The sequence below is a fragment of the Streptomyces beihaiensis genome, assembly GCF_026274175.1.
GTDB classification, from domain to species: Bacteria; Actinomycetota; Actinomycetes; order Streptomycetales; family Streptomycetaceae; genus Streptomyces; species Streptomyces beihaiensis.
Genome location: NZ_JAPHNL010000168.1, coordinates 1 through 54,679 on the forward strand (window position 1 = coordinate 1; position 54,679 = coordinate 54,679).

General features: G+C 72.8%; 52 protein-coding genes and 2 pseudogenes (1 of these 54 cut by a window edge). 31 read left to right on the forward strand and 23 right to left on the reverse strand.

All coding sequences use genetic code 11. The features are described 5' to 3' along the window. Positions 1-261: pseudogene (locus OFY01_RS15705) on the reverse strand (putative protein N(5)-glutamine methyltransferase); the annotation flags it as partial. A gap of 333 nt (positions 262-594) precedes the next feature. Here OFY01_RS15705 and OFY01_RS15710 point away from each other — a divergent pair. Continuing rightward, positions 595-1,560 carry an SPFH domain-containing protein gene (locus OFY01_RS15710; RefSeq protein WP_266600330.1) on the forward strand — a complete coding sequence of 322 codons (966 nt, stop codon included), beginning with the start codon at positions 595-597 and terminating at the stop codon, positions 1,558-1,560. Between the two features lie 153 nt (positions 1,561-1,713). Here the strand turns inward: OFY01_RS15710 and OFY01_RS15715 are convergent, their stop codons facing one another. The 3 genes from OFY01_RS15715 to OFY01_RS15725 all read right to left on the reverse strand — a co-directional run bounded on the left by OFY01_RS15715 (position 1,714) and on the right by OFY01_RS15725 (position 4,139). After that, the gene (locus tag OFY01_RS15715) at positions 1,714-2,730 is read right to left on the reverse strand and encodes an ArsR/SmtB family transcription factor (RefSeq protein WP_266600332.1); all 1,017 of its coding nucleotides are present in this window, start codon (positions 2,728-2,730) and stop codon (positions 1,714-1,716) included. Positions 2,731-2,945: 215 nt separating this feature from the next. Next, a complete protein-coding gene (locus tag OFY01_RS15720) occupies positions 2,946-3,401 on the reverse strand; it encodes a MarR family winged helix-turn-helix transcriptional regulator (protein ID WP_266600334.1) in 456 nt (151 codons plus the stop codon). Between the two features lie 108 nt (positions 3,402-3,509). Further along, the gene (locus tag OFY01_RS15725) at positions 3,510-4,139 is read right to left on the reverse strand and encodes a TetR/AcrR family transcriptional regulator (RefSeq protein WP_266600336.1); all 630 of its coding nucleotides are present in this window, start codon (positions 4,137-4,139) and stop codon (positions 3,510-3,512) included. 131 nt (positions 4,140-4,270) lie between these two features. Between OFY01_RS15725 and OFY01_RS15730 the strand changes: the two genes are divergently transcribed. The 8 genes from OFY01_RS15730 (at position 4,271) to OFY01_RS15765 (ending at position 13,987) form a co-directional block, all read left to right on the forward strand. Beyond that, the gene (locus tag OFY01_RS15730; protein WP_266600338.1) at positions 4,271-5,755 is read left to right on the forward strand and encodes a cytochrome P450; all 1,485 of its coding nucleotides are present in this window, start codon (positions 4,271-4,273) and stop codon (positions 5,753-5,755) included. Positions 5,756-5,828: 73 nt separating this feature from the next. Continuing rightward, positions 5,829-6,083, forward strand: coding sequence for a hypothetical protein (locus OFY01_RS15735; protein ID WP_266600340.1), 255 nt, complete (start codon positions 5,829-5,831; stop codon positions 6,081-6,083). Positions 6,084-6,126: 43 nt separating this feature from the next. After that, positions 6,127-6,936, forward strand: coding sequence for an arylamine N-acetyltransferase family protein (locus OFY01_RS15740; protein WP_266600342.1), 810 nt, complete (start codon positions 6,127-6,129; stop codon positions 6,934-6,936). Positions 6,937-7,612: 676 nt separating this feature from the next. After that, entirely contained in the window at positions 7,613-9,499 is a 1,887-nt protein-coding gene (locus OFY01_RS15745) for a DUF2264 domain-containing protein (protein WP_266600344.1), read from the forward strand. Between the two features lie 648 nt (positions 9,500-10,147). Further along, positions 10,148-10,969, forward strand: coding sequence for an MmyB family transcriptional regulator (locus OFY01_RS15750; RefSeq protein ID WP_266600346.1), 822 nt, complete (start codon positions 10,148-10,150; stop codon positions 10,967-10,969). A gap of 82 nt (positions 10,970-11,051) precedes the next feature. After that, complete coding sequence (locus OFY01_RS15755) at positions 11,052-12,092, forward strand: beta-ketoacyl-[acyl-carrier-protein] synthase family protein (protein ID WP_266600347.1); 1,041 nt, start codon at positions 11,052-11,054, stop codon at positions 12,090-12,092. Between the two features lie 119 nt (positions 12,093-12,211). Next, a complete protein-coding gene (locus OFY01_RS15760; RefSeq protein ID WP_266600348.1) occupies positions 12,212-13,318 on the forward strand; it encodes an acyltransferase family protein in 1,107 nt (368 codons plus the stop codon). 378 nt (positions 13,319-13,696) lie between these two features. Then, positions 13,697-13,987, forward strand: coding sequence for a plasmid mobilization protein (locus OFY01_RS15765; protein WP_266600349.1), 291 nt, complete (start codon positions 13,697-13,699; stop codon positions 13,985-13,987). 21 nt (positions 13,988-14,008) lie between these two features. Here OFY01_RS15765 and OFY01_RS15770 read toward each other — a convergent pair whose 3' ends face one another. Together OFY01_RS15770 and OFY01_RS15775 are read right to left on the reverse strand one after the other, a co-directional pair. Then, positions 14,009-14,653 carry an MBL fold metallo-hydrolase gene (locus tag OFY01_RS15770; RefSeq protein ID WP_266600350.1) on the reverse strand — a complete coding sequence of 215 codons (645 nt, stop codon included), beginning with the start codon at positions 14,651-14,653 and terminating at the stop codon, positions 14,009-14,011. After that, positions 14,650-15,738 carry an S-(hydroxymethyl)mycothiol dehydrogenase gene (locus tag OFY01_RS15775; protein WP_266600351.1) on the reverse strand — a complete coding sequence of 363 codons (1,089 nt, stop codon included), beginning with the start codon at positions 15,736-15,738 and terminating at the stop codon, positions 14,650-14,652. Before OFY01_RS15775 ends, OFY01_RS15770 begins: the two co-directional genes overlap by 4 nt. 209 nt (positions 15,739-15,947) lie before the next feature. Here OFY01_RS15775 and OFY01_RS15780 point away from each other — a divergent pair, with 209 nt between their 5' ends. Continuing rightward, positions 15,948-16,676: an ABC transporter permease gene (locus tag OFY01_RS15780; RefSeq protein ID WP_407700354.1), complete on the forward strand. Its 729-nt coding sequence runs from the start codon at positions 15,948-15,950 to the stop codon at positions 16,674-16,676. Positions 16,677-16,685: 9 nt separating this feature from the next. Further along, positions 16,686-17,180, forward strand: coding sequence for a glutathione peroxidase (locus OFY01_RS15785; protein ID WP_266600353.1), 495 nt, complete (start codon positions 16,686-16,688; stop codon positions 17,178-17,180). A 15-nt stretch (positions 17,181-17,195) separates the two neighbouring features. On the opposite strand, the gene OFY01_RS15790 is transcribed toward OFY01_RS15785, so the two are convergent. After that, positions 17,196-17,645 carry an SsgA family sporulation/cell division regulator gene (locus OFY01_RS15790; protein ID WP_266600355.1) on the reverse strand — a complete coding sequence of 150 codons (450 nt, stop codon included), beginning with the start codon at positions 17,643-17,645 and terminating at the stop codon, positions 17,196-17,198. A 202-nt stretch (positions 17,646-17,847) separates the two neighbouring features. Between OFY01_RS15790 and OFY01_RS15795 the strand changes: the two genes are divergently transcribed. The 9 genes from OFY01_RS15795 (at position 17,848) to OFY01_RS15835 (ending at position 27,269) form a co-directional block, all read left to right on the forward strand. Then, positions 17,848-19,404, forward strand: coding sequence for a sigma factor (locus OFY01_RS15795; protein ID WP_266600357.1), 1,557 nt, complete (start codon positions 17,848-17,850; stop codon positions 19,402-19,404). 59 nt (positions 19,405-19,463) lie between these two features. After that, positions 19,464-21,026: an ATP-dependent DNA ligase gene (locus OFY01_RS15800; protein ID WP_266600359.1), complete on the forward strand. Its 1,563-nt coding sequence runs from the start codon at positions 19,464-19,466 to the stop codon at positions 21,024-21,026. A gap of 133 nt (positions 21,027-21,159) precedes the next feature. After that, complete coding sequence (locus OFY01_RS15805; RefSeq protein ID WP_407700351.1) at positions 21,160-21,903, forward strand: ABC transporter ATP-binding protein; 744 nt, start codon at positions 21,160-21,162, stop codon at positions 21,901-21,903. Then, positions 21,900-22,697 (forward strand): ABC transporter permease, encoded by a 798-nt coding sequence (locus tag OFY01_RS15810; protein WP_266600361.1) that lies wholly within the window; start codon positions 21,900-21,902, stop codon positions 22,695-22,697. Before OFY01_RS15805 ends, OFY01_RS15810 begins: the two co-directional genes overlap by 4 nt. Next, positions 22,690-23,985 (forward strand): sensor histidine kinase, encoded by a 1,296-nt coding sequence (locus OFY01_RS15815; protein WP_266600363.1) that lies wholly within the window; start codon positions 22,690-22,692, stop codon positions 23,983-23,985. The genes OFY01_RS15810 and OFY01_RS15815 overlap by 8 nt, the downstream gene beginning before the upstream one ends. Positions 23,986-24,018: 33 nt before the next feature. Beyond that, entirely contained in the window at positions 24,019-24,675 is a 657-nt protein-coding gene (locus tag OFY01_RS15820; protein ID WP_266600365.1) for a response regulator transcription factor, read from the forward strand. Positions 24,676-24,678: 3 nt separating this feature from the next. Further along, positions 24,679-25,155: an NUDIX domain-containing protein gene (locus OFY01_RS15825; protein ID WP_266600367.1), complete on the forward strand. Its 477-nt coding sequence runs from the start codon at positions 24,679-24,681 to the stop codon at positions 25,153-25,155. 113 nt (positions 25,156-25,268) lie between these two features. Then, positions 25,269-26,663 (forward strand): NADP-dependent succinic semialdehyde dehydrogenase, encoded by a 1,395-nt coding sequence (locus OFY01_RS15830; protein WP_266600369.1) that lies wholly within the window; start codon positions 25,269-25,271, stop codon positions 26,661-26,663. Positions 26,664-26,918: 255 nt separating this feature from the next. After that, positions 26,919-27,269, forward strand: a complete 351-nt coding sequence (locus OFY01_RS15835) for an SH3 domain-containing protein (RefSeq protein ID WP_266600370.1) — start codon at positions 26,919-26,921, stop codon at positions 27,267-27,269. Between the two features lie 62 nt (positions 27,270-27,331). Here OFY01_RS15835 and xylA read toward each other — a convergent pair whose 3' ends face one another. Then, on the reverse strand, positions 27,332-28,498 hold the full coding sequence (gene xylA, locus OFY01_RS15840) for a xylose isomerase (RefSeq protein WP_266600371.1): 1,167 nt from the start codon (positions 28,496-28,498) through the stop codon (positions 27,332-27,334). A gap of 142 nt (positions 28,499-28,640) precedes the next feature. Between xylA and xylB the strand changes: the two genes are divergently transcribed. From xylB to exaC, 7 genes are all read left to right on the forward strand, one after another. Then, a complete protein-coding gene (gene xylB, locus OFY01_RS15845) occupies positions 28,641-30,119 on the forward strand; it encodes a xylulokinase (RefSeq protein WP_266600373.1) in 1,479 nt (492 codons plus the stop codon). A 130-nt stretch (positions 30,120-30,249) separates the two neighbouring features. Next, positions 30,250-31,452 carry an ROK family transcriptional regulator gene (locus tag OFY01_RS15850; protein WP_266600375.1) on the forward strand — a complete coding sequence of 401 codons (1,203 nt, stop codon included), beginning with the start codon at positions 30,250-30,252 and terminating at the stop codon, positions 31,450-31,452. A gap of 305 nt (positions 31,453-31,757) precedes the next feature. Continuing rightward, positions 31,758-32,159: a hypothetical protein gene (locus OFY01_RS15855; RefSeq protein WP_266600377.1), complete on the forward strand. Its 402-nt coding sequence runs from the start codon at positions 31,758-31,760 to the stop codon at positions 32,157-32,159. Further along, complete coding sequence (locus OFY01_RS15860; protein ID WP_266600379.1) at positions 32,156-33,190, forward strand: acetamidase/formamidase family protein; 1,035 nt, start codon at positions 32,156-32,158, stop codon at positions 33,188-33,190. The genes OFY01_RS15855 and OFY01_RS15860 overlap by 4 nt, the downstream gene beginning before the upstream one ends. Before the next feature lie 103 nt (positions 33,191-33,293). Then, positions 33,294-33,890 carry an N-acetylmuramoyl-L-alanine amidase gene (locus tag OFY01_RS15865; protein ID WP_407700352.1) on the forward strand — a complete coding sequence of 199 codons (597 nt, stop codon included), beginning with the start codon at positions 33,294-33,296 and terminating at the stop codon, positions 33,888-33,890. A gap of 123 nt (positions 33,891-34,013) precedes the next feature. Then, a complete protein-coding gene (locus OFY01_RS15870) occupies positions 34,014-35,294 on the forward strand; it encodes a GAF domain-containing protein (RefSeq protein WP_266600383.1) in 1,281 nt (426 codons plus the stop codon). A gap of 74 nt (positions 35,295-35,368) precedes the next feature. Further along, positions 35,369-36,892 carry an acetaldehyde dehydrogenase ExaC gene (gene exaC / locus OFY01_RS15875; RefSeq protein WP_266600385.1) on the forward strand — a complete coding sequence of 508 codons (1,524 nt, stop codon included), beginning with the start codon at positions 35,369-35,371 and terminating at the stop codon, positions 36,890-36,892. A gap of 305 nt (positions 36,893-37,197) precedes the next feature. Here exaC and OFY01_RS15880 read toward each other — a convergent pair. The 4 genes and pseudogenes from OFY01_RS15880 to OFY01_RS15895 form a co-directional block, all read right to left on the reverse strand. Further along, a pseudogene (locus OFY01_RS15880) lies at positions 37,198-37,383 on the reverse strand (sugar transferase); the annotation flags it as partial. A gap of 413 nt (positions 37,384-37,796) precedes the next feature. Further along, on the reverse strand, positions 37,797-38,456 hold the full coding sequence (locus OFY01_RS15885) for a DUF6629 family protein (protein ID WP_266600387.1): 660 nt from the start codon (positions 38,454-38,456) through the stop codon (positions 37,797-37,799). A 43-nt stretch (positions 38,457-38,499) separates the two neighbouring features. Further along, complete coding sequence (locus OFY01_RS15890) at positions 38,500-40,320, reverse strand: SpoIIE family protein phosphatase (protein WP_266600389.1); 1,821 nt, start codon at positions 40,318-40,320, stop codon at positions 38,500-38,502. 252 nt (positions 40,321-40,572) lie between these two features. Beyond that, a complete protein-coding gene (locus tag OFY01_RS15895; protein WP_266600391.1) occupies positions 40,573-41,967 on the reverse strand; it encodes an MFS transporter in 1,395 nt (464 codons plus the stop codon). Between the two features lie 268 nt (positions 41,968-42,235). Here OFY01_RS15895 and OFY01_RS15900 point away from each other — a divergent pair, with 268 nt between their 5' ends. Continuing rightward, positions 42,236-43,015 (forward strand): 3-hydroxybutyrate dehydrogenase, encoded by a 780-nt coding sequence (locus OFY01_RS15900; RefSeq protein WP_266600393.1) that lies wholly within the window; start codon positions 42,236-42,238, stop codon positions 43,013-43,015. Between the two features lie 152 nt (positions 43,016-43,167). After that, complete coding sequence (locus tag OFY01_RS15905) at positions 43,168-45,138, forward strand: helix-turn-helix domain-containing protein (protein WP_266600395.1); 1,971 nt, start codon at positions 43,168-43,170, stop codon at positions 45,136-45,138. Between the two features lie 7 nt (positions 45,139-45,145). Here OFY01_RS15905 and OFY01_RS15910 read toward each other — a convergent pair whose 3' ends face one another. The 4 genes from OFY01_RS15910 to OFY01_RS15925 form a co-directional block, all read right to left on the reverse strand. Continuing rightward, positions 45,146-45,808, reverse strand: a complete 663-nt coding sequence (locus OFY01_RS15910; protein ID WP_266600397.1) for a 3-oxoacid CoA-transferase subunit B — start codon at positions 45,806-45,808, stop codon at positions 45,146-45,148. Positions 45,809-45,811: 3 nt separating this feature from the next. Beyond that, on the reverse strand, positions 45,812-46,573 hold the full coding sequence (locus tag OFY01_RS15915) for a CoA transferase subunit A (protein ID WP_266600399.1): 762 nt from the start codon (positions 46,571-46,573) through the stop codon (positions 45,812-45,814). 180 nt (positions 46,574-46,753) lie between these two features. Further along, on the reverse strand, positions 46,754-46,930 hold the full coding sequence (locus OFY01_RS15920; RefSeq protein ID WP_266600401.1) for a hypothetical protein: 177 nt from the start codon (positions 46,928-46,930) through the stop codon (positions 46,754-46,756). Between the two features lie 84 nt (positions 46,931-47,014). Beyond that, the gene (locus tag OFY01_RS15925; protein ID WP_266600403.1) at positions 47,015-47,635 is read right to left on the reverse strand and encodes an L-threonylcarbamoyladenylate synthase; all 621 of its coding nucleotides are present in this window, start codon (positions 47,633-47,635) and stop codon (positions 47,015-47,017) included. A 193-nt stretch (positions 47,636-47,828) separates the two neighbouring features. Here OFY01_RS15925 and OFY01_RS15930 point away from each other — a divergent pair, with 193 nt between their 5' ends. Beyond that, positions 47,829-48,995, forward strand: a complete 1,167-nt coding sequence (locus OFY01_RS15930; protein WP_266600405.1) for a hypothetical protein — start codon at positions 47,829-47,831, stop codon at positions 48,993-48,995. 17 nt (positions 48,996-49,012) lie between these two features. Here the strand turns inward: OFY01_RS15930 and OFY01_RS15935 are convergent, their stop codons facing one another. Beyond that, the gene (locus tag OFY01_RS15935; protein ID WP_266600407.1) at positions 49,013-49,363 is read right to left on the reverse strand and encodes a hypothetical protein; all 351 of its coding nucleotides are present in this window, start codon (positions 49,361-49,363) and stop codon (positions 49,013-49,015) included. A 75-nt stretch (positions 49,364-49,438) separates the two neighbouring features. On the opposite strand from OFY01_RS15935, the gene OFY01_RS15940 reads away from it, so the two are divergent. Then, a complete protein-coding gene (locus OFY01_RS15940; protein ID WP_266600409.1) occupies positions 49,439-49,795 on the forward strand; it encodes a DUF779 domain-containing protein in 357 nt (118 codons plus the stop codon). Positions 49,796-49,816: 21 nt separating this feature from the next. On the opposite strand, the gene OFY01_RS15945 is transcribed toward OFY01_RS15940, so the two are convergent. From OFY01_RS15945 to OFY01_RS15970, 6 genes are all read right to left on the reverse strand, one after another. Further along, on the reverse strand, positions 49,817-50,011 hold the full coding sequence (locus OFY01_RS15945) for a hypothetical protein (protein WP_266600411.1): 195 nt from the start codon (positions 50,009-50,011) through the stop codon (positions 49,817-49,819). Between the two features lie 241 nt (positions 50,012-50,252). Beyond that, a complete protein-coding gene (locus OFY01_RS15950) occupies positions 50,253-50,855 on the reverse strand; it encodes an isocitrate lyase/phosphoenolpyruvate mutase family protein (RefSeq protein ID WP_266600413.1) in 603 nt (200 codons plus the stop codon). Positions 50,856-51,163: 308 nt separating this feature from the next. Next, on the reverse strand, positions 51,164-52,267 hold the full coding sequence (locus OFY01_RS15955; protein ID WP_266600415.1) for an acyl-CoA dehydrogenase family protein: 1,104 nt from the start codon (positions 52,265-52,267) through the stop codon (positions 51,164-51,166). Continuing rightward, positions 52,264-53,448, reverse strand: a complete 1,185-nt coding sequence (locus OFY01_RS15960; protein ID WP_266600417.1) for an acyl-CoA dehydrogenase family protein — start codon at positions 53,446-53,448, stop codon at positions 52,264-52,266. The genes OFY01_RS15955 and OFY01_RS15960 overlap by 4 nt, the downstream gene beginning before the upstream one ends. Beyond that, positions 53,445-54,431, reverse strand: a complete 987-nt coding sequence (locus tag OFY01_RS15965) for an NADPH:quinone oxidoreductase family protein (protein ID WP_266600419.1) — start codon at positions 54,429-54,431, stop codon at positions 53,445-53,447. Before OFY01_RS15965 ends, OFY01_RS15960 begins: the two co-directional genes overlap by 4 nt. 117 nt (positions 54,432-54,548) lie before the next feature. After that, positions 54,549-54,679: the end of a helix-turn-helix domain-containing protein gene (locus tag OFY01_RS15970; RefSeq protein ID WP_407700353.1), read on the reverse strand. 520 nt of this gene lie beyond the right edge of the window; only the last 131 of its 651 coding nucleotides appear in the window; the start codon falls outside the window, past its right edge — the gene reads right to left on this strand; the stop codon is at positions 54,549-54,551.

Here is a 54,679-nt window from a genome sequence, read left to right on the forward strand (position 1 = left end):
GTCGACGTCGACGCGCAGGCCGCAGAACTCCGCCCAGCCGACGACGTGTTCGAGCGGGACGCCCTCGCTGCGCCGCCGCACCATGGCGGTCAGCTCGGCCGGGCCACGGGCCGAGGCGAGCAGGACACGCGCCTCGTCCTCCGCGAAGACGCAGCCAGCGCCCCGCAGGGCCGCGACGACGGAGGATTCGGTGGACGATCCGGCCGAGGATTCGGCGGAGAAGGGGAACTCGGAGGGCCTTGCTGACGGGGAGTCCGACATGAACGGATGAAACCTCTCGGGACACCGATGAGGCTCCCGGGCCGCCGGACGGCCGCCGACGCGCTCAGCAGGAGCGGTGCGTGCGTGCGCCGGGCGAAGGGAGCCGCCGACCTGGTACTGCGGTGATCGGGCCCACCTCCTCGTGCCGTCGTCGCGTGGCTTCGTGGCTTCGTCCGAGCGTCTTCGACACCGTCAGTGACGGCGCCCGCTCGGCCCGGTCACACTACCCCACCGGACCCCTGCCCGGCGGGACCGCCCCGGCCGGCCCTCGACTGTGCTGTCCAGGCGACATACCGTGTAGTAAGTGGTGGAATCGGAGAGCTGGGGGCCGTCATGGTCCAAGAAATCGTGGTCGCGATCGTCGCGGCGGTGTCGGTCTGCCTGCTGCTCCTGGCGGCTTCCGCGCGCGTGGTGAAGCAGTACGAGCGCGGGGTCGTCTTCCGGCTCGGCCGGATGCACGGGGTGCGCGAACCGGGGTTGACCATGATCCTTCCGGCCGTTGACCGGTTGCGGAAGGTGAACATGCAGATCGTGACGATGCCCATCCCCGCCCAGGAAGGCATCACGCGGGACAACGTCACGGTGCGGGTGGACGCGGTCGTGTACTTCAAGGTCGTCGACGCGCCGAACGCGGTGATCCAGGTGGAGGACTACCAGTTCGCGGTGTCCCAGATGGCGCAGACGTCGCTGCGGTCGATCATCGGCAAGAGCGACCTGGACGACCTGCTGTCGAACCGGGAGAAGCTCAACCAGGGGCTCGAGTTGATGATCGACAGCCCGGCCGTAGGGTGGGGCGTGCAGATCGACCGGGTCGAGATCAAGGACGTGTCGCTGCCGGAGACCATGAAGCGGTCGATGGCGCGGCAGGCGGAGGCCGACCGTGAGCGCCGGGCGCGCGTCATCAACGCGGACGCGGAACTCCAGGCGTCGAAGAAGCTCGCCGAGGCGGCCAAGGCCATGGCGGCCACGCCGTCGGCGCTGCAACTGCGGTTGCTGCAGACCGTGGTGGCGGTCGCGGCCGAGAAGAACTCGACGCTCGTGCTGCCCTTCCCGGTCGAGTTGCTGCGCTTCCTCGAACGGGCCCAGCAGAGCCCGCCGGTGGGGTCGACGCCGTCGGCCGTGGCGGCCACGTCGACCGAGCCGGAGCCGGCCGCTGGGGAGGAGCCCGCCCTCGCGCCGGAGCCGGGGCAGACCGAGGAACCCGCCATCGCGCCGGAGCCGGGGCAGACCGAGGAACCCGCGCTCGAGCCGGGCCCGCCGGGGGCCGGGGGCCGGTCGTCGCCGCCCGGCGGCCTCTGACGCCCGGCGTTTTCGGCTGGGCCCGAAAGGACTTGCCCGGGTGGCCGGTGGGCGCGGAGGCTGATGAGCGTGCCGCCGTGCGGCGTACGGGGGTGTAGTGCGGCGTCCGGGGGTGCGGTCGAGGTGCCTGACGGCCGGGTGGGAGCTCTGGCGTCAGCCGGTGCCGGGGGCCGCACCCTCCAGAAGAGCCCGCCCCAGCGGAGTGAGCGTGTGCAGGACGTGTGCTCCGGCACGGGTACTGGCGGCCAGACGCGCGCCCCGCAGGGTCGCGACATGGGTGCTGGCCGAGGCCGCCGACACGCCGAGGCGGCCCGCGAGTTCGCCGGTGGTGGCGCCGTCGGTCAGCGCGCCGAGGACGCGGGCGCGGGTCTGGCCCAGTAGTCCGGCGAGCGCCTCCTCGGCGGTGTCGCGCGCGCTGTGCTCGAGTACCGGGGCGTGGTCGACGGGGTAGACGACAACCGGCGGCAGGCCGGGGTCCGCGGTGGTGACGGGGGTGGCCCAACAGAAGAACGACGGCACGAGACGCAGTCCCCGGCCGTCGAGGCGGAGGTCCTTGTCGGCGGGGTACGGGGCGCTCAGCACCGGTGGGGCCCAGCGCAGGGCCGGGCGCAGCGACGCGAGGAGCGCGTCGACGCCGTCCGCGCACAGGGCTCGGGCGCGGCGGGCGCGGTCCAGTTCGAAGAGCCGGTCGACCCCGGTCCAGTCCGGTGCGATGACGGCGTCGTGCAACGCCCTCAGCAGTTCGACGAGTTCGGTGCGCCGCGCCGGGTCGGCGTCGGCCAGGGAGTGGGCCCAGGACGGCAAGGGCCGGAGCTGATGCGTCAGGCGCAGCTGTCGGGAGATCTGCTCGCGCGGTGTGGCGCGCACCGCTTCGAGTCCCTCGGAGAGGCCGCGGCCCGCGGCGGCGGGGGTGAGGAAGTCGGGGAAGTACAGGGCGCCCGGGGCGATCCGCCCCAGCAGGCGTGCCGCCGGGACGAGGCCCTGCTCGTGCAGGACGGTGCGGGCGGTGCGGGTCCATACACGGTAGACGGGGCCGCTGTGGCGGCAGGGGCGCGGCTCGGTCAGCTGCTGGATGGCCAGGACCAGTTCCCACAGCGGGTCGGGCCGGTCGGCGATGTGGACGCGGGCCAGGTCCCGCTCGGTGAAATGGATGCGCAGCAGCCCGCCCATGCGCGATGCCCCCTCGTGTTCCCCCTGCCGGTCACTTCGCAGGGTTCCCGTCCGGACGCCGGTTTGTCACGTGTTCGGCTGAGCTTTTCGCCGTCGTGGCATCCGCCCGGGGGCCGTCAGGGTGGCATTTCGGCCGTGTCGCGGTCAGCGCGCGACGGCGCACGGTCCGTGACCGGTCGCGAAGTCGCCTCCGATCGCCTACGCCGGGTCGCCGCTCACGCCCTCACCAGGCGTTCGAGGAGCACCGCGGCATCGGCGAGGGCGCGCCTCTCGTCGGCGTCGAGCTCGGTGGCGAGTGCCTGCGCGAGCCAGCCGTGTTTGGCGGCGCGTACGGAGTCGAGGACGGCGCGCCCCGCGTCGGTGATGGAGACGACGGACTGGCGGCCGTCGTCCGGGTCGGGCGCGCGGGTCACGAGGCCGCGCTCCTCCAGTGCGCCGACCGTGAGGCGCATCGACTGCGGCCGTACGTACTCCGAGCGGGCGAGGGCCGCCGTGGTGGCCGGGCCCTCCATGCCGAGGCGCGCCAGGACGGTGCGCTGCGTGGGCGTGAGGAGGCTGTCCGGCGACGCGCTGCGCAGCCTGCGCGAGAGCCTCCCGACGACGGTGGCGAGGTCGGTCGCGATGCGCTCGGCGGCCGGTTCACCTGCCGGGTGTCCCTGCGTTCCTGACATCTGCCCACCGTACGATTTGAGCAGGTATCCTTGCAAGTTTTCCTTAGTATTTACCCGAGGAGGTCCCACGGGTTCAGGGAACCGGGCAGCCGGGAACCGGCTGCGGGTCTACCCGTCGATCGCCCCGAGCAGCGCCCGCGCGCACAGGTCGCGCACCTGCGCGCGGGACAGTTCGGGCTCGTCCAGCCAGTCGAGGCAGACGGCGACGAGGAAGGCCAGCCATCCGCGTACCGCGAGCCGCAGGGCCGGCTGGTGCGCCAGTCGGTCGGCCATGCGCGGGTCGGCGGCGAGGGCCGCCATGATCTGCCGCTCGTGCGCGGCGAGCCCCTCGCGGTACACCGTGCGCACGGTCGGGTCACCGGCCGCCTCCGCACGGTGGAACGCCCGGAAGCCCTGGGCGTGCGAGGCGACGTACTCCAGAAACGTGTCGAGCCCGGTGCCCAGCTGATCGAGGACCGGAACGCCGGGGACCGCGGCGGTCAGCCGCAGCATGCGCTCGCTCTCGCGCCGCACGACCGCGGCGAAGAAGTCCCGTTTCGTCGGGAAGTAGTGGTACAGGAGACCTCGTGAGACTCCCGCGATCTCCGCGACCTGCTCGATCCACACGTCGTCGTACGGGTTCTGGGCGAACAGTCTGGCGCCCACGGACAGCAGCTGCTGCCTGCGCTCCTGCGTGCTGAGCCGACGCCTGGCGGGCCGCTCCCCTCTCGCCCCCGCTCCCCCTCGCTCCGCCGCCATGGCCGCACCTTACTGGATGTGCGACCGCTTGCTTGACGCCGGTTCAACGGCGGGACCACACTGAGACGATTATTGAATCGACGTCTAACAACGCCGCTGATCGACTCAACGGGCCGGGCGGCACAGGGGAGATGGCCACGATGGCAGCGCAGGCGACACAGGCGGCGGACCCGGCGCTGCCGCGGGGGTTCCGCAGCGCGGAACAGGGCTGGCCGCACCTGGAGCGCATCCCGCATCCGCCGCGTCGCCTCCCGGTGATCGGCGACGCGCTCGGCTCCAACGTCCGAACGCCGGTGCAGGATTCGATGCGGATCGCCGCGCGGCTCGGTCCGATCTTCCGCCGCAAGGGATTCGGCAAGGAGATCGTGTTCGTGTGGGGCGCGGACCTGGCGGCGGAGATGGCCGACGAGACGCGGTTCGCCAAGCATGTCGGGCTCGGCGTGGCCAATCTGCGGCCGATGGCGGGCGACGGCCTGTTCACCGCGTACAACCACGAGCCCAACTGGCAGCTGGCGCACGACATCCTGGCCCCGGGCTTCAGCCGTGAGGCGATGGCGGGCTACCACGCGTTGATGCTCGACGTGGCCGGGCGCCTCACGGACGCGTGGGACGCGAGCGAGGCGGCCGGGCGGGCCGTGGACGTGCCGGGCGACATGACGAAACTGACCCTGGAGACGATCGCGCGCACCGGTTTCGGCTACGACTTCGGTTCGTTCGAGCGGGACTTCGAGCGCGAGGGGCCGCATCCGTTCGTGTCGGCGATGGTGGGCGCGCTGTCGTTCGCACAGCGCCGCAACGTGGTGCCGCCTTTGCTGACACCGGTTCTGCTGCGCGGCGCGCAGCGGCGCAACGCGGCCCACCGGGCCTATCTCGACCGTGCCGTCGACGAGGTGATCGCGACGCGCCGTGAAGCCGGCGGCGGGCCCGGCGACCTGCTCGACCGCATGCTGGAGGTGGCGCACCCGGAGACGGGCGAGCGGCTCGCCCCGGAGAACATCCGCCGCCAGGTCATCACGTTCCTGGTGGCCGGCCACGAGACGACCTCCGGCGCCCTGTCGTTCGCGCTGCACCACCTGGCGCAGGACAGGGCGGTGCTCACGCGGGCCCAGGAGGAGGTCGACCGGGTCTGGGGCGCGGTGGAGGTGCCCGCCTACGAGCAGGTCGCCAAGTTGCGGTATGTGCGACGGGTGCTCGACGAGGCGCTGCGGCTGTGGCCGACGGCTCCGGCGTACGCGCGCGAGGCGGTGGCCGACACGACGTTGGGCGGGGCGCATCCGATGCGGCGGGGCGCGTGGGCGCTGGTGCTCACCGCGATGCTGCACCGCGATCCGGCGGCGTGGGGCCCGCATCCGGAGGTCTTCGACCCCGACCGGTTCACGCCGCAGGCCGTCCGGGCCCGCCCCGCCCATGTGTTCAAGCCGTTCGGTACGGGCGCGCGGGCGTGCATCGGCAGGCAATTCGCCCTGCACGAGGCCCTGCTGACGCTGGGTCTGCTGCTGCGGCGCTACGACATCGAGCCGGAGCCCGGCTACCGGTTGCAGATCTCCGAGCGGCTCACGCTGATGCCGCGCGGGCTGCGGCTGCGTCTGACGCGCCGTTCCCCCGCCACCGGGTGATCTTCGCCTGACCTGCCGGTGCGCTCCCCGCCGCCGCGCGCCCATTGTCAGACCCGTGCGCGAGAGTGGGGGCATGAACGGGACCACGAAGACCGGACAGCACTCCAGGAACCACGAGTTGGCGGCGGCGCAGGCCTGTCTGCGCCTGCTGCACACGGCACGCGCGGCGCTGTGCCCCGACGAGCCGCCCGGCACCGCGGCCGTGCTCAGCGGCCCCATCGCCGAGGCCGACGAGGCCCTGCGCCGAGCGGGCCTCGCGGGCAACGAGGCGTGGCTGCTCGACCGGATCTACGACCTGGGCCTTGCGCCCGAGCCTCGATCGTCCTGACGGCCGGCCCGGTCGGCGCGGCACGTCGAGGACACTGGTCGGCATGGATCGCACCCGCACCGACGCCTACCTGGACCGCATCGGCGTGCCGCGCCCCGCCGCCGCCACCGACGACGCGCTGCGCGCCCTGCACCTGGCGCATCTGCGCACCGTGCCGTTCGAGAACCTCTCCGTGCACTTGGGCGAGGAGATCACGCTCGACTCCGACGCCCTGGTCGCCAAGGTGGTGGAGCGGCGGCGCGGCGGCTTCTGCTACGAGCTCAACGGCGCGTTCGCCGCGCTGCTCGATGCGCTCGGGTTCGGGGTGACGCTGCTCCAGGCGCGCGTGGCGGGAGAGGACGGCGGGTTCGGCATTCCCTATGACCATCTGGCGCTGCGCGTGCGGTCCTCGGAGGGGACCACGTGGCTCGCGGACGTCGGGTTCGGCACGCACTGCCACTATCCGCTGGTCATGGACGAGCGGGGTGACCAGCGCGACCCGGGCGGCGTCTTCCGCGTCGAGGACGTGGGCGAAGGCGGGCCGGGCGGCGGCTGTGGGGATCTGCTCGTGCGGCGCGACGGAGTACCGCAGTACCTGGTCGAGCCGCGGCCGCGGTCGCTGCGCGACTTCGAGGTGGGCTCCTGGTACCACCGCACCTCGCCCGCCTCGCACTTCACGCGGTCCCTGGTCTGTTCCCGGCTCACCGACGACGGCAGGATCACCCTCAGCGGCCATACGCTCACCACGACGGCCGGCGGCGAGCGCATCGTGACGGAGCTGGTCGACGACGCCGACGTACTGAGGGCGTACGACCAGCACTTCGGCATCGTCCTCGACCGCCTTCCCCCTGATCCGGCCGCCGCACAGGGCTGACCCACCCGCGCCCCGCCTGGTTATGCTGCCGCGGAACCGTTGAGCGAAGCGCTCGGACGGACACCGGGAGCGAGGGGGCCACCAGCATGCGCGAACCGGTCGGGCTCGGGCGGCAGCGGATCGGTGTCCGGGGTCACGGTCCGCGGCGACGTGGAGGAACTGGCGTGCTGCGGCCCGCCTCGCGGCAGCGGCGCACGCCGCCGGTTCGGTGTGCGGGCGCGCCACCGACGCCTGCGCACCGCCGGTCGCCGAGCACACGCTCACCCTGAACCTTCCGCCAGACGCGTCCTGGAGCGGGTCCGCGCGTTCCTCGGCGGCCGAATGCGCGCGCCGTGGCCACACACCCCGCACGTGGTGGCCGGCTGCCGCGGCACGGTCGGCATCCTGTCTGTGCCGCCGACCGGCCGCCGAGCGGCGCGTCGATTCGGTGGCGCCGCCGGAACCGGCCGCGCGCGGCGCCCTGTCGAGCCGGCACGCGCCGCTGCCGTCCGCCACGTGCGGGCCGTGTCCCGGCGGTCCTCGACAGGACGGACACCGAAGTGCTGCGCCGCCCGACCACCCGGCGCGGGCGCGCGAGCGGACGGCTCGCCGGCACGGCCGTCGGCGAGGTGGCGCGGTGGGCCGCGGGCGACGGTTTCGCCCATCCCGTACGACGCGAGAGACTGGGGTTCCTGGCATGACCGTACCGTTCGAACTGCCCGAGGAGAACCGGGAGCTGAGCCCGTACACCGGGTACACGCGCGCGCACTGGGAGGCCGTCGCCGACGGGCTGCTGGAAGCGGCCTGGCGCTGGGCCACCCCCGAAGGCGCCCTGCTGGACCTGCCGGGCCGCCCGTCCGTCTCCGGAGTGCGCTCGGACGGGCTCGAAGGCTATGCCCGTACGTTCCTTGCGGCCGGGTTCCGGATCGCGGGCTCGGGCGGCAAGGACCCGGGCGGCCTGCTCGACCGGTACGCGCGCGGTCTGGCCGCCGGTACGCGCACACCGGGCCGCGACGACACCGAGTCGTGGCCGCTGATCCTCGACCATCACGTCCAGGGGCAGCCGATGGTCGAGTCGGCGTCGGTGGCGCTCGGCCTGATGCTGACCCGGCCGTGGCTGTGGGACCGGCTCGACGGCGACGTGCAGGACCGGGCCGAGCAGTGGCTGCGCGGCGCGCTCACGCACGTCCCGGCGCCGAACAACTGGTACCTGTTCCCCTTCATGGTCGCGTCGTTCCTGGAATCGGTGGGCCGGGGCGACCACTCGACGCGCGGGGCGCGGGCGCGAGCCCTTGAGCTGCTGGAGACGTGGTACCGGGGCGACGGCTGGTACGCGGACGGGGACGGACGGGCCTTCGACCACTACAACGGGTGGGCCCTGCACCTGTATCCGCTGCTGCACGCGCAGCTGACGGGCGACGCGGAGCTTTCGGCGCGGTTCGGGCCGCGGTTGCGGCAGCACCTGGAGGGCTTCTCGCTGATGTTCGGCGCCGACGGCGCGCCGGTCCACTTCGGGCGGTCGCTGACCTACCGGTTCGCGGCGTCGGCGGCGCTCGGGATCGGCGCGGTCACCGGGCACACACCGCTGACACCGGGTGCCTCACGGCGGGTCGCGAGCGGGGCCCTGCGGTATTTCCTCGACCGCGGCGCGGTGACCGGCGACGGGCTGCTGAGCCTTGGCTGGCACGGCCCGCACGCAGCGACGCTGCAACGTTACTCGGGCCCGGCGTCGCCGTACTGGGCGTCGAAGGGTTTCGTGGCGCTGCTCGCCCCGGAGGACGACCCGCTGTGGACGGCCCCCGAGGAGCCCGCGCCGAGCGAGGGCCCCGACCGGGTGCTCGCGCTGCCCGCGCCGGGCCTGCTGATCCAGTCGACGGGGGCCGACGGGATCGTCCGCCTGCACAACCACGGCAGCGACCACGTCAGGCCGCACGAGGGCGAGACCGCGGACCTGGCGGACGCGCTGTACGGCCGCTCGGCCTACTCCACGCACACCGGCCCGACGTCCCCGGCCAACGTCCCCGACAACCACCTGGCTGTCGAGGTCGGCGGCGCCGCGAGCGTCCGCTGCCGGATCCGCGCGCTGGGCGCGGGGCAGGGCGAGGGCTGGGGCTGGGCGGCGTCCTGGCACCGCCCGGTGTTCGCCCCGGGTCCGCCGATGGTGCCGGGCCTGAGGGTGCAGAGCGTCACGGTGGCGCTCGGCCGCTTCGAACTGCGCGTGCACCGGGTGGTCGGAGCGCCGGCCGGGGCCCGGATCAGCCAGACCGGCTGGGCGACGCGGGCACACGGCTCCCAGCTGGCGGGCCTGTCCGGCTGGACGGGTTCGGACGAGGTACGGGCCCCGCAGGGCACGGCGTACGAGCCGTGGGTGCGGATCCCGCGCCTGACGGCAGACGCCGAGGGCACGGTGCTCCTCACGGCCCTGGCCTGTCTCGGTACGGCCCCGTCGACGCCGCCGCTCGCCGCCGCCGTCCGCGACGTCACGGTCTCCGACGGCGACCGGGAGGTGACGGTGACATGGTCGGACGGGGCGCGCACCGTGGTCGGATTCGAGCCGGTGCGGGTGACGCACGAAGGGACGTGAGGTGGTTCGGCGGGTGTGCCGGGGTTTTGTACGAGGCGCGGTGCACCTCCGGCGCCCCCGTACGCCGTCGTGAAACGGATCGTCCGGCGGGCGGCGGCCGGGCGGACGCTCCATGGTTCGGGCCGCGCGCCGGGTGTGGGCCTCGGTGGCCGGGAAGAGTTCCAGGACGGGCGACGCGGTCGGGCGTGGCCGTATGCGGCCCTCGTCGATGCCGCGCGCCGTGGCGAGACCGGGCGCGGCCGGTGCCGTGGCCGCTACGTAATGGCGAGTGACGGCACCGACCGCAGCCAGTGGCCCTCAGGGTGCCCGCCGTGGAAGAGGGCAGGACGTGCGTCGTACAACGCATTTTCCGGCCACATCGAACTATTTGCTGGCCCGGTCCCACTTGCTCTTCCCAAACAGCCCCTGAGGCACACGGGATGCCCGCCACCGGGAAATTTCAGCCACTTTCGAGCGGCTGGGCACAGGTGCCTCATGACTGCGTCAACTTCCCCGCAACCCATGAAACCGGCAGGTGGGCGGCCCCGCGTGTTCCATCATGGCGCACCAACTGATCGTTTTCTTCGGGCAATGTTTATTACCAAAGGTGCTGGGAGTATTTAGACTGCTCAAGCTCAACTCGGCGTGTACAAAGAGGGATTACCCACCATGAACAAGAAGGCGCTCCGCGCCCTGCTCCGTGAACGGCGCGCCCTCATAGCCCCCGAGTCCCACGGCTTCAGCCGGCCCACGGGACAGGGGCGGCGCGCGCCCGGGCTCTCCCAGCACCAGGTAGACCAGTTGCTGCACCGCACACTGGGCACGTATCACCGGCTGGAGTCGGGAAGTTACCCGAACCCTCCGGCGGATCTGCTGCGCGACGTGGCGTGCCTGTTCGGGCTCAACGAACAGGAATGGGTCCTGTTGTGCCGGTACGCCCTGTTGCAGGATCCTCCTGGGCCACTGCACCAGTCGTCGGGCAAGGAGGTGCCCGGCGTATGGCAGGAAGCGGTCAACAGCGTGAGCCACATGGCGTACGTCTCGGACGCCTCGTGGGACCTCCTGGCCTGGAACCAGGCGTTCGCGGACCTGTTTCCCGACCACAGACCGCCCATGAACACCATGCGGTGGATGCTTCTCGATCCGCAGGCCAGGTGCACTCTCGTCGACTGGTCCACCACGTGGGCGCCGCTCCTGCTGCCCCAGCTTCGGGTCGCTCTGGCCTCGCGCCCGGACGACGAGGTCCTGATCCAGATCGAGAAAGAAGTCGTGGCCGACCCGGAGGCCGGACCGCTGTACGAGGCCGGTGGCTCGGCGATCCATCCGGACGGTGACGAGCGGCCGTTGCTGCACTCCAGGCTGGGGCCCGGCTGGGCGACGATGTGCGCCGCGCAGCCGTTGACCACGCCGGGGGCCCGCTTCATGATCCTGATTTTCCACCCCGGCCCGCGCCGCCCTCAGCCGCGCACCCTCACTCTGTCGGCGGATTGACCCCGGACACTTCTTCACCAACTGCCGCTGACGTAGGTTGAAATGGCCCCCCGACCCACCTCGCACTCATGGGAGCCACCACATGCCTGCCTACGTGTCCCGCCCGCGCACCGTTCTCGGTGCCCACAAAGTGACCACCGACGAGATCGCCGACGACATACGCGCGAACCATCAGGGCCATCCCAGACTCAACGCCTCGGTGCGCGCCGTGCAAGGGTGCGGAGTACGGTCCCGTTACTTCACGCGACCGCTCTCCTCCGCCACCGTCTCCGGCACGGACGGCATCGAGGAACGCGCCCTCGGGGCGTTCGCCGACGCGCTCGATCTGGCCGAGCAGGCGGCGAAGGCGGCGCTCGGCGAGGCCGGCCTGGCGGCGACGGACATCGACGCCGTCGTCACCACGCACTCCACCAGCTGGGCCGTGCCCAACCTGGACGTGCTCCTCGTCAGTCGGCTCGGTATGCGCCCCACGGTCCGTTCCGTGCCGCAGATGTCCCTCGCGTGCACGGGCGGCGCCAAGTCGCTGATCCGTGCCACCGACCTGGTGGCCGCGCGCCCCGGCGACAAGGTGCTCGTGGTCGCCGCGGAGGTGCTGTCGGCGATCTACCACCACGACGACGACGGCATGGAGGCGATGATCTACAAGGCTCTGTTCGGTGACTCGGCGGGGGCCGCCGTGGTCAGCGGTGAGCCTCTGGGCCCGGGGCTGGCCGTCGAGGACAGCTTCGAACACGTCCTGCCGGACGCGGCGCGGGACCTGAGCGGCCGGATCACCTCCGCGGGGCTGCACTTCGACGCCACGCGGCGGGGCCGGACCGCGTTCCGCGAGGTGCTGCCGACGCTGACCGACTGGCTCGGCGCGCGCCGCACCGACTTCCCCGTCCTGCACCCCGGCAGCGCGCCCATCATCACCGAGACGGCGACCGCCCTCGGACTCGACGCCGACTCGGCTCACCATTCCCTGGACACGCTCACCCATGAGGGCAACCTCGGCGGGGTGAGCGTTCTGCGCGTCCTCGAACGCACGCATGACGCTCCCCCCGCGGCGGGTGACCGCGGCACGATGGTCGCCTACGGCCCCGGTTTCACCACCGCCGCGCTCCACGGGCACTGGCACGCGTGAGGGCGGCGCCGCGCTCGCCTCACCGGTTCACTTGTGCCACCGCCCCCCACGCATGCCACGGTCGGCCCGGGGTAGTCGGGGGCCCGGTAGTCGTACGCGAGACAGACGCAGGGAGCCACATGGCACGGCAAGGCGCGCCGGAGACCGAGGGCGCGGGCACAGGTCCGGGCGCGGGCACAGGACGCGAGTCGTACTTCGACAACGTGAAGTTCCTCACGATCGTCCTGGTCGCGTGCGGGCACGCGTGGGAGCCACTGACGTACGGGAGTCGTGCCGTCACCGCGGTCTATCTGACCGTGTACGCCTTCCACATGCCGGCGTTCGCGCTCGTCTCGGGGTATTTCTCGCGCTCCTTCGACATGGCTCCCAGACGCCTGAAACGGCTGGTGACCGGTGTGGCGGTGCCCTACGTCGTCTTCGAGATGGCCTACACCCTGTTCTACCGGTGGTGGCAGGACGATCCGGGCTATCCGATCAGCCTGACCGATCCGTGGTTCCTGATGTGGTTCCTGATGGCCCTGTTCATCTGGCGGCTGTCGACACCGCTGTGGCTGCGGCTGCGCCACCCCGTCGCCCTCTCGTTGCTCGTGGCCGCGCTCGCCTCGACGTCACCGGGAACCGGCGACGACCTCTCGCTCCAACGGGTCCTGCAGTTCCTGCCGTTCTTCGTGCTCGGCCTCGTGCTGCGGCCCGAGCACTTCTCGCGACTGCGCACCTGGCGGGTGCGGACCGCCGCCGTGCCGGTCGCCGTCGCGGCGCTCGTGACCGCCTACTGGGCGGCTCCCTGGTTCGAGGCGGGCTGGTTCTACCACCGCGGGAGCGTGGCGGGGCGCGGGGTGCCCGCCTGGTGGGGGTTGTTCACGACGCCCGCCCTGTTCGTCCTCTCGCTGCTCCTCACCGCGTGTTTCCTGGCGTGGGTGCCGGGTCGGCGGATGTGGTTCACGGTGCTCGGCGCGGGGACCGTCTACGGGTATCTGCTGCACGGTTTCGTCATCAAGGCCTCGCGCTTCGGGAACTGGTACGACCATCCGTGGCTGCACACCCCGGCCGGTGAAGTGGCGGTGACCGCGGCCGCGGCGGCCGGCGTGTCGCTGCTGTGCACCTCTCCGGTGCGGCGGGTGTTCCGGTTCGTCGTCGAACCGCGCATGGAGTGGGCGTTCCGCGCGCCCGCGGGCCCTCCGGCGCTCCGGCCGACCCCGCCGAAGGTCACCTCAGGCGCCGGCTGACCGCATGTGCCGACGCGAGCAGGCACCGCGTGCCAGGGCTTGCGACCCCGGCAAGTTCCGCCGGACAGAACACCCGGGTCGTCCTGCCCGACGTCGGTGGTGATGCCGCAGGTCCACGCGGCGGCGAGCACGGACCGTGCGCGGGCCGCCGTGGTGGGCACGGCGGTAGCGAACTGACGGACACTCATCCCCAATCTCCACGAGGTGGCCCTGCCCAACCGCTCCGGGATTCGTGCCGCCGGTTCACAGGGCCCGTGCGGATGCCCCACTGGGCGACCTTGTGCGCCGTGCGCCACCGCCATGCCTCAACACCACGCGAACGGGGGGTGAATATGCCATCCGCCCCCGTGATGCGCCCCGGGGCGGCATCATGCGGCCATGGACGGCACGGCGCTTGTGCGCGAACTCTTCACGCCCGACGAGTACGACGCGGTCCGCAGCCACGCGGACCAATTGGGCCTGTCCGTGACCGAGTACGTACGCCGCTCGGCCGCCGAACGCGCCCTTGAGCGGCTGCATCTGACCGAGGCCATCGAGGCGCAGGCGCTTCGCCTCGGGAAGCCTCCGATACCGCGCGTCGAGCGTGCGCGGGGCGCCGACGGACCCTCGTCGGCGCCCGCGCTCGACCGGTTCCTCGACGCCCTCGCCCATCCCGGGGAGACCGGCTGACGCCCGCGGCCGACTCTCGGCTCAGTGGCCGCGGGCGATCCACTCCCCCAGGTGCGGCGACTCCTGGCCGACGGTCGTGGTGTCGCCGTGTCCGGTGCGTACGACGGTCTCGGGCGGCAGCGTGAGCAGTTTCGTGCGGATCGACTCGACGATGACCGAAAAGTCGCTGAACGTGCGGCCGGTGGCGCCGGGGCCGCCCTTGAACAGGGTGTCGCCGGTGAACACCGTGCCGAGTGCGGGCGCGTACAGGCTCACCGCGCCGTGGCAGTGCCCCGGCGTGTGCAGCACGGTCAGTTCCACGCCCGCCACGGTCAGGCGCTGCCCGTCGGCCAGTTCGCCGTCGGGGGCGCGGTCCGGGTGCGTACGCTTCCACAGCTCGGTGTCGGCCGGGTGCAGCAGGATCGGGGCGCCGGTGCGGGCGGCCAGCTCGGGCGCCGCGTCGATGTGGTCGTCGTGCGCGTGGGTGCACACGATGGCCGCCAGGCGTCGCCGGCCGACCGCCTCGGCGATCGCCTCCGCGTCGTGGGCGGCGTCGACCACGACGACCTCGTCGTCGTTCCCGACGAGCCACACGTTGTTGTCGACGTCCCAGGTGCCGCCGTCGAGCGAGAACGTGCCCGACGTCACCAGGCGCTCGATCCGGGCCGCAGCGGGGGCGCCCGTCATCGGAACACCACCACCGAGCGCAGGACGTCGCCGTGGTGCATCCGCTCGAACGCCTTCTCCACATCCTCCAGGGCGATCGTCTCGGTCACGAACGCGTCGAGGTCCAGGCGGCCTTGCAGATACAGGTCGATGAGCATCGGGAAGTCGCGCGAGGGCAGGCAGTCCCCGTACCAGGACGACTTGAGCGCGCCGCCGCGCCCGAACACGTCGAGCAGCGGCAGATCGATGCGCATCTGTGGGGTCGGCACGCCGACGAGGACCACGGTTCCGGCCAGGTCCCGCGCGTAGAATGCCTGTTCGTACGTCTCCGGACGGCCGACCGCCTCGATGACGACATCGGCGCCGAACCCGCCGGTCAGCTCCCGTACCGCCTCGACCGGGTCGGCGGTACGCGAGTTGACGGTGTGTGTGGCACCGAGCTCACGCGCCGTGGTGAGCTTCTTGTCGTCGATGTCGACCGCGATGATCTTCGCGGCTCCGGCGAGCCGGGAGCCGACCACGGCTGCGTCGCCCACGCCGCCGCAGCCGATGACGGCGACCGAGTCGCCGCGCCCCACGCCTCCGGTGTTGATGGCGGCGCCGATGCCCGCCATCACGCCGCAGCCGAGCAGCCCGGCCGCCGCGGGCGAGGCCGCCGGGTCGACCTTGGTGCACTGTCCGGCCGCCACCAGCGTCTTCTCGGCGAACGCCCCGATGCCGAGCGCGGGCGACAGTTCGGTCCCGTCGGCCAGCGTCATCTTCTGCTTCGCGTTGTGCGTGTCGAAGCAGTACTGAGGGCGGCCCCGGCGGCAGGCGCGGCACTGGCCGCACACCGCACGCCAGTTGAGGATCACGTAGTCGCCGGGTGTCACCTCGGTGACGCCCTCGCCCACCGACTCGACGACTCCGGCGGCCTCGTGGCCCAGCAGGAACGGGAAATCGTCGTTGATCCCGCCCTCCCGGTAGTGCAGATCCGTGTGGCACACCCCGCACGCCCGGATGTCGACCACCGCCTCACCAGGTCCCGGATCGGGCACGGTGATCGTCTCGATCTCGACCGGCGCGCCCTTGGTCCGCGCGATCACGCCCCGCACCTGCTGTGCCATGACGGTCAGCCCTCTTTCTCGTCGCGTCGACTCTCACGCTTGGTTGTCGCCCGCCCATCGTCGCGCACGGACGCCGGGCACCGCACCACCGGCGCAAAGGCGCGGCGCTCTACGCTGCACGCGTGCGTGAGCGAATCGTGGTGGCGGCCACCCTGCTGCCCGTGGGGCGCGGCCTCGCGGCCGCCCTGGTCGTCCTGTTGCTGCTGGCCATGACGGCCGCCGCGGTGTTCCGGCTCGCACCGGACGGGTCCCGGCGCCGGGCGCGGGACATCGCGGTCGCGGGGGTGCGAGCCGCGCTCCAGCTCGCCGGGGTGTCGGTGGTGATCGGCTGGGTGGTGCACCACGGGGCGGCGCTCGTCGGCTTCCTGCTGCTGATGTTCGCGGTGGCGGCGCGGACAGCCGGCCGCCGCGTCACGCGCGACCGCAGCTGGGTGTGGGCGGCGGTGCCGATCGGTGCCCCGGTGGCGCCGGTCGTCGGCTCGCTGGTCGCCTGTGGTCTGCTGCCGCCGCGGGGCATCGCCGTCGTCCCGGTCACCGGCATCCTCATCGGCGGCGCGCTCACGGCGACCGTGCTCGCGGGACGCCGCGCCCTCGACGAACTCACGGCCCGCCGGGGCGAGGTGGAGGCGTGCCTGGCGCTCGGACTGCTGCCCCGCGACGCCCGCCTGGAGATCGCGCGGCCCGCGGCGTCGGACGCCCTGCTGCCCGGCCTCGACCAGACGCGCACGGTGGGGCTCGTGACGCTGCCGGGCGCGTTCGTCGGCATGCTGCTCGGCGGCGCGTCGCCGGTCATGGCCGGGGCCGTGCAACTCTTCGTCCTGGTCGCGCTGATGGCGGTGCAGGCGTGCGCCGTGGCGGTCACGGTGGAGCTGATCGGACGCGGGCGGCTGCGCCGTCAGGGCCAGGACACGTCCGAGTGGGCGGGGGCCGGGACCTAACATCGCCCCATGTCTGTTTTCGAGAACATCCGGATCGGCTCTCTCCAGGGCGGCGAGACCGACCTCGCACAGTACGACGGCCGCGCCGTCCTCGTCGTCAACGTCGCCTCCAAGTGCGGCCTGACTCCGCAGTACACGGCGCTGGAACAGCTACAGGAGCAGTACGCGGCCCGGGGCCTGACCGTCCTCGGGGTGCCGTGCAACCAGTTCATGGGCCAGGAGCCGGGCAGCGCCGACGAGATCGCCGCGTTCTGCTCGGCCACGTACGGGGTGACCTTTCCGATGACGGAGAAGGTCGAGGTCAACGGCCCCGGCCGGCACGCGCTCTACGCGAACCTCGTCGACGCGCCGGACGCGGAGGGCCACACCGGCGACATCCGCTGGAACTTCGAGAAGTTCCTGGTCGGCCGCTCCGGCGAGGTCGTCGCGCGGTTCGCCCCGCAGACGACGCCGGACGCGCCGGAGGTCGTCGCGGCGATCGAGAAGGAGCTCGGCGCGGCCTGAGCCGATCGGCGGCCCTCACTCGCCCTCGCCGCCCTCGTCGGCGCGGAAGAGGGCGGTGAGGGCCCGTTCGATCACGGCCCCGACGTCCTCCGCGCCGACCGGGACGACCGCGTACGAGCGCTCCAGGAAGCGGCGCAGCGCCGACGTGTCGAACTGGACCACGGCCATTCCCTCGGGCGCGTGCAGCTCGATGACGGTACGGGCCCGGCCGCACGGCCAGACGTGCACGTCGCCGCCGCCGGCGGGCGTGCCCAGCCCCTCCGCCAGGAGCGACCGCCCGAACGTCCAGGTGACCTCGCGACCGGCGAGCGTGACCTCGGGCGGGAAGACGAGGTGGACGGCGAGCGGGTCTGCGGCCGTGTAGCGCAGCGCGACCGTGACGGCGCGCTCGGGGCCCCGTCCGTCGGCGGTGACGAGGCGGGCGCGGACGGTCTGTTCGACGGTGCCGGGCAAAGTGGCGGGCATGGCGGGCTCCCTCGGTGTGGTGCGGGTTTCGCTGTGCCCTTTCGACGCGGGAGCGGCCGGATTCATTACGGCGTTTCCCGAACAGCTTCTGTGACCTGCACCACACTCACCTCCATAATCCGACATTTGTCAATTACGGTTCCAAACCGTGCCTGATCCGCAGTCGGGCCTGCCTGTTGACGTCGGACGAAAGAGTCCCCTCATGACCGACGGCTCCGCCGCCGCGCCGATACCCGCTGTCGTCACGGAAGCCGGAACAGGGCCGGCCGCGTACGCACGTGTCTACGAGGCGGAGCAGTCTCGCCTCGTCGCGTACGCGCGCTCGCTCACCGGCAGCCCCTGGCTCGCCGACGACCTCGTCGCCGAGGCGCACTTCCGGGTGTGGCGGCGGCTCGCGGCCGGGCACGAGATCGAGAACCTGCCGGCCTATCTCACGACGACGGTGCGCCACCTCGCGGCGACGGCGGGCCGCGGCGCCGCGCGCGAGACTCCGGTCGACCCGCAGGAGCGCGAGGGCGTGACGATCCCGGCGCAGACGGCCACGGGGCCGGACCCCGGGGCGCACGCCGAGGGCGTGGATCTGCTCACCCGTGTCCTGGCGCGGCTGCCCCGGCGCTGGGTGAAGGCACTGTGGCTCGCGGAGGCGGAGGGCCGGCCGCTGGAGGAGGTGGGCCGGGGCATCGGCGCGGGCAGCGGCGCGACAGCGGTACTGCTGCACCGGGCACGCGAGGGCCTGCGCGAGGCGTTCCTGGCCGCCCACCCCGGCACACCGGAGGACCCGGCCTGCCAGGCGTACTGGGAGCGGATGCCCGCGCATGTGCGCGGCGCCGCCTCGACGCGCCGGTCCGAGGCCCTCCTCGCCCACACCGACGGCTGCGACGACTGCCGGACCCGGCTCGCCGTGCTGATCCGAGTCAACGACCGGCTGCCCGCCCTGGTCGGTCCCGCGTTGCTGGTCTTCGCCCTGGGTGGCGCCGGCAGGTTCCTGCTGCCGCCGGCCACGGGTTCGGGCACGGCCGCCGGTGCGGCGCCGACCACCGCGCACGGCGGCGGGCACGGTTCCGGACTGCTTCACGGTGTGCGGCACGCGTTCGCCGGTGGGGCGAAGGCGCCCGCCGCCGTGGTGGGTGCCCTCGGCGTGACCGTCGCCGGTGCGGCCGTCGCGGGTGGACTGCTGCTCACCTCCGGCGGGGGCCAGGCGCCGCGGGAGCGCGCGGCGGCCGTGACCAGCGATGCCCCGAAGCGAACGGACGACGCCGGCCGCGCGCCTGACCGGTCCACAGCGCCTGCGGTCCACACACCGGCGCCCCGGCCGACGCAGCCGTCACGGTCGGCACAGTCGACGCCGCCGCGGCAACCGGCACCATCGGAACAATCGGCACAGCCCGCACCACCGAAGCCGCCGCGGTCGCCGTCCGGGGCCGCGGTGCCGCCCGCCCCACCGGCCGCGCCCCGCTCCCCCGCCCCCTCGGGCTCCCCGGACACCGCTCCGGAGGCACCCCCTGCCCCGGCCCCCACCAAGACGCGACAGCCCGCCACCCCGGCACCGTCCACACCACCCGCCACCCCGACCACACCCACACCCACACCCACACCCACACCCACAGCGACTACACCCGATCCGATGCCCTCGACCCCGGCCCCGACCCCAGACCCGGACCTCCCTCCCACCGAGCCGACGCCCACCGCTCCGCCGGGGACCTCCGACCCCGCCTGCCACCCATGGGTCGGCCCTCTCTGGGTCTGCCGGGCCGGATAGCGGCGCACGGGGACCGCGGCCCCCGTGCGCTGGCCGACGGCACGTAGCACCATGGCTGCATGCTGCTGTCCCGGCTCGCGCAGGTGTCCCAGGACGTCGCCGCCGCCTCGGCGCGGTCGCGCAAGGTCGAACTGCTCGCCGAGCTCTTTCGGGACACCGAGCCGCAGGACGTGGCGGTCGTGATCCCGTACCTCGCCGGGCGGCTTCCCCAGGGGCGGCTCGGTGTCGGGTGGCGGGTGCTCGGCGAGCCCGTCGCCCCGGCCGCCGAGCCACACCTCACCGTGCAGGACGCCGACGCCGCGATGACCGCACTCGGCGATGTCGCGGGCCCCGGCTCCCAGGCCGAACGCAAACGGCTCGTCGGCGAGCTGATGGGCGCCGCGACCGCCGAAGAGCAGAAGTTCCTGTTCGGGCTCGTGACGGGCGAGGTACGGCAGGGCGCGCTCGACGCGGTCGCGCTCGAAGGTCTGGCACGGGCGACCGGTGCGCCCGCCGCCGACGTACGGCGTGCGGTGATGCTCGCGGGCGGGCTGCAGCCCGTCGCGCGGGCCCTCCTGGCGCGGGGGCCCGAGGCCGTCGCCGACTTCCGGCTCACCGTCGAGCACCCGGTGCAGCCGATGCTGGCGCACACGGCACGGTCGGTCGGTGAGGCACTGGACAAGGTGGGGCCGTGCGCCGTCGAGGAGAAGCTCGACGGCATCCGGGTCCAGGTGCACCGCGACGGACCCCAGGTCCGCGTCTACACCCGCACCCTCGACGACATCACCGACCGGCTGCCCGACGTGACCGCCGCCGTCACCGCTCTCGCGGGCGAGCGGTTCATTCTGGACGGCGAGATCATCGCCCTCGACGACAGCGGCAGACCGCGGCCTTTCCAGGAGGTGGCGGGCCGGGTCGGCTCACGCGTGGACGTGGCGGGCGCCGCCGCCCGGCTGCCGGTGTCGCCCGTGTTCTTCGACGCCCTGTACGTGGACGGGCACGACCTGCTCGACCTTCCCCTCCAGGAGCGTCACGCCCATCTGGCACGGCTGGTGCCGGGGCCCATGCGGGTGGGCCGGATCCTGGTCAAGGACACGTCGCGCCCGCCCGAGCGCGACGCCGCGGACGCCTTCTTCGCCGACGCGCTCGACCGCGGTCACGAGGGCGTGGTCGTCAAGGCCCTCGCGTCCCCGTACAGCGCGGGCCGCCGGGGCGCGGCCTGGTTGAAGGTGAAGCCCGTGCACACGCTCGACCTGGTGGTCCTCGCCGCGGAGTGGGGGCACGGGCGCCGCACCGGCAAGCTCTCCAACCTGCACCTGGGGGCGCGTACCGCCGACGGCTCGTACGCGATGCTCGGCAAGACCTTCAAGGGGCTCACGGACGCGCTGTTGACCTGGCAGACCGAGCGGCTGCTCGGGCTCGCGGTCGCTGACGACGGGCATGTGGTGCGGGTGCGGCCCGAGCTGGTCGTCGAGATCGCCTACGACGGCCTGCAGCGCTCGACGCGGTATCCGGCGGGCGTGACGCTGCGCTTCGCGCGGGTCGTGCGGTACCGGCAGGACAAGCGCGCCGACGAGGCGGACACGGTGGAGTCCGTCCTCGCGGCGCACCCCGGCGTCGCGGACGGCGGTCCCCGGCCGTGACGTGCCCTGGGGGTTTTCCCCCGGGCGGCTCGCAGGACATCCTCGTTCCGGCTCGCCTCCCCCGTTCCTAGCGTGGAGCACGTCAATCCGACGCACCGTGATTTCCCCTCACGGACAGGACCAGGGAGTCGTGATGATCGAGGTCAGGGGTCTGACCAAACGGTACGGCGGGACGGTCGCCGTCGAGGACCTCGGTTTCGGGGTGCGCCCCGGAAGCGTGACGGGGTTCCTCGGGCCGAACGGCTCCGGCAAGTCCACCACCATGCGCATGATCATGGGGCTCGACCGGCCGGACGCGGGGCACGTCACCATCGGCGGCCGTCCCTACCGCGGGTTGAGCTGGCCGCTGCGCGAGGTCGGCGCCCTCCTTGAAGCCCGCACCTTCCACCCCGGCCGCAGCGCGCGCAGCCACCTCGCGGCGCTCGCAGCGGGCGGCGGCATCGAGGCGGAGCGGGTCGACGCGGTCCTGGAGACCGTCGGCCTGACCTCGGTGGCGGGCAAGCGGGCCGGGTCGTTCTCGCTGGGCATGGCACAGCGGCTCGGCATCGCGGCCGCGCTGCTCGGCGACCCACCGGTGCTGCTGTTCGACGAGCCGGTCAACGGGCTCGATCCCGAAGGGGTGCGCTGGATCCGGGAGCTGATGCGGTCGCTGGCCGCCGAGGGCCGCACGGTCCTGCTGTCGAGCCATCTGATCAGCGAGATGGCACTGACCGCCGACCATCTCGTCGTGATCGGTTCGGGCCGCCTGCTGGCCGACACGTCGGTCGCCGAACTCACCGCGTCCGGGCGGTCGTTGGAAGAGGCGTTCTTCGCACTGACCGAGGCGAGCGCCACGTACACCGGCGCCACGCGCGCCGGCGAGGGGACCCGGCGATGAGCACGATGACGTACCGGCCCGCGCACGGCGGGCACTACGGTCTGCGGCAGGCCGCCCGCATGGAGTGGATCAAGCTGCGCAGCCTGCGCTCCACGGCGTACGCGCTGCTCCTGACGGTCGTCGGCATGGTCACCATGGGTGTCGTGACGATGGCCAACACCAAGCCGCCGCACGGCGCCGCGAAGGTCGCCTCCTTCGATCCGACCAACAACGTGCTGGCCGGGGTGGCGCTGGGCCAGCTGATCGTCGGGGTGCTGGGCGTCCTGGTCGTCACCGGGGAGTACTCGACCGGCACGATCCGCTCGACACTCGCGGCGATCCCCGACCGGCGGATGGCGCTCGCGGCGAAGGCGGCGGTGTTCGGCGCTCTCGCGCTGGTGCTCGGCGAAGCGGTCACTTTCGTGACGTTCCTGGCGGGCCGCAGGGCACTCGCCGCCGATGTGCCGCATCCCTCGCTCGGCGACCCGGACGTGCTGCGCGCGATCCTGCTGTCGGGCGCGTACCTTGCCCTGGTGGGTCTCATGGGCATCGGTGTCGGGGCGATCACCCGGCACACGGCGAGCGCGATCGGCGCTCTGGTCGGCATCACGTTCGTGCTGCCCGCGCTGCTGTCGGGGACGACCGGCACTGTGGTCGCGAAATTCTTCCCGACGATGATCGCGGGCAACTCCCTCGCGGTGACCGTGCCGGTCGACGGCATGCTCTCGCCGTGGGCCGGGTTCGTGGTCCTGTGCGGTTACTCGGCGGCGCTGCTCGCGGTCGGCGGACGACTCCTGGTGCGGCGCGATGCGTGAACCGCGCGACGCGGGCGCCGTGCGGGCGGTGCTGACGGCGCCCCTGACGCGGCGGGCGTGGGCGCGGGCGGCGTACTGCCTGCTGTCCTACGTCCCCGCGCTCGCGGGTTTCCTGCTCGTGGTGGCCGCCCTCGCGGTCGGCGCCGCGTTCACGCTGACGCTGGTCGGCGCGGTGCTCGGCATGCTCTTCCTGGTGGCGGGCCTCGCGCTGGCCCGCGGCCTGGGGGCACTGCAACGGCTGCTGGCCGCCTGGCTGCTCGGTGAGCGGGTCGCGGCGCCGCCGGTCGTGTCCTCGCGCGGTGGGCTGTTCGCCGCCGTGGAGGCGCGGTTGCGGGACGGTGCGGCGTGGCGCTCGGTGGCGTACGTGCTGGTGCGGCTGCCGCCGGCGACGCTCGGCCTGTACGCGGTGGCCTGGTGGGTGGTCGGTGCGGTGAACGTCCTCGCGCCGGTGCGGTGGGTGGCGGGACAGCACGACCTGAGGCTGATGACGCCGCTGCCGTTCGGCGGCGAGCCCGCGCTCGGCTCGCTCGGCGGTGCGTTCGCGGCGACCGCCGCGGGGTGCGCGATTCTGCTCGTCGCGCCGTGGCTGACGCGGGGCGTCGTCGCGGTGGACGGGCGGCTCGTGCGGGCGCTCCTCGGCCCGGGTGAACTCACCGAACGGGTACGGGATCTGGAGGAGACGCGGGCGCTGGCCGTCGATGACGCCGCGCAGCGGCTGCGCCGCCTGGAGCGCGATCTGCACGACGGGGCGCAGGTGCGGCTCGCCGCACTCGCGATGAGCCTCGACATGGTGCGCGAGCAGCTCGACGAGCGGGACCGGCCCGAGCTGCGCCGGCTGGTCGAGATGGCGCGCGACAACGCCGCCGAGACCCTCACCGAACTGCGTGACCTCTCGCGCGGGCTGCATCCGCCGGCGCTCGACGGCGGACTGGCCGACGCCCTGACGACGCTCGGCGCGCGGGCCGCGCTGCCCGTCGACGTGACGGTGGACGTGCCGAACCGGCCGACTCCGGCGATCGAGAGCCTCGCCTACTACTGTGTGGCCGAGCTGCTCGCCAACGTCATCAAGCACAGCGGGGCGAGCCGCTGCGGCGTCGAACTGTCCACCGGCGACGGCACGTTGCGGCTGCGCGTGACCGACGACGGGCGGGGCGGTGCCCGGATCGCCGACGGCGGCGGCCTGGCGGGGCTCGTGCAGCGGGCGCGCACGGTCGACGGTGAACTGACGGTGCACAGCCCCCAAGGGGGTCCGACGACGGTGAGGGTGAGGTTGCCGCTCCATGCCTGAGCGTGCCGGTCAGTCGTGTGCGAGGCTGCACCCATGCGCGTAGTGATCGCCGAGGACGCCGCCGTGCTGCGGGAGTTGCTCGCCCAGATGCTGACGATGCGTGGCCACGAGGTCGCGGCCTCGGTGGCGGACGCCGACGCGCTGCGCGCGGCCGTCGCCGAGCACCGTCCCGACGTCTGCGTGGTGGACATCCGGATGCCCCCGACCCACACCGACGACGGGCTGCGCGCGGCGATCGACATCCGCCACGAGCTTCCGGGGACAGGTGTGCTGCTCTTCTCCCAGTACGTCGAGACGAAGTACGCGACCCGGCTGCTCGCGCAGGGCTCGGCGGGCGTGGGCTATCTGCTCAAGGAACGGGTCGCCAATGTCGCCGAGTTCACCGACGCGCTGGAACGGGTGGCGGCGGGCGGCACCGCCCTCGACCCCGAGGTGGTCACCCAGCTCGCCGGTGCGGGCCGCCGCACCGAGCAGCTGTCCGCGCTGACCGATCGTGAGCGGGACGTGCTGACGCTGATGGCCGAGGGCCGCTCCAACGGGGCGATCGCCCAGCGGCTGCACGTGTCGGCGGGCACCGTCGAGAAGCACGTGGCGGCGATCTTCGCAAAGCTGGGCCTGCCCGTGTCGGAGGACGACAACCGGCGCGTGCTCGCCGTCATCCGCATGCTGCAGCGTGACCCGTGGGAGTGAGCCGTGACCGGTCCGAAGCGACGTACACCGCACAGCGCGGGCCTGCTGCTCTTTCGCCGCGCGTCCACCGGGACGCAGGTGCTGCTCGGCCATATGGGCGGCCCGTTCTGGGCGCGGCGGGACGCGGGCGCGTGGACGGTGCCCAAGGGCGAGTACGAGGCGGACGAGCGGCCCTGGGACGCGGCGTGCCGGGAGTTCTGTGAGGAGCTGGGGCTCGGTGTGCCGGACGGGACGCCGCTGCCGCTGGGCGAGGCGGTGCAGGCGGGCGGCAAGCACGTCACCGTGTGGGCGCTCGAGGCCGACCTCGATCCGGCGGATGTCGTGCCGGGCACGTTCACGATGGAGTGGCCGCGCGGCTCGGGTCGTACGCGGGAGTTTCCCGAGCTGGACCGGGTGGCGTGGTTCGGGCTCGACGCGGCACGCGAGCGGGTCGTGAAGGCGCAGAGGGTCTTCGTCGACCGGCTCGCCGAGCAGATCTGAGGCCGGCGGGCGCCGCACGTGCGGCGCGGCCCGCGTTGCGCGCTCGGGCGTGGCGCGGGAGGGTCGTAGAGGTGTCCGCAGCGCCCCGGACGGAACCCGAGGAGGTCGCTCTCATGCCCATCGCCACGGTCAACCCCACGACCGGCGAAACCCTCACGACGTTCGACGCCCTCTCTCCGGAGGATCTCGACCGCAGCATCGCCCTGGCCGCCGACGCGTTCGACACCTACCGCACCTCGGCGTTCCCCGAGCGGGCCCGGCTGCTGCGGCAGGCCGCCGATCTGCTCGACGCCGACGCCCCGGACATCGCCCGGCTGATGACGACCGAGATGGGCAAGCCGATCGCGGCGGCGCGCGCCGAGGCCGCCAAGTGCGCGCGCACCATGCGCTGGTACGCGGAGCACGCCGAGCGACTCCTGTCGGACGAGCATCCGGCCGACGCGGACGTGAAGGACTCCGGCGCGGTCCGCGCGCTGGTCCGCTACCGGCCGCTCGGCGTGGTGCTGGCCGTGATGCCGTGGAACTTCCCGCTGTGGCAGGTCGTACGGTTCGCGGCGCCCGCTTTGATGGCGGGGAACGTGGGGCTGCTCAAGCACGCGTCGAACGTGCCGCAGACGGCCCTGTACCTGGAGGACCTGTTCCGCAGGGCGGGCTTTGCCGAGGGCTGCTTCCAGACGCTGCTGATCGGGTCGGGGGCGGTCGAGGGCGTGCTGCGCGATCCGCGGGTCGCCGCGGCGACGCTGACCGGCAGCGAACCGGCGGGCCGGGCGGTGGCGTCGGTGGCGGGCGACGAGGTCAAGAAGACGGTCCTGGAGCTGGGCGGCAGCGACCCGTACGTGGTGCTGCCGTCGGCGGACGTGGAGCGGGCGGCGCGCACGGCCGTCACCGCGCGGGTGCAGAACAACGGGCAGTCGTGCATCGCGGCGAAACGGTTCATCGTCCACACGGCCGTGTTCGACGCGTTCACCGACGCGTTCGTCGCCGGGATGCGGGCGCTGCGGGTGGGCGACCCGCTCGACGAGGACACGGACGTCGGCCCGCTCTCCACCGAGCAGGGCCGCTCCGACCTGGAGGCGCTGGTCGACGACGCCGTGGAGTGCGGTGCCACGGTGCTGTGCGGCGGGCAACGGCCCGACGGGCTCGGCGAGCGTGGCTGGTTCTACGCGCCGACGGTGCTGGCCGAGATCACGCCCGAGATGCGCGTCCACCGGGAGGAGACGTTCGGCCCGGTGGCCACGCTGTACCGGGTCGCGGATCTCGACGAGGCGATCTCCGTCGCCAACGACACGCCTTTCGGGCTGAGTTCGAACCTGTGGACCCGCGAGGACGACGAGATCGAGCGTTTCGTGCGGGACAGCGGCGCGGGCGGTGTGTTCGTCAACGGCATGACGGCCTCGCACCCGGCCCTGCCGTTCGGCGGCGCGAAGCGCTCCGGGTACGGGCGCGAGCTGTCGGACCACGGCATCAAGGAGTTCTGCAACGTGACGACGGTGTGGATCGGCGCCTGAGCGGGACCGGGCGTCCGAGGGCCCCGCGCCCGAGGCCCCGCGCCTCAGGTCCCCGCAGCGCGTGGCCGAAACTCGCGCGGCGCCACCGGCGCAGCCGCTGACCTGCGAAGACGCGCCGCGAACACCGGTCCACGCACTCCTCCCGTTCAGCGATTGAGCGCGCCCGCCGGCATCCGTCAGCGTGGATCACGTCCCGCCGCGCAGTCGGGGACCAAGGCCGTACGGCATCGGCTCACACGGGAAAACACACCACACATGGCCGCAGCGAAGACCAAGCGAGCCCTCGCCCTCTGCGGGGCGAGCGCCGCCCTCTTGTCCGCATCCGTCCTGGGCGCCGCTCCGGCGCTCGCTGACACCATGGTCGTCGCCTGGGCGCACGGCAATGTCCACGCTGACGGCCCGGCCGTCAGTGAACGCGTCGTCAGCTACGTCAACCCCGGATACAGCTACACCGCACAGTGCTGGCTGGAAGGAGATCTCGTCACCGACCTCGGCATCACCAACCGCAACTGGGTCCGTCTGAAGCTCAACAGCGGTGGCATCGGCTACGTCAGCGCCATCTACCTGAAGGGGAACGACAAGGGCAACGTGCCCAACCACTGCTGAGTCTTCGCCTGTCCGTCCCTCACTCGGCGGCGCCTCCCTCCGGGAGGCGCCGTCCAGGTGGTTCAGCCGCGCGCGGCGAGCAGGTGGTCCATCGCGAGCTGGTCGAGCCGCTCGAACGCCATGGAACGCTCGGCCGCCGCGGCGACGTCGAACTCCTCGAACGCCGTCTTGTCGGCGAGGAGTTCGGCGAGCCCGTCGTCGGCGGTCGGGCGGGAGAGCTGGTCCAGGCGCGAGTCGCGCAGCGCCTGCTGGACCTCGGGGTCGGCGCGGAAGGCCGCGGCACGCTCCTTGAGGATCAGGTAGTTGCGCATGCATCCGGCGGCCGACGCCCACACACCGTCGAAGCCCTCGGTGCGCGGCGGCTTGAAGTCGAAGTGGCGCGGGCCCGCGTAGCCCGCCGACTCCAGAAGGTCGACCAGCCAGAACGCGGCCCGCAGGTCGCCCGCGCCGAACCTGAGGTCCTGGTCGTACTTGATGCCGGACTGGCCGTTGAGGTCGATGTGGAAGAGCTTGCCCGCCCACAGTGCCTGGGCGATGCCGTGCGGGAAGTTCAGGCCCGCCATCTGCTCGTGGCCGACCTCCGGGTTGACGCCGTACAGCTCGGGGCGCTCCAGGCGTTCGATGAAGGCGAGCGCGTGGCCGACGGTGGGCAGCAGGATGTCGCCGCGCGGCTCGTTCGGCTTGGGCTCGATGGCGAACCTCAGGTCGTACCCCTGCTCGGTGACGTACGCGCCGAGCAGGTCGAATGCCTCCTTCATCCGGTCGAGAGCGGCCCGCACGTCCTTGGCGGCTCCCGACTCGGCGCCCTCGCGGCCGCCCCAGGCGACGTACGTCTTCGCGCCGAGCTCGACGGCGAGGTCGATGTTGCGGATCGTCTTGCGCAGCGCGTAGCGCCGCACGTCGCGGTCGTTGGCGGTGAAGGCGCCGTCCTTGAACACCGGGTGCGTGAACAGGTTCGTGGTGGCCATGGGCACCGTCATGCCGGTGGCGTCGAGGGCCTGCCGGAACCGCTTGACACAGGACTCGCGCTCGGCCTCGGAGGCCCCGAACGGGATCAGGTCGTCGTCGTGGAAGGTCACGCCGTGCGCGCCGAGCTCGGCCAGGCGCCGCACGGACTCGACGGGGTCGAGCGCGGGCCGGGTGGCGTCGCCGAACGGGTCGCGGCCCTGCCAGCCGACCGTCCACAGGCCGAAGGTGAACTTGTCGTCGGGTGTGGGCTGGTACGTCATCTCGCGGCTCCCTCGCCGTTCGCGGTCGGTTCGGCACCCGCCGGGCGCCGAACCATTTCGTCATGCCGATTTACAAATTAGTATGCGGGCACGCCGCTGGGAAGAGCCATCCGCGTACGTACTCGCTTACAGGGAGAGCCGCATGTCAGCTACCGATGGGCCCTACGTCGTCGGGGTCGACAGTTCCACGCAGTCCACGAAGGTTCTGGTCGTCGACGTCGCTACGGGCGCGGTCGTGGCGAGCGGCCAGGCTCCGCACACCGTCACGACGGGCGCGGGCCGCGAGAGTGACCCCGAGCAGTGGTTCGAGGCCCTGTGCGCCGCGCTCGCCCAGTGCGGCGAGGCGGCCCACCGTGCCGCGGCCGTGGCCGTCGGCGGGCAGCAGCACGGCCTGGTCACGCTCGACGCGCGGGGGCGGCCGGTGCGGCCCGCGCTGCTGTGGAACGACGTGCGCTCCGCGCCGCAGGCCCGGCGGCTCGTCGAGGAGCTGGGCGGGGCGAGGGCCTGGGCGGACCGCTGCGGCAGCGTGCCTGGCGCCTCGTTCACCGTGTCGAAGTGGGCGTGGCTGACCGAGCACGAACCGGAGGCGGCCGCGGCGACGGCGGCCGTACGGCTGCCGCACGACTATCTGACCGGGCGGCTGACCGGGACGGGAACCACGGACCGGGGCGACGCGTCCGGCACCGGCTGGTGGGCGTCGGCGACCGAGGCGTACGACGAGGAAGTGCTGGCGAGCGTCGGGCTCGACCCGGCGCTGCTCCCGCGCGTGGTCGGGCCCGGCGAGGTGGCGGGCACGGTGCGCGAGTCGCACGGCGACCTGCCCTTCTCCACGGGCACGCTGGTCGCGGCGGGCACGGGTGACAACGCCGCGGCGGCCCTCGGTCTGGGGCTGCTGCCCGGCACGCCCGTGCTGAGCCTTGGCACCTCGGGGACCGTGTACGCGGTGTCGCGGCGGCGGCCCGCCGACCCGACCGGCACCGTCGCCGGGTTCGCGGACGCGCGCGGCGGCTGGCTGCCGCTGGCCTGCACGCTCAACTGCACACAGGCCGTCGACCGGATCGCCACCCTGCTCGGCCTGGACCGGGAGGCTGTGGAGGCGGGCGGCACCGCCACGGTGCTGCCGTATCTCGACGGGGAGCGCACCCCGGACCTGCCGCACGCGTCGGGCCTGCTGACCGGGGTGCGCCAGGACACGACCGGCGGCCAGCTGCTGCAGGCGGCGTACGACGGGGCGGTGCACGCGCTGCTCGACGCGCTCGACCGGGTGCTCGCCGTGGACGCGGAGGACGCGGCCGACGGCCCGGCGGGCGGGGCGGACCCCGCCGCTCCCCCGGCTCCCCTGGTGCTCATCGGCGGTGGGGCTCGGGGCACCGCCTGGCAGGAGACGGTGCGGCGTCTGTCGGGGCGGGCCGTACGGATCCCCGAGGCTCGTGAGCTGGTGGCGCTCGGCGCCGCCGCGCAGGCCGCGGGGCTGCTGACCGGTGAGGACCCGGCGGCCGTGGCGCGCCGCTGGGACACCGCGCGGGGCAGCGTGCTCGACCCGGTGGAGCGGGACGAGGAGACGCTGCGGCGGATCTCGGGGGTCCTGGCGGACGCGGGGCCGCTGCTGGGGGCGCGGTGAGAAGTCCTCGCGCCGGACGGACGACGAGCAGCGCGACGCGACAAGGAGCGGCGGCCGGCCGCTGCCCGCGCGCCGGCCGCTCACCCGCCCCGCGCCCATCCGCACGGCGCCGCCCTGGGAGCATGACGGTATGACCGCACCGATGCACCGCCACCGACCGGGTACGCCCGACACTCAGCAGGGCATGCGCCGCCGCAACCTGTCACGGGTTCTGCACACGGTGGCCGCCGACGGTCCGGTGTCGCGGGCTTCGGTGGCTCAGCGGATCGGGCTGACCCGCGCCGCGGTGTCGACGCTCGTCGACGAGTTGATCAGGGCGGGGCTCCTGGAGGAGTTGGGGCGGCAGCGGCCCGGTGGCGTGGGCAGGCCGGGTTCGGCGCTCGCGGTGAGCGAGCGGGGCCCGGCCGGGTTCGGCGCGGAGGTGGGCGTGGACCATCTCGCGGTGTGTGCGATGGACCTGCGCGGCGAGGTCCGCGCGCGCGCCGAGCGGCGCGTGGGCAACCGGGGCCGCGCCCCGCGCGTCGTCCTGCGCGAACTCGCCGACCTGGTCAAGCGGGTGACCGTCGAGGCGGAGACGCTGGGTCTCGCTCCGGTGGGGCTCGCGGTCGCGGTGCCCGGCCGGGTGGTCCGGGACACCGGCACGGTGGCGAGCGCCCCCAACCTGGGCTGGCAGGACACCGACGTGGCGGCGCTGCTCCCCGTCGACGTGCCGCTGAGCGTCGACAACGAGGCGAACTTCGGGGCGCTGGCGGAGCTGTGGCGGGCGGCGGAGTGCCCCGCGGACTTCCTCCATGTGTCGGCGGAGATCGGTATCGGTGCCGCGCTCGTGGTGGAAGGCGGGCTGCTGCGCGGGACGCGCGGCTTCGCCGGCGAACTGGGGCACGTGCCGGTGCGGCCCGAGGGACCCGAGTGCCCGTGCGGGGGGCGCGGATGCCTGGAGCAGTACGCGGGCGAGGAGGCGGTGTTGCGGGCCTCGGGGATCGGTCCGGGGCCCGATCGTGTGACGCTGCTCGCCGAGCGCGCCGAGGCGGGCGACCGGGACACGCGGCGGGCGCTGCGGGGCGCCGGAACGGCGCTGGGTATCGCGCTGACCGGGGCGGTGCATCTGCTCGACCCGCGCGCGGTGGTCCTCGGCGGAGCGCTCTCCCGGCTCGCGCCGTGGCTCCTGCCGCCGTTGGAGCGGGAGTTGACCCGTCGCACGGCGCGCCCGGCCGACGGCGTCGTCGTCTCGCGGATCGGTCCGGACGGGCCACTGCTCGGCGCGGCCCAGTCGGTCGTACGGGCCGTGCTCGACGACCCGATGTCGGTCGCGCACGACACGGCCGCGCCCTGACCCGGCCCGCTCCCTCGGCCGCTCCGCCGCCAGAGGTTCGGACCTCTGACGTGCGGTTGTTCACAACCGGCGAGTTGTCCACAGGCGCGCCACGCCCCCTTCCGCCCCAGCCGACGGGCCCCGTACCGTACTTCACGCGAGGCGTCGCGCACCGGCCGCTCCGGCGGGTGGCGGCGTGTCCACGGGGAGGGGGATTTTGGTGCCGGGGGACATCGTTCGCGGCGGCAGCGCGTCCGCCGGACCAGGGCTGCGGCGTGGCGCCGTCGGCCTGCGCGAGGTGCTGACTCGGGCTCGGATACGACCCGGTGACGGCGTTCCTGCTCCTGGCGACCGTGATCGTCACGGTGACCATCGGCGTGTACATCGTGGTGAACGTGGCGTGCGCGGGGTACTTCCTGCGCCGGGAGCGGAGCGAACTGCGTCCGCTGCGGCACCTGTTGTTCCCCGTGCTCGGTATCGCCGCGTTCGTGCCCGCGCTGCTGACGGCGGCGGGGATACCCGCGTTCGACTTCGTGTCGCGGCTGTCGCCGCCGGTCTCGTACGCCGGTCCGGTCGTCTGCGGCCGGCTCGCCATCGGTCTCGTGGTGCTCGCCGTGCTGGCGCGGCGGCATCCGGAGCGGGTGGCCGACACCGCGCGGATCCACCTCGACGACGCCGCGCCGAGCGGCCGTCCCGACCCCACACAGAGCGGAGTCACGCCGTCATGAGCGATCCCCGGATGCTGACCGTGCGTCCTGAACCCGGCGAGTTCGCCTGGACGTTCGGCGGGGCGCCACCCGTCGCGCGTATCACGCCGGGCACGGTGCTCGACCTGTACACGGAGGACTGTTTCGCGGGCCGGGTGCGGTCGGCGAAGGACCTGGTGTCGGGGGTCTGCGAGTTTCCGTACCTCAATCCGCAGACCGGCCCGTTCCACGTCGAGGGCGCCGAGCCGGGCGACACGGTGGCAGTGCACTTCGTGGCGGTGGAACCGGCCCGCGACTGGGCGGCGTCGACGACGGTGCCGCTGTTCGGGGCGCTGACCGCCACGCACGCCACGGCCTCGCTCCAGCCGCCGCTGCCGGAGGCCGTCTGGATCTGGGAGCTCGACCGCGGGCGCCGCACCGCCCGGTTCAGCGCTCGCGACAGCGCGTTCACGGCGGAGCTGCCGATGGACCCGATGCACGGCACCGTCGGGGTGGCGCCCGCCAACCTAGAGGTGCGCTCGGCCCTTGTGCCGGACGCGCACGGCGGCAACATGGACACCCCTGAGATGCGCGCGGGCGTCACCTGCTACCTCGGGGTGAATGTCGAGGGCGCGCTGCTCAGCCTGGGCGACGGGCACGCCCGGCAGGGTGAGGGCGAGACGTGCGGCGTCGCCGTCGAGTGCGCGATGCACACCGTCGTCATCGTGGAACTGCTCAAGGGCCTTTCGACGCCGTGGCCGCGCCTGGAGTCGGACACGCACATCATGTCGACGGGTTCGGCGCGACCGCTCGAGGACGCCTTCCGTATCTCGCAGCTCGACCTGGTGCACTGGCTGGTCCGCGACCACGGCCTGAGCGAGCTCGACGCCTACCAGTTCGTCACGCAGACCGTCGAGTCGCCGCTGGCCAACGTCTGCGACACCAACTACACGTGCGTGGCCAAGCTCCGCAAGGAGTGGCTGCCCGCGGGCGAGACCCACCGCGGGACACACACCCGGCTGCGCGAGATCGCGGCGACGCTGCCACGGCCCGAACCGTACGTCGTCCTGTGACCGCGCGGGCCGACAAGCCCCACCGTCCGAACCGAAGAGAAGAAGGGACAGGATTGTCATGGACACACCTAGACCCGGTAGGTCATTACTCAGCCGTCGCCGTATGCTGCGGACCGGCGCGATCGCCGCCGCGTCGGGGCTGTGGCTGCCCGCGGGCCGTGCCGACGCACGCGACCGGGAGCGGCAGAAGTCGCTGAAGCGGCAGGAGCAGGACGTGGACTACCCGCTCGCCGAGTACGTTCCGGCGACCCCGTACAACTACACACGCTCGAACCGCCCGGCCACGTGCTCCTTCGAGTACGTGATCATCCATGTGACGCAGGAGACGTACCAGAACACGATCGACATCTTCCAGGACGCCTCGAAGAAGGTCTCCGCGCACTACCTGGTCCGCTCGGCCGACGGGCACATCGCGCAGATGGTGCGTGAGAAGGACATCGCCTGGCACGCGGGCAACTGGGACTACAACACGCACAGCGTCGGCATCGAGCACGAGGGCTGGGTCGACCAGCCCTCGTACTTCACCGACGCGATGTACGAGCAGTCGGCGCTGCTGACGGCGTCCGTCTGCGCCCGGCACGGCATCCCCAAGGACCGCGACCACATCATCGGCCACTACCAGGTCCCGGGCACGGACCACACCGACCCCGGCCCGTACTGGGACTGGTCACGCTACATGGACCTGGTCAACTCCGCCTGAGCCGCGCTTGCGCGGAGGGTCTGTGCCGACCGTCCGGATCCGTGAGCGCCTCCTTGTCGGCCCGCCCGCCCGGAGCGACGATGACGGGCGACCGTCACCCCCGCACACGCTCCGGAGGCCGAGTTGACCGATCCGTGGATCGCCCTGGAGGCGGGCGCCGATCCGTCCGAGCGGGCCCGTGCACTGCACCGCGCTCATGAGCGGTTCACCGCGGCGGGCACCGTCGCCCGCCCGGTGCGGCCGGTCGTCGCCGCGTCCTGGCGCCGGTCGGCGGGCGCGCAGGTCAGCCCGGACGACACCTCGGCCCCGGTGGAGCTCGCCGACGGCGACCTCGGGGCGTACCGGGCGGAGCATCCGCTGGCCCGGGTCATGCCGCTGTTCCGCGAACTGATGGGGACGTTCGCGGCGGACGGCCGCCACCTGCTCGCCGTCTGCGACACCCAGGGGCGGCTCTTGTGGGTCGAGGGGCATCCGGCGACCCGGCGGCGCGCCGGGCGGATGAACTTCGTGCCGGGCGCCCGCTGGGCGGAGACGGCGATGGGCACCAACGCGCCGGGCACGGCCGTCGCCGTGGACCGGCCCGTACAGGTGTTCGCCGCCGAGCACTTCATCCGCACGGTACAGCCCTGGACGTGCGCCGCGGCGCCGGTGCACGATCCGCGCACGGGGCGGCTGCTGGGTGCGGTCGACATCACGGGCGGCGACGGCCTCGCCCACCCGCACAGCCTGGCGTTCGTACAGGCGGTGGCGCGAGCCGCCGAGTCCCAGCTGGCGCTGCTCGAACCGCCGCGCCAGGACGGTCCGGCCCTCCGATTGAGCGTGCTGGGCCGTGACGAGGCGCTGCTGCTCACGGCGGCCGGCCACAAGCTCCGCCTCGGCCGCCGCCACAGCGAGCTGCTCGTCCTCCTCACCCGGCACCCGGAGGGCCTGACCGGCGACGAACTGCTGTGCCTGCTGTACGAGGACGAGTCGGTGACACCGGTGACACTCCGCGCCGAACTGACCAGGCTGCGCCGCGTACTGGGCCCGGACGTGCTCCGCTCGCGCCCCTACCGGCTGGCGGTCCCGGTCGAGTCGGACCTGTCCACGGTCGAGCGGCGGCTCGCCTCGGGCGCGGTGACGGCGGCGGCCTCTGCGTACCGCGGCCCGCTGCTACCGGCTTCGGCCGCACCGGCGGTATCCCGTATACGGCACCGGCTCGCCGACGAGCTGCGCGCCGCCCTCGTCGCGCGCGGCGACCCGGACCTGCTCGCCGACTGGGCGTACGCGCCGTGGGGCGAGGACGATCTGGAGGTGTGGCGGGCCCTGGCCGAGGCCCGCCCGACCGCACCGGTCCTGGCCCGGCTCAGAGCGTTGGACCAGGAGCTGGGCGCGGGCGCCGCCCCGGCACCGTACGCAACGTAGCCGCAACGTGCGGCTTCGTAGCCTCCCCGCGAGTGCTGCCCGACGGCGGGCAGCCCGCACAGGAGGCCCCCAAGATGACCCGTTACGCGACGCCCGGCACCGAGGGCTGCGTCGTCTCCTACCAGGCGCGCTACGACCACTTCATCGGCGGCGCGTACGTGCCGCCCGCCCGCGGCCAGTACTTCGAGAACCCGAGCCCGGTCGACGGCCGCCCGTTCACCGAGATCGCACGCGGTACCGCCGACGACGTGGAGCGCGCCCTCGACGCCGCGCACGCCGCGGCGCCCGTCTGGGGCCGCACATCCCCCGCAGCCCGCGCCGAAGTCCTGCTCAAGATCGCCGACCGGATGGAGGCGCACCTGGAGCCGCTGGCCGTCGCCGAGAGCTGGGAGAACGGCAAACCGGTCCGCGAGACGCTGGCCGCCGACATTCCCCTGGCGATCGACCACTTCCGCTACTTCGCGGGCGCGATCCGCGCGCAGGAGGGCAGCCTGTCGGAGATCGACGACGACACGGTCGCGTACCACTTCCACGAGCCGCTCGGTGTCGTCGCGCAGATCATCCCGTGGAACTTCCCGATCCTGATGGCCACGTGGAAACTGGCCCCCGCGCTGGCGGCGGGCAACGCCGTGGTCATCAAACCGGCCGAGCAGACCCCGGCGTCCATCCACGTGTGGATGGACCTGGTCAAGGACCTCGTCCCGCCGGGTGTCGTCAACATCGTCAACGGCTTCGGCGTGGAGGCGGGCAAGCCGCTCGCCTCGTCGCCGCGCGTGGCGAAGGTCGCCTTCACCGGGGAGACGACGACCGGGCGGCTGATCATGCAGTACGCCTCGGAGAACATCAAGCCCGTCACGCTGGAGCTGGGCGGCAAGTCGCCGAACATCTTCTTCGACGACGTGTGGGCGCACGACGACGACTTCCGTGACAAGGCCCTGGAAGGCTTCACGATGTTCGCCCTCAACCAGGGTGAGGTCTGCACCTGCCCGTCGCGCGCGCTGATCCAGCAGGGCCACTACAGCGAGTTCCTCGACGCGGCACTCGCCCGGACGGCGGCCGTCGTGCCGGGCCACCCGCTCGACACGGACACGATGATCGGCGCCCAGGCCTCCCACGACCAGCTGCAGAAGATCCTCTCCTACCTGGACATCGGCCGGCAGGAGGGTGCGAAGGTCCTCACCGGCGGCGAGCGCGTCGAGTACGACGGCGAGCTGTCGGGCGGCTACTACGTCCAGCCGACCGTCCTGGAGGGCACCAACCGCATGCGCGTCTTCCAGGAGGAGATCTTCGGCCCGGTCGTCTCGGTCACGTCGTTCACCGACTTCGACGACGCCATCAAGACCGCCAACGACACCCTGTACGGCCTCGGCGCCGGTGTGTGGACCCGCGACACCAACACGGCCTACCGGGCGGGCCGTTCGATCCAGGCGGGCCGCGTCTGGACCAACTGCTACCACGCGTACCCGGCGCATGCGGCGTTCGGCGGCTACAAGCAGTCGGGGATCGGGCGAGAGACACACAAGATGATGCTGGATCACTACCAGCAGACGAAGAACGTTTTGGTTTCATACAGTCCGAAGAAACTTGGGTTCTTCTAGAGCCTCAAGTCGGCTGCCTGGAGGCGTTGTTACACTCCAGGCAGTCCGACACCGGAGCCACTCCGGGTAAGCAACAGGCTGCCTCAGGTCGGTGATCGACCTGCACGAGGACTGTCCCCGGGCGGAAGGTGGACACCTGTTCGTGTCGTTATGCGGCGAGTGTCAGGGTAGCTGACTTCTGCTCGTAGGCGATCGGTGCCTGCTGTCCGTTCGCTGAGTGCCGTCGGCGACAGGCAAGACCCGGGCGTCGGGGTGTTCGGCGAGCCAGTCCTGCGCGGCGTCGGCGCCGGCGAAGAAGTGGACCTGTTGGCCGCGTCCCGCGCGCCGAAGAAGTTGCCTATCGCCACCACCAGAACGGTCGCGACGGTGTCGGTGGTGATCACGGTACGCCGGTACCGCTGCTCCCATTCGTTGACGGGTCGGCTGATCGTCTCGTTCGCCAGACGCTCGCGCGCCGACGCGAAAGGGCCGACCAGTCCCCCCTGCCGCACAGAAACCCCCCGGTCTCCAGTCGTGCATGCCGGCCTGCCTCAGCTCCGCCGGGAGGTCCCCACCTCCCGTACGCGACACCCCCCGGTCCCCGCGCACGGCGTCGGACCATAGATCATCATTTGTCGCCTCATGTCCCCGCATGCGAGGCAGGGCCAATCCAGACCATCGGAACCCTCCTGGAGAGAGGGATGTGTGGAATCTGTGCCTGATATTTGAACTTCACTCACGAGCCGACGCCCACCCCCAGGCACGCACATCGAGATCCGGACATGGCGCGGTCCAACTCACCCTGACAACAAGGGCGTTCATGCGCCGGAACGAGGCGGGAGTGATTGACTTGATTTCGACTTTCGGTCGAATGTTCGGTAATCCTCGCGCCCGGAGCGAGATCAGAACACGGGAAAGAAAGTATTCACCGCGCCTTTGAATCGGGTTCGAACCGCGTCCTCGGTCCGCACCCGCGGTCCGTCCGCAGCCACCCGTACAGCACCGCCGAGCACAGCGCCGCCCAGGCGCACCAGGTGGAGACGAACTCCAGGCGCCACAGCGCGGCGCAGGCGGCCGCACCGGCCCCGGCGAGCACGCCGAGCAGGACAAGACCCCCCTCCCCCGACATCAGCAGCGCGCCGACCGTCGCGAGCAGATAGCCCGTCAGCAGCCACGGCCCGTGCGGGAGGCCGATCGCGTAGCCCATCGTGTGGCCGCGGATCTCGGCCGTGACGGTCTTGGTGGCGAGCGTGTACGCGAGGACGCACGCCGTCGCCGCTCCCGCCGCCGCGGGAAGCAGGAGACGGCGCCGCGCCCTTGGCGGCGCCGCGCACAGCACACCGAGCGGTACCCACAGCGGCAGCAGCGGCAGGGCGATCACCGCCCAGGCGACGGTGGCGGGTCCGGTGCCACCGCCCGCGCGCCACACAAACGCCTCCACCATCTGGTGCGCCCCGAGCAGCACCGGCAGCGCGGACAACGGCAGGGCGCGCGGCCGCCCGGCCGCGGCCCGCGTCACGCACGCCGCGCCGATCCCGGCGATCACCGCGCCCGCGGTCAGGTCTGCGGCCGCACTCCAGCACATGCGCTCACGCTAGGGCCTGTCAGGCCCCACGACACGTCAGGCCCTACGGTTCCGCCGGGCCGTCCTCGTCGAGTTCGAACCACACCGTCTTGCCCTCCGGCTCGGGACGGATGTTCCACCGGTGGGACAGCAGATCGAGCAGGACCAGGCCGCGGCCGGAGGAGGAGAGCTCTCCGGGGGCGCGCCGGTGCGGGACCTCGTCGCTGCGGTCGGTGACCTCCACGCGCAGGCGGCGCCGCCCCTGCGCCCCACTGATGTCGGCGCGCAGGGCGGCGGCGTGCTCGGTGTGGACCAGCACGTTCCCCAGGAGCTCGGAGACGAGCAGCAGCACCGTGTCGACCTGTTCGGGGCGGGCCCAGTCGTGCAGCAGGCCCTGGAACTCGATGCGGGCGTCGGACAGGCCCTCCGCCTGGTCCTGTTCGAGGGTGAAACGCAGGTGCCGACCGGTGCGCACCGCGCCCGCGTCCAACGGGTCGCGGCGCAGCAGCACCAGGGCGATGTCGTCCTCGGTGAAGGAGGCTCCGAGCCGCCCGGCCTCGGTCCCGTCGGGGGCGACGACGGCGCCCAGGAGGCGGTCGGCCAGTCCGTCGAGGTCGTCGGCGCCACCCGGTCCGAGGGCTTGGCGCACGCGGAGCCAGCCGGAGTACATGTCGTGGCCGCCGGACTCGATCAGGCCGTCCGTGCAGAGCATGAGGATCTCGTTCTCGCGCAGGGTGACGACACTGACGGGGTAGTCGTCCTCCGCGAGGTCGAGGCCCAGCGGCAGCCCGCCCCGCACGTGTTTGAGCAGACTGGTGCCGTCCGGCAGCCGCAGCACCGGATGCGGGTGCCCGGCGCGGGCGATGCGCAGGGTGCCGGTGGCCGGGTCGGCCTCCACGTAGACGCAGGTGGCGAAGCGGCCCTCGCCGAGGGAGGTCAGGAAGCGGGAGGCGCGGACGAGTACGGCGTCGGGGCCGTGCCCCTCGGCCGCGTAGGCGTGGATGGCGGTGCGCAGCTGGGACATCAGCCCGGCGGCCTGCACGTCGTGGCCCTGTACGTCGCCGATGACCAGGCCGAGCCGCCCGTTGGGCAGGGCGATGCTGTCGAACCAGTCGCCGCCGACCATGAGCCCTCCGCCGGTGGGCACGTACCGCGCGGAGACGGAGAGGCCCTCCACGCCGGGCCCGATCCGGCCCATGCTGCTGCGCAGGCTCTGCGAGAGGGCGTGGTCGGCCTGACCGTTGTAGGTCTGCTCGATGCCCTGTCCGAGCAGCCGGGCCACGGTCACCAGGAAGGTACCCAGGCCGTCCGTCATCCGTACCGGCGCGTCGAAGGCGGCCATCCACACACCGGTGAGCTGGCCGTACGTGGTCAGGGGCAAAAACGCCCAGGCCCCGTGCCCGTCCCGGTCGCAGAGCGGCCATGCCTCGGGGAAGCGGTCGCGGTACTCCCGCGGGGACGCCAGGAACACGGGGCGGCCGGTCCTGGCCGCCTGCGCGGCCGGGTGGACGCTCTCCAGGGGCAGCCGGAACGGGCCGCTGTCGCCGTCGCCGGTGAGCCCGAACTGGCCCACGCAGTGGAGCAGTTCACGGTCGGCCCGGAACACGGCCTGGCTCGACAGCGGCAGAGCGTCGTCGGCCAGCTGGGAGATGAGGGTGAGCGCCTCCCCCAGCGTGTCGACCCGCGCCAGGGCGTGCCCGGTCACGAGCAGGTCGGCGCCGCGGTGACGCAGCCGTTGCGCCGCCTTTGCGTTGCCGCCGGAGGCCGGGCCCGCCATCCGGTTGAGGTCGTCGACCTGGCGCAGCTCGGCGTCGCGCTCCGGGGCCCCGTCGGCGCTGTGCTCCTGGGACCCGCCGTCGTCGCACCCGCCACCCACTCGCGCCACTCCCGTCTGCTCGGCTCCCTCTGCGGCCCGTACGGACCTCAGAGGGCCTTCGCGGCCCCGTGATGAGCCCGCGACTTCTCCCATCGTCCGTCGGACGGCCGTCCGGCGCCTGCTCACGCGCGTTTCCCGCGCCTGCCGCACCCGATCGGAGTCAGCGGCCGGTCTGGCGGGGCCGCCCGCTCCGTATCGGGCGGACAACGAGGCGGGGCGCCCGTCCGCCGTGCGGCCGGGCACCCCGTCGGGCAACCACCGTCAGTGGGCGGCCTCGCTCGGCAGCGTCGCGCCCGTCGCGGCCTGCGAGGGCGCCTGGGGCCCGCCGTCGCTCAGGTCACGGCCCCGGGTCTCCTTCAGGACGGCCACCGTGATCGCGGTGACCAGGGCCGCCGCGCTCAGGTAGACGGCGACCGGGGTGGCCGACCCGTAGTCCTTGAGGAGTTCGACGGCGATGATCGGGGCGAGGGCACCCGCCACGATGGAAGCGAGCTGGGAGCCCATCGACGCCCCGGAGTAGCGGACCTTCGTGTCGAACATCTCCGAGATGAACGCCGCCTGCGGCCCGTACATCGCGCCGTGCAGCAGCAGGCCGACCGTCACCGCCACGGTGATCACGGCGAACGACTTCGAGTCCACCAGGCCGAAGAAGACGAACGCCCAGACCGCCATGCCCGCCGAGCCGATCAGAGTGACCGGCCTGCGCCCGATCCGGTCGGAGAGCGCGCCCCACAGCGGAATGGCGACGAAGTGCAGGGCCGACGCGATGAGGACGGCGTCCAGGGCGGTGCTCTTGGGGAGGTCGAGGTGGGTGGTGACGTAGACGAGGAGGAAGGAGGTGAGGACGTAGTAGGAGATGTTCTCGCCGAAGCGGACACCGATCGCGCCGAGGACGCCGCGCCTGCCGCGGCGGAACAGCTCCACCACCGGAGGCTTCTGCGCGACGCCCCGCGCGGCCCGCGCCTCGGCCTTCTCCTGGGCATCGAGGAAGACCGGGGACTCGCTGACGGAGAGGCGGATCCACAGGCCGATCATCACCAGAACCCCGGAGAGCAGGAACGGGATGCGCCAGCCCCATGAGCGGAACGCCTCGTCCGACTGGACCGCCGCGAGGACGGCCAGGACGCCGGTGGCGAGCAGGTTGCCGCCGGGTGCGCCGGACTGCGGCCAGGCCGCCCAGAACCCGCGGTGCTTGTCTCCGCCGTGCTCGGAGACGAGCAGCACGGCGCCGCCCCACTCACCGCCCAGGGCGAAGCCCTGCACCAGGCGCAGGAGGGTCAGCAGGACGGGGGCGCCGAGACCGATGGCGCCGTAGGTGGGCAGCAGGCCCATCGCGAAGGTGGCGCCCCCCATCATGAGCAGGCTGACCACGAGGAGCTTCTTACGGCCGATCTTGTCGCCGTAGTGCCCGAAGACCATGCCGCCGAGCGGGCGGGCGGCGAACCCGATCGCGTAGGTGATGAAGGCGATGAGGGTGCCGACGAGCGGGTCGCTGCTGGGGAAGAACAGCGTGTTGAAGACGAGCGCGGCCGCCGAACCGTAGAGGAAGAAGTCGTACCACTCGATCGTCGTGCCGATGAGGCTCGCGGCCACTATCCGGGCTATGCCCCCGGACCGGGCGGTGCCGGCCGCCTCGGGGCTGTGGGCGTCGTTCATGAGGGTCACCAGTTTCACGTGCGGGGACGGGATGTTCGAAGATCGGTGCGGTGGTGAGCGGCGCGCGGTCAGCGGCGCGTGCTGCGCTGCGCCGAAACCTAGGGGCGCGCCCTCGCCACCCCTATGTGGGCGCCCACCACACCGCGCGCCCCCGATGTGGCGGTCTCCGGTGAGGTGCGCGGTCATGGGGCCCGCCGCCAGCCCGGCGGGCCTCGGCATGGTGCCCGCCACCATGTCCGCTGTCGGGAGCGCTGCCTACGGTGACGCCATGGACAGCACCAGCACCACCGACCCAGCCCTGGCCCAGCCCCTCAAGGACCGCACCGCGCTGGTGACCGGCGCGGCGAGCGGCATCGGGCGGGCCGTGGCTCTCGCCCTCGCCGACGCCGGGGCCCGTGTGTACGTCGTCGATGTCGCCGCGGAGGCCGCCGAGCGGGTGGCACGGGAGACCGGCGGCGAGGCCCGCGTGAGCGACCTGTCGGACCCGGCGGCCGTGGAGGCGCTGCCCGCCGATGTCGACATCGTCGTCAACAACGCCGGGTTGCAGCATGTGGCGCCACTGCACGAGTTTCCCGTGGACCGCTTCACCCTCATCCAGAAGGTCATGGTCGAGGCCCCGTTCCGCATCATCCGCCGTTCGCTCCCGCACATGTACGCGCGGGGCTGGGGCCGCATCGTGAACGTCTCCTCCGTCCACGGCCTGCGCGCCTCGCCGTTCAAGAGCGCGTACGTGACCGCCAAGCACGCCCTGGAGGGGCTGAGCAAGGTGGCGGCGCTCGAAGGCGCGGCGCACGGTGTCACGTCGAACTGCGTGAACCCCGGCTACGTACGTACCCCTCTGGTCGAGGCGCAGGTCGCCGACCAGGCTCGCTCGCACGGCATCGCGGAGTCCGAGGTGCTGGGGAAGATCATGCTGGAGCGCAGCGCCGTCAAGCGGCTCATCGAGCCGGAGGAGGTCGCCTCGGCCGTGCTGTGGCTCTGCTCGGAGAGTGCGGGGTTCGTGACGGGGGCCTCGCTCCCGGTGGACGGCGGCTGGACCGCGCACTGACCTGCCGCCACTCCCCTCCGCTTCCCCGTCTCCTCCCCACCCGCGCCTCCCTTTCAGCCTCTTTCTTTCCTCTCTCCCTTCTCTCCGGTCCCGCACCATTTCCCCTCCCCGTACATGCGCGCAGACGCGCCCTCCTGGCCTAGGTTCGTCCCATGTCACAGCCCATCGCCTCGCCCACCGCCGCCCTTCGCCAGCTGGTGGAGCTGCTGGCCACCGACGCGTCAGCCGAGCAGTACACGGCGGTGGCGGCGCGGGCCCGTGCCGCCGGTGTCGGTGAGCGTGATCTGCGGGAGATCGACCAGGCCGTGACCACCGCGCTCGGGGTCCGCCAGGTGCTGCGCCGTCAGCGGCGCCGCGAGGCCGAGTTGACCGCGCTCTTCGACACGGCGAGCGACCTGGCGGCCCTGCGCGACCTCGACGCGGTGCTGCACTCCATCGTGCGGCGGGCCAGAAGCCTGCTCGGCACGGACACCGCCTACCTGACCTTGGTGGACGAGGCCGCCCAGGACACCGTCATGCGGGTGACCGACGGCTCGGTGTCGCTCGCGTTCCAGCAGCTCAGGCTACAGCTGGGTGAGGGGCTCGGTGGGCTCGTCGCCCAGACGATGCGCCCCTACGCGTCCCCGGACTACCGCACGGACGAACGGTTCCAGCACACCGAGTCCATCGACCACGGGGTGCTGGACGAGGGGCTCGTCGCGATCCTCGGTGTGCCGCTGCTGCTCGGCTCCGGACCGGCCGGTGACCGGAAGGTGATCGGTGTGCTCTTCGCGGCCGACCGCGGCCCGCGCAGCTTCCGGCCCGACGAGGTGGCGCTGCTCGGCTCGCTCGCCGCGCACGCCGCGATCGCCATCGACACCGCCAAGGCGCTGGCCGAGGCGGAGGCCGCGGCGGCTGAGCTGACGGAGGCCAACGCGGTCATCCAGGAGAACGCCGCCGCGACCCAGCGTGCCGCGGAGGCCCACGACCGGCTCACCGATCTCGTGCTGCGCGGCTCGGACGTGTCCGAAGTGGCCGCGGCGGTGGCCGAGTTCCTCGGCGGCCGGCTGATGATCTTCGACCCGCGTGGCGACGCGCTCGCCGAGGCGGGCGGCGCGGCGGGCGCCGCCCCGCCGGACACGGAGGTGCTGCTGGCCGCGGTCGACCGGGCCCGCGCCGAGGGCCGTTCGGTACGGGACGGCGAGTGGTGGCACTGTGCCGTCCTGACCGGCCAGGAACTGCTCGGCAGCCTCGCCTTCCAGGGCCGTCCGGACCTGGAGGGCCCCGACCGCCGCCTGTTCGAACGCACGGGCACCATCACCGCCCTGCTCCTGCTGCTGCGCCGCACCGTCGCCGAGACCGAGAACCGCGTGCGGGGCGAACTCCTCACCGACCTGCTCGACGGGTCGGGCCGCGACCCCGAACTGCTGGTCGAGCGCGGCCACCGGCTCGGCGTGGACCTCACCCGGCCGCATCTGGTCCTGGTCGCCGAGGCCGAGGCAGAGCCCGACGGCAGGCTGACGGCAGGCGCCCAGCAGTATCTGTTCGGCCGGGAGGGCCTGTGCTGCGAGTACGAGCAGCACGTCGTCATGCTGCTTCCCGACGACGGGACCGAACCTGGCCGTGCCGCCCGCGCCGCCTCCGAGCACCTGGCCCACGGGCTCGGCGCCCCGGTCAGCGTGGTCGCCGCCGGGCCGTGCCGGACACCGGGCGCGCTGCCCGGCTGCTACGCCGAGGGCCGCCGCTGCCTGAGCGCCCTGCACGTGCTCGGACTGACCGGCGACGGCGCCTGCGCCGCCGACCTGGGGTTCCTCGGCGTCCTGCTGGGCCGCGAGCAGGACACGGCCGGTTTCGTCGACCGGGTCCTGGGCCCCGTCCTGGAGTGGGACGAGCGCCGCGGCACCGAGCTGATCAGGACACTTCAGGCGTACTTCGCCGCGGGCGGCAGCCATGTCAGGGCCAAGGACATGCTGCACGTGCACGTCAACACGGTGGTGCAGCGCATCGACCGGATCGCCGCGCTGCTCGGCCGCGACTGGGAGCGTCCGGACCGGGCCCTGGAGATCCAGTTGGCGCTGCGCATCCATCTGGTCTCCCGGGCCGGTCGCGGCGGCGGCCGCCACGACGACGCTCCGCGCCCTTGACGAGCGCTCAGCCCGCCCCCGCGCCGAGGGCGATGCCGCCCGGGACGCGCAGCTCGGGCACGGTGGCCGCGCGCACGTCGTCGAGGCTGACGCCCGGGGCGAGTTCGGCGAGCAACAGGCCCCGGGGCGTGATGTCGATGACGGCGAGGTCGGTGATGACGCGGTCGACCACGCCGCGCCCGGTGGCGGGCAGCGTCAGCTCGTCGACGATCTTCGGGGAGCCGTCCTTGGCGGTGTGCTCCATCACGACGATCAGGCGGCGTGCCCCGTGGACGAGGTCCATGGCGCCGCCCATGCCCTTGACGGTCCTGCCGGGGATCATCCAGTTCGCCAGGTCGCCGCGGGCGCAGACCTGCATGGCACCGAGCACGGACACGTCGATGCGTCCGGCGCGGATCATGCCGAAGGAGGCGGCGGAGTCGAAGTACGCGGCCCCCGGCCGCGAAGTGACCGTCTCCTTGCCGGCGTTGATCAGATCGGGGTCCTCGGTGCCGTCCAGCGGATAGGGACCGACGCCGAGGATGCCGTTCTCGGAGTGCAGTACGACGTCCATGCCGTCGGGCAGGTGGTCGGGGATCAGCGTGGGCAGCCCGATGCCCAGGTTGACGTACTGTCCGCCGCGCAGTTCACGTGCGGCGCGGGCGGCGAGCTGGTCGCGGTCGAGTGCCACGGGTCATGCCTCCTGGACTGCGGGTCGTACGGTGCGGCGCTCGATGCGCTTGTCGGTGGGGTCGGCGGCGACGATCCGGTCGACGTACACGCCGGGCAGGTGCACGGCGTCCGGGTCGAGTTCGCCCGCCTCCACGATCCGTTCCGCCTCGACCAGGGTGGTGCGCGCGGCCGACGCGCACAGCGGGTTGAAGTTCCGGGCGGCGCTGCGGAAGACGCAGTTGCCGTGCCGGTCCGCGACGGCCGCGCGCACCAGCGCGAAGTCCGCGGTGACGGCCTCCTCCAGGAGGTAGCGGCGGCCGCCGAACTCGCGGACCTCCTTGGGCGGCGATGCCAGGGCTACGCTGCCGTCGGGTGCGTACCGCCAGGGAAGACCGCCCTCCTCGACCTGCGTGCCGACGCCCGCCGGGGTGAAGAAGGCGGGGATGCCGCTGCCGCCGGCCCGCAGGCGTTCGGCGAGCGTGCCCTGCGGGATGAGTTCGACCTCGAGTTCGCCGCAGAGGTACTGCCGCGCGAACTCCTTGTTCTCGCCGACGTACGACGACGTCATCCGGGCGATCCGTCCGGCCCGCAGCAGCAGGCCGAGGCCCCCGTCGTCGACTCCGCAGTTGTTCGACACCACGCGCAGGCCCGCCGTGGCAGTCGTGGCCAGCGCGGCGATCAGCGTCGACGGGATGCCGCACAGTCCGAAGCCTCCGACGGCGAGCGTCGCCCCGTCCGGGATGTCGGCCACGGCGTGCGCGGCCGAATCCACCACCTTGTCCATGTCGCCTGTCGCCTCTCCGCGTTGCTCGGTCCGGGGCTCGGCCGCTGCGTGCGGACGGCCTGTCCGACGGCCCGGCCCCGGGGTTGACGCCCCTCACCCTTCCGGGGTGCCGTCCTCGGGCAAATGTGGCCGGGCACCATGGCCCGGGCGGCTCATGTGGTGGTCACGGCCGCCGTTCCGTCATGGCGCGTCCGGCCCGGTCGGCCGGGTCCGCTGGGCCGTCCGGTGCACCCGGCTGCGGTCGAACCGGGCGTCGGCCCCGTCGTCAGTGGTCGGCCCCGTCGTCGGCGCCGGAACGGCGAGCGCGCCACGCAGCAGCGTCCAGGTGTGCGGCGACGCCCGGGGCGATGGGGTCACGGGCGTCCTCCGGCACGGGCCGGCCCACGGGGCACGCACCACCCGTCGTGCGACGACTCGGCGGGGATCCCGTGAGCCCCCGCGTCACTCGAAGCGGTCGGTGTCCCCCGCCCCGCGCCGTACGATCTCGGCCTCGGGGCCGGAGAAATCGATCACCGTGGTGGGTTCGGTGCCGCAGTCGCCGGAGTCCAGGACCGCGTCCACCACGTGGTCGAGCCGCTCCTTGATCTCCCAGCCCTGGGTGAGCGGCTCGTCCTCGCCCGGCAGCAGCAGGGTGCTGGACAGCAGCGGCTCGCCCAGCTCGGCGAGGAGCGCCTGGGTCGCGGTGTGGGCGGGGATGCGCACTCCGACCGTCTTCTTCTTCGGGTGCTGCAGGCGGCGCGGCACCTCGCGGGTGGCGGGGAGGATGAAGGTGTAGCTGCCCGGTGTGGCCGCCTTGATGGCGCGGAAGACGTCGTTGTCGATGTGTACGAACTGTCCGAGCTGGGCGAAGTCCTGGCAGACGAGGGTGAAGTGGTGCCTGTCGTCGAGCTGCCGGATCGTGCGGATCCGGTCGACGCCCTCCAGGTTGCCCAGGCGGCAGCCCAAGGCGTAGCAGGAGTCGGTGGGGTAGGCGACGAGGGCGCCGTCACGGATGCTGTCGGCGACGGCTGAGATGACGCGGTGCTGGGGGTTCGCGGGGTGCACGTCGAAGTACCTGGCCATTGGCCGAGCCTACGGGATCGCCGCGATCCGGCCACGCGGTACGCGCACGCACGGCCTTCGCGGTCGTCCGTCACGGCCGCCGTGACACGCCGGGCACGGGCGACAATCCCGGCACCCCGACGCCCTGCCCTCCCGCCGCGACGGGTCCACGCCGCATACTGGTTCCTTCACCATCCGCCCACAGATCGACTCCATGGCCAAGAAGAACACGCCCCCCGCCCTCGCCCCCGCCTCCGCGTGGTTCGCGCGCGGCTGTCACGTGGGCCCCGAGCCCGAGCAGGACCTCCGGCGCAATCTGATCGCCCTCCGGGCGGCCGGTGTCCTTGACGACTTCCTCGACCTGGACCCCGTCGAGGCGGCGCGCTCCACGGTGCTGCACCCGCGCGACCAGGACGCCGGGCCCGGCGCTTCGGCCCGGCGCCTGTTCGAGGCGCGCTGGCGGCTCTCCGACGACGTCACCGTGCGCGCGCAGCTGACGACGTACGAGCCTCAGCAGCACCGCCGCAAGGACGGCGCGGGTGTCGCATGGGTGCTCGCCGCCCAGGCCGAGCGCGTCTGGGACGAGCTCTGGCCGTCACCCGCGACGATGTTCTGGCCGGACAGCGACCGTGTCGAGTGGGACCACGAGGCGGTGCCGGGGCTGCCGGGGCTGCGACTGCGGGCGGCGAACCGTCTGCCCAAGGACGACGACGAGGTGCGGCGGCTGCTGCGCGAGTGCGTCCGCGACGGCTGGTACGTCCATGTGGTGGTGCACGAGGCGATGACGCCCGACGCGCAGGGTCAGCAGCCCGTGACGCGGTTCCTGCCGCCGGGCCTGCGCCACAGGGTGGTCGAGCACCGTGCCACGCCGGAGCAGGCGCAGATCGCCGACTTCGCGCTCAAGCGGGACCTCGGGGTGCGGCTGCCGCGCGGCGGCGCGGTGGTGCTGCCGACGGTGCCGCCCGTCGAGGGCTACGAGGCCGAGCGTTTCACCGTACGCAACGTCTTCCTGGACGGTTCCGAGCCCGCCGAACTGCTCGCCCGGATCGTCGAGGCCGCCGCGTCGGCGCGACCGCTGCCGGACGAGGCTGAGCAGGCGCTCACTCGACTGCGCAAGGGCTGGCATCTGCTGACGCCGGACGAGGAACTGGCGCACGCGCAGGACATGGTCGCCAAGTACGCCGAGGCGCTGGAGGCGATGACGCTGTCACGGGACCGCTACCGGGAGGCGGCCGAGGCCGCGCAGGCCGCCCTCGCCGAGACGGGCGGGGCGGACGGCGCGCCGCGCCCGCCCTCAGCACACCCCGCGCGCAAGGCCGACGGCTCGCCCCTCAACGTGTTCGCGAAGACGTTCGGACGCTTCCGGGACCCGGCCAAGTAGGCGTGGCGCGGCGGGCGTCACTCGTCGCTCTCCTGCTCGGACATGCGCAGCGCGATGTCGCGCAGCAGATCGGTGGAGGTCACGTCCTCGCGGCCCTCGTCGTGCACGCGCGCGAGCTGCATGAAGAGGTAGGCGAACGCCTCGACGAGCGAGACGCTGGCCGGCATCAGCGCGGCGATGGTCAGTTCGGCCGCCTCCTCGGCGGTGGCGGCCGACGGGATCTCCACCGCCGGGAACACCTCCGAGACGAGCTTGCCGAGCTGTGTCTCGTCGGTGTCGAGCTCCTCGCCGGAGCCGATCCTGCGCATCATCTCCTGCGTCTCCGTCAGCACACCGATCGCCCGCAGGATGATCTCCCTCTGTTCCATGGACGGAGCCTATGCGTGAACGGCGCCGACGCGTGCAACGTGGACGCAACGTCCGGGTGCCTTCACTGGACGTTCATGACCGACGTCGCCCCCGTGGAGCTGACCGACGCCGCAGCCGACCTGCTGCGACGGCTCAGCCGTGCCCACGGACCGCTGATGTTCCACCAGTCCGGCGGCTGCTGCGACGGCAGCGCCCCGATGTGCTATCCGGCGGGCGAGTTCCGCACCGGCGCGTCGGACGTGCTGCTCGCGGAGCTGCGGGTGCCCGACGTCGCGGAGCCGGTGGCGTTCTGGATGTCGCGCAGCCAGTACGAACTGTGGAGCCATACGCGGCTCGTCGTGGACGTCGTGGAGGGGCGCGGCAGCGGCTTCTCGCTGGAGGCGCCGGAGGGCGTCCGCTTCCTCATCCGCTCACATCTGGCCTCCAAGTGACGCCACCGGGCCGTGGGTTGCTCATGGCTTCAGGCCGCTGACCAGGCTCGCGGTGGCGTTGATGCCGTCGTGGATGGTGGGCGCGACACTCGTACTGGCCAGCAGGAAGCCGAGCAGTACGCAGACAAGGGCGTGGGAGAGCTTCATCGCACCGTTGCGCAGGATGATCACCGCGATGATCAGGAGCAGCAGCACGATGGAAATGGACAGAGACACCGTCGAACCTCCTCCGCCACGCCAACACCGTGGCTTTCGGCCGCAAGTGTGACGCAGCCGAGGCCGTTCGGCGGGCCATGACCTGTCCGCCGAACGGGTGTTACCGCGCAGTGCGCCGCTCGTGCGTGTCAGGGAAGACCGCGAGCCGACGGCGAGCAATTCGCTCCCCGGGGCGTCGCATTGCGGGCCTGCCGCGTCGCGGGTGACCCGAAGGCGGACGCGTTGTAGCGTCGGCTCCGCTTCATGGTGCGGGATCGTACGGCGGCCCCGGCGCGTCGCGGTGGGCCGTGGCCTGCACCTGCGCGTAGGAGAGGCACGTGAGGTCCGTCGGCCGGGTGTCGCGGATGGCGGTGGCGGCGTCCACGGCCGCGGCGAGGGCCCTGCGGTACAGCAGCGAACCGAGACTGACACGGCGCACGCCCAGCGCGGCGAGTTCGGCCAGGCTGGGGCCGTCCGGCGTGTACAGGATGTTGAGCGGCACGACGAGCGTCCCGACGAGGTCGGCGATCGTGTCCGGGTCGGACAGGCCCGGCACGAACACCCCGTCGGCACCGGCCTGTTCGTAGACCGCCAGGCGGGCGGGCGTCTCGTCCTCCTGGCGTCCGAGCCAGTGGGTGTCGGTCCGGGCGTTGACGAACAGCTCGGGAACGGCGGCCTTCACGGCGGCGATCTTCGCGGCGTGCAGGCCGACGGGGGTGAGGCGCCCGTCGGGCAGGCCGTCCTCCAGGTTGATCCCCGCCGCACCCGTGTCGTACAGCTTCCGGGCCAGATCGGCCACTTCCTGGGTGCGGCCGGCGTCGGTGACCTTCGGCAACGCGGTGGCGAGGGCGGGCTTGAGCTTCACGCCGGCGTCGTGTGTGGGGAGGCCGTCGAAGATCTTCGAGTTGCCGTCCTTGCCGTAGCCGAGCAGGGGGCTGAGCGTGTCGGGCTCGTGGGCGATGCCGACGACGGCGCTGCCCTTTCCCGCCGCCGTCCTTCGCGCCGTCCTTCGGCGCCGTGCAGGCGGCCGCGGTCACCGCGAGTGCGGTGACCGCCGCTCCTGTCATGACGCTCCGCGTCGGCCGTGCCACGGACGCACCCCTGTTCAAGATCGACAGTTATTGGGAACAGTTCGCAATAATGTCATCTCGTCAAGGGCGGGTAAAGCCGGGGTCAAGGGGCACGGAGATCGACCAGTTCGGCCAGCTCCTCCCGGTGGCGGCCCACGGTGCCGAGCGCGATCGAGTCGGCCTTCGCGCGCTTGAGGTAGAGGTGGATCGGGTGCTCCCACGTCATGCCGATGCCGCCGTGCAGCTGAAGGGCATCCTCGGCGACGTGTACCGCGACGGGTGCCGCGTACGCCTGCGCGACGGCCACCGCGATGTCGGTGTCGTCACTGGAGGTGGCGAGCGCGTCTGCCGCGTTCCTGGCGACCGCGCGGGCGTTGACCACTTCCAGCCACAGGTGCGCGAGACGGTGCTTGAGCGCCTGGAACGAGCCGACGGGCCGGTTGAACTGGTGGCGCTCGCGCGTGTACCGCACTGTCTCCGTCAACAGCCAGTCCGCCACGCCGAGTTGCTCGGACACGAGCAGACCCGCACCCGCCCTCAGGGCACGGCGCACGGCCGACGCGGCCCTCGTGGCGTCCGCGGCCAGCGGGCGCGCGGGGGCGTCGGCCAGCGTCACCGCGGCGAGCGGGCGTGTCCGGTCGAAGGAGGTCTGCGGCTCCACCGTGGCGTGCTCGGCGTCGACCGCGTACAGGCCGTTGGCCGTCGGCACGAGGAAGACATCGGCGACGCCCGCGTCCGCGACGCCGGTGACGCGGCCCGTCACGGCCCCGCCCTCTTCCCGTACGGCGGTGAACTCCTGCCCCGGCCCCGCGGACAGCGGCACGGCGAGCGCGCCGATCGTGCGGCCCGAGGCGAGCGCGGCGAGCAACCCGGTGGCCTCCACGGTGTCGCAGGCCAGCAGCGCCTCCGTGGCGATCACCGCGCTGGTGAGATACGGGAGCGGAGCCACGGACCGCCCCAACTCCTCCAGGACGACGGCGGCTTCCCGGTGCGAGGCGCCCTGGCCGCCGTGCCGCTCGGGGACGAGGAGGCCCGCAAGCCCCATGTTCTCGGCGAGGTGCTTCCACAGCCCGCGGTCGTGCGGTGCGTCGGTCTCGACTCGGGCGAGGACGGCGGCCGCGGCGCAGTGGTCGGCGAGCAGGTCGCGCACCGCGGCGCGCAGCGCCTCCTCGTCCTCGGAGTACAGGAGGTCGGGCTGTGCGCTCATCGGGCCAGGTCCTTCCATGCGACGTCCTTGTCGGTGCGCGGCTCGGGCGGCAGCCCCAGGACACGCTCGGCGACGATGTTCAGCAGGACCTCACTCGTCCCGCCCTCGATGCTGTTGCCCTTGGCGCGCAGATAGCGGTAGCCCGCCTCCCGGCCCGCGAAGTCGACGATCTCGGGCCGCCGCATCGTCCAGTCGTCGTACAACAGCCCTTCTTCGCCGAGAAGTTCCACCTCCAGGCCGCTGATCTCCTGGTTGAGGCGGGCGAAGCCGAGCTTCATGCCTGCGCCCTCGGGGCCGGGGTGCCCGGCGACGAGCTGCTGGCGCAGCCGCTCGCCGGTCAGACGCGCGGCCTCTGCCTCCACCCACAGTTTCATCAGACGCTGGTGCAGGTCGCCGGTGCGCAGTTCCGGACGGGCGCGCCAGGTCTCGGCGACGGGTCGGATGAGTCCGCCCTCGCGGGGGATGCGGGCGCCGCCGATGGCCACGCGTTCGTTGTTGAGAGTGGTCTGGGCGACCTTCCAGCCGTCGCCGACCGCGCCGAGGCGGTGGGCGTCGGGGATGCGGACGTCGCTGAGGAACACCTCGTTGAACTCGGCCTCGCCGGTGATCTGGCGCAGCGGCCGCACGTCCACGCCCGGGTCGGTCATGTCGCACACGAAGTACGTGATGCCCTTGTGCTTGGGCACGTCCGGGTCGGTGCGGGCGATGAGGATGGCGAACCGGGCGTTGTGCGCGCCGGAGGTCCACACCTTCTGGCCGTTGACGGTCCAGGTGTCGCCGTCGAGGACGGCGCGGGTGCCGAGCGCGGCCAGGTCGGATCCGGCGCCGGGCTCGCTGAAGAGCTGGCACCAGATCTCCTCGCCGGTCCACAGAGGCTTGAGGAAGCGCCGCTTCTGCTCGTCGGTGCCGACGGCGAGGACGGTGGGGGCGGCCATGCCGAGGCCGATGCCGTTGGCCCGCGGGTTGTTGTCGGGGGCGCCCGCGGCCTCCAGTTCGGCGTCGACGACGGCCTGCAGGGCACGCGGCGCGCCGAGCCCGCCGAGCCCCCGCGGGTAGTGCACCCAGGCGAGTCCGGCGTCGAAGCGGGCGCCGAGGAACTCCTCGCGGGGCGTGGTGGCGGGTGGGTGTGCGGTCAGGAACTCCCGGGTGAGCGTGCGCAGTCCGGCGGCGTCGAGCGTCATGCGGCGGCTCCTTGCGTGCGGGCGCCGAGCCGCGGCAGGACGACGACGCGGCCCGTGGTGACCCCGTCGGCGACGCGCTGCACGGCCGCCGCGGCGTCTGTCAGACCGACTCGCTCACTGACGAGCGGCTTGATGGCGCCGCGCGCGGCGAGCTCGGTGAGCTGTTCGTGGCAGCGCGGGATCAGCTGCGGGTTCTTGGCCGCGTACAGTCCCCAGTGCAGGCCGAGGATGGAGTAGTTCTTCACCAGGGCGTGGTTGAGGGCGGGGCTGGGGATGGTGCCGGACGCGAAGCCGACCACGACGATCCGGCCCTCGAAGGCGACGGTCTTGGCGGACTGCTGGTACGCCTCGCCTCCGACCGGGTCGTAGACGACGTCGGCGCCGCGTCCGCCGGTGGCCTCCTTCACGGCGGCGATGACGTCCTGCGAGCGGCGGTCGACGACCACGTCGCAGCCGAGGTCCCGGGCGACCTTGGCCTTCTCGGGGCCGCCGACGACGCCGATCACCGTGGCGCCCGCGGCCTTGCCGAGCTGCACGGCGGCGCTTCCGACACCGCCGGCGGCGGCGTGCACGAGCAGCGTCTCGCCCTCCTGGAGGCGGGCCCGCCGGTGCAGGCCGAACCAGCCGGTCTGGTAGGCGATGTGGAGGGCGGCGGTCTCGGCGTCGTCGAGGCAGTCCGGTGCGGGCAGCAGGGCACGCTCGTCGGCGACGGTGTACTCGGCGAAGCCGCCGTGCGGCAGGGCGGGGTTGGCGATGACGCGGCGGCCGTCCTCGGTCTCGCCGCAGATCTCGACGCCGGGGGTGAACGGCAGCGGCGGGCGGACCTGGTACTGCCCCTTGCACAGCAGGGCGTCCGGGAAGTTGATGGCGGCGGCGCGCACCTTGAGCAGGACCTGCCCCTCGCCGGGCGTGGGGCGCTCCGCCTCTTCGAGGCGCATCACCTCGCTCGGCTCGCCGTTCTCGTGCACTTGCCATGCCTGCATGCGGGGCCTCCACGGGACTGCGTCGTCGGGTTGTCCGGGAACGTGCGCAGGGGGTCGCACCACCTGGTCCATCGGCATACTAAGCGGTCGCTTGCCCTCCTGTGAATGGCTCCGGCCTCACTCCTCTTCCGGTAGGTCCTCCCGCCTGGGCGCGGGCCGCGCCCGTACGTGCATCCGCTCGCCCTGCGGCCCGAACAGGCTCAGGAACTCGGCCGGCCCCTCCCCCGTCGACCCGAACCAGTGCGGAA

What these genes read in the sequence shown, in the direction of transcription:
- OFY01_RS15960 (WP_266600417.1), bottom strand. Translation starts at nt 53,448, where the DNA reads ATGACGCTCGACGCCGCCGGACTGCGCACGCTCACCCGGGAGTTCCTG.
- OFY01_RS15790 (WP_266600355.1), bottom strand. Translation starts at nt 17,645, where the DNA reads ATGCCCGCCACTTTGCCCGGCACCGTCGAACAGACCGTCCGCGCCCGC.
- OFY01_RS15955 (WP_266600415.1), bottom strand. Translation starts at nt 52,267, where the DNA reads ATGAGCGCACAGCCCGACCTCCTGTACTCCGAGGACGAGGAGGCGCTG.
- OFY01_RS15860 (WP_266600379.1), top strand. Translation starts at nt 32,156, where the DNA reads ATGAGCGATCCCCGGATGCTGACCGTGCGTCCTGAACCCGGCGAGTTC.
- xylB (WP_266600373.1), top strand. Translation starts at nt 28,641, where the DNA reads ATGTCAGCTACCGATGGGCCCTACGTCGTCGGGGTCGACAGTTCCACG.
- OFY01_RS15795 (WP_266600357.1), top strand. Translation starts at nt 17,848, where the DNA reads ATGACCGACGGCTCCGCCGCCGCGCCGATACCCGCTGTCGTCACGGAA.
- OFY01_RS15900 (WP_266600393.1), top strand. Translation starts at nt 42,236, where the DNA reads ATGGACAGCACCAGCACCACCGACCCAGCCCTGGCCCAGCCCCTCAAG.
- OFY01_RS15885 (WP_266600387.1), bottom strand. Translation starts at nt 38,456, where the DNA reads ATGTGCTGGAGTGCGGCCGCAGACCTGACCGCGGGCGCGGTGATCGCC.
- OFY01_RS15935 (WP_266600407.1), bottom strand. Translation starts at nt 49,363, where the DNA reads ATGGAACAGAGGGAGATCATCCTGCGGGCGATCGGTGTGCTGACGGAG.
- OFY01_RS15850 (WP_266600375.1), top strand. Translation starts at nt 30,250, where the DNA reads ATGACCGCACCGATGCACCGCCACCGACCGGGTACGCCCGACACTCAG.
- OFY01_RS15755 (WP_266600347.1), top strand. Translation starts at nt 11,052, where the DNA reads ATGCCTGCCTACGTGTCCCGCCCGCGCACCGTTCTCGGTGCCCACAAA.
- OFY01_RS15765 (WP_266600349.1), top strand. Translation starts at nt 13,697, where the DNA reads ATGGACGGCACGGCGCTTGTGCGCGAACTCTTCACGCCCGACGAGTAC.
- OFY01_RS15895 (WP_266600391.1), bottom strand. Translation starts at nt 41,967, where the DNA reads ATGAACGACGCCCACAGCCCCGAGGCGGCCGGCACCGCCCGGTCCGGG.
- OFY01_RS15915 (WP_266600399.1), bottom strand. Translation starts at nt 46,573, where the DNA reads ATGGACAAGGTGGTGGATTCGGCCGCGCACGCCGTGGCCGACATCCCG.
- OFY01_RS15800 (WP_266600359.1), top strand. Translation starts at nt 19,464, where the DNA reads ATGCTGCTGTCCCGGCTCGCGCAGGTGTCCCAGGACGTCGCCGCCGCC.
- OFY01_RS15925 (WP_266600403.1), bottom strand. Translation starts at nt 47,635, where the DNA reads ATGGCCAGGTACTTCGACGTGCACCCCGCGAACCCCCAGCACCGCGTC.
- OFY01_RS15815 (WP_266600363.1), top strand. Translation starts at nt 22,690, where the DNA reads ATGCGTGAACCGCGCGACGCGGGCGCCGTGCGGGCGGTGCTGACGGCG.
- OFY01_RS15770 (WP_266600350.1), bottom strand. Translation starts at nt 14,653, where the DNA reads ATGACGGGCGCCCCCGCTGCGGCCCGGATCGAGCGCCTGGTGACGTCG.
- OFY01_RS15930 (WP_266600405.1), top strand. Translation starts at nt 47,829, where the DNA reads ATGGCCAAGAAGAACACGCCCCCCGCCCTCGCCCCCGCCTCCGCGTGG.
- OFY01_RS15715 (WP_266600332.1), bottom strand. Translation starts at nt 2,730, where the DNA reads ATGGGCGGGCTGCTGCGCATCCATTTCACCGAGCGGGACCTGGCCCGC.
- OFY01_RS15865 (WP_407700352.1), top strand. Translation starts at nt 33,294, where the DNA reads ATGCTGCGGACCGGCGCGATCGCCGCCGCGTCGGGGCTGTGGCTGCCC.
- OFY01_RS15810 (WP_266600361.1), top strand. Translation starts at nt 21,900, where the DNA reads ATGAGCACGATGACGTACCGGCCCGCGCACGGCGGGCACTACGGTCTG.
- OFY01_RS15805 (WP_407700351.1), top strand. Translation starts at nt 21,160, where the DNA reads ATGATCGAGGTCAGGGGTCTGACCAAACGGTACGGCGGGACGGTCGCC.
- xylA (WP_266600371.1), bottom strand. Translation starts at nt 28,498, where the DNA reads ATGACGTACCAGCCCACACCCGACGACAAGTTCACCTTCGGCCTGTGG.
- OFY01_RS15830 (WP_266600369.1), top strand. Translation starts at nt 25,269, where the DNA reads ATGCCCATCGCCACGGTCAACCCCACGACCGGCGAAACCCTCACGACG.
- OFY01_RS15760 (WP_266600348.1), top strand. Translation starts at nt 12,212, where the DNA reads ATGGCACGGCAAGGCGCGCCGGAGACCGAGGGCGCGGGCACAGGTCCG.
- OFY01_RS15750 (WP_266600346.1), top strand. Translation starts at nt 10,148, where the DNA reads ATGAACAAGAAGGCGCTCCGCGCCCTGCTCCGTGAACGGCGCGCCCTC.
- OFY01_RS15820 (WP_266600365.1), top strand. Translation starts at nt 24,019, where the DNA reads ATGCGCGTAGTGATCGCCGAGGACGCCGCCGTGCTGCGGGAGTTGCTC.
- OFY01_RS15785 (WP_266600353.1), top strand. Translation starts at nt 16,686, where the DNA reads ATGTCTGTTTTCGAGAACATCCGGATCGGCTCTCTCCAGGGCGGCGAG.
- OFY01_RS15965 (WP_266600419.1), bottom strand. Translation starts at nt 54,431, where the DNA reads ATGCAGGCATGGCAAGTGCACGAGAACGGCGAGCCGAGCGAGGTGATG.
- OFY01_RS15905 (WP_266600395.1), top strand. Translation starts at nt 43,168, where the DNA reads ATGTCACAGCCCATCGCCTCGCCCACCGCCGCCCTTCGCCAGCTGGTG.
- OFY01_RS15725 (WP_266600336.1), bottom strand. Translation starts at nt 4,139, where the DNA reads ATGGCGGCGGAGCGAGGGGGAGCGGGGGCGAGAGGGGAGCGGCCCGCC.
- OFY01_RS15775 (WP_266600351.1), bottom strand. Translation starts at nt 15,738, where the DNA reads ATGGCACAGCAGGTGCGGGGCGTGATCGCGCGGACCAAGGGCGCGCCG.
- OFY01_RS15735 (WP_266600340.1), top strand. Translation starts at nt 5,829, where the DNA reads ATGAACGGGACCACGAAGACCGGACAGCACTCCAGGAACCACGAGTTG.
- OFY01_RS15730 (WP_266600338.1), top strand. Translation starts at nt 4,271, where the DNA reads ATGGCCACGATGGCAGCGCAGGCGACACAGGCGGCGGACCCGGCGCTG.
- OFY01_RS15710 (WP_266600330.1), top strand. Translation starts at nt 595, where the DNA reads ATGGTCCAAGAAATCGTGGTCGCGATCGTCGCGGCGGTGTCGGTCTGC.
- exaC (WP_266600385.1), top strand. Translation starts at nt 35,369, where the DNA reads ATGACCCGTTACGCGACGCCCGGCACCGAGGGCTGCGTCGTCTCCTAC.
- OFY01_RS15940 (WP_266600409.1), top strand. Translation starts at nt 49,439, where the DNA reads ATGACCGACGTCGCCCCCGTGGAGCTGACCGACGCCGCAGCCGACCTG.
- OFY01_RS15780 (WP_407700354.1), top strand. Translation starts at nt 15,948, where the DNA reads ATGACGGCCGCCGCGGTGTTCCGGCTCGCACCGGACGGGTCCCGGCGC.
- OFY01_RS15740 (WP_266600342.1), top strand. Translation starts at nt 6,127, where the DNA reads ATGGATCGCACCCGCACCGACGCCTACCTGGACCGCATCGGCGTGCCG.
- OFY01_RS15745 (WP_266600344.1), top strand. Translation starts at nt 7,613, where the DNA reads ATGACCGTACCGTTCGAACTGCCCGAGGAGAACCGGGAGCTGAGCCCG.
- OFY01_RS15720 (WP_266600334.1), bottom strand. Translation starts at nt 3,401, where the DNA reads ATGTCAGGAACGCAGGGACACCCGGCAGGTGAACCGGCCGCCGAGCGC.
- OFY01_RS15835 (WP_266600370.1), top strand. Translation starts at nt 26,919, where the DNA reads ATGGCCGCAGCGAAGACCAAGCGAGCCCTCGCCCTCTGCGGGGCGAGC.